The following is a 40,671-nucleotide window of genomic DNA, read 5'->3' as shown; positions in this document are numbered from 1 at the left end:
GAAACTGGCGCTACAGGTGAAACGGGTGCTACAGGCGAAACCGGTGCTACAGGCGAAACCGGTGCTACAGGCGAAACTGGCGCTACAGGTGAAACCGGCGCTACAGGCGAAACGGGTGCAACTGGTGAAGGCTCTGTCGCTGATTTAATTAAGTCAGTAACCTTAAATGATGATTTAGATCTTTCAGGAACACTGGATACGAGAGAAGTTGGCAACGATGGTTTAACAAGTGTCAAAATTCAATTAAATGATCCAATAGCAAATGCTTTAGTAGCGGGTAATGTTGTTGTTATTAATGGTCAACCTCATATCTTGACAGCAGCTGAAATTTCAGCAGCAGAGCTAGATGTATTGGTTGCTGTTAAATCAGGTACAAATGCCATTGTTGTTGAAGTGACTAACAGTAAAGGTCAAGTTGAACGTGATATTACTGTTGTTGAAGTTGTTGTATCTGACTTGATTGGTAAAGTGACTGTTGTTGAAGATATTAATGGCGATAATATTTTAAACAGCACTGAAAAACCTGTAGATAACTTGGTTGATTTAACTATCGAGTTAGGTACAGATGTTAAAGTGGGTGACACAATTGAGGTGGGTGGTATCACTCATACAGTGACACAAGGTGATATTGATCAAGGCTTTGCACTGGTTGAAAATGTTGGACCGTTAAAAGAAGGTGACAATACTTTTGAACTTGGTTTAAAAGATGCGACAGGTCAGTTAATTGAAGAGTCAAAAGCTCAGGTGACTGTAGATACCAAGCCAGCTGATTTAATTAGTGAAATTCGATTAACTCAAGATAAAAACGGCGATGGTGTACTCAATCTGAAAGAACTTGGTGCAAATAAAACATCAACGCAAGTTGAAGTGATTTTGGGTCAAGATGCCAAAGAAGGCGATACCATTACAATTAATGGTAATGACTACACCATTACGCACAGTGAATGGTTAGCAGGAAAAGTGATTCAAAACATCGTCATTAATGAAGATGCAAATACCATTACTGCAACAATGACCGATGCACAAGGTAATGTTGATCAAGAGCAGCTTGACTTTGTAGTGGATACCCAAGCGACTGATTTAGTAGGTCCAATTAGCTTACTTGATGATACCGATCTTGTAGATGGTGCAATTAATAAGAAAGAATTGGGTAATGACAATAAAGTTGATATCTCAATTCCATTAACGAATGCCAATCAAGCAGGTGACATCATTAATGTGAATGGTGACAACTATGTTCTACAGCAAGCTGATATTGATGCAGGGAAAATAGAAGTTGCCATCACTGTACGTGAAGGAAATAATCAGGTTGTCGTTAAAGCAACTGATCAGCAAGGTAATGTCGATAGCTCAGAGCTCACTTTCCTTGTCGATACTAAAACTGTCAATCCAGTAGTAACAGGTATTACGACCATTGGTGGTGGTATTTATGGTAATGACCAAGCTATCAATGCAGATGAACTTGCTAATACCGTTGTGATTCAAGGAACAGCAGAGCCAAATTCAACGGTTGTGGTTTCTATTGAAGGTCTAAATACACCATTTACAGTAACGACAGATCCGACAGGCGCATGGAATGTACCTTTAACACCAGCAGACTTAGCGACTTTAAATAGCTATCAACAGCAACAAGCAGATTCGTCATTAAATATTGAAGTTACAGCAACTGATGAAGTGGGTAACGTTAGTGAAACAGTACAAGATGACTCAATCACACTTGATGCAGAAGCACCTGAAGTCACGATTCAAATTGATGCAAATGGTGTTGTTGAAGTTGTAAGCACAGAGCCGCTATTTAAGCTTGATAATGGTGTTGTGACTCCTGTTGATTTACAGGATATTGCAGATCAGTTAACAAGTGATCAAGGTAAGTTTATTGTTGTAACACCAACAGGTGGTGCGCAGCCTTATATCCAATTTGTTCCAATGGATCCAAATAGTGCAATTGACCCTACGACTGTCGATTTAACAACAGTTGATTTTTACGGTCCAGTTGTTGTGGATTTAGCAACAGATATCTTTACTGATGAAGTCGGTAATGGAAATCTTGCAGGACAAAGTTCAGTTGTGACGGTGGATATGAGCTTGCCGCCAACATTAACGATTACTTCTGATAGCTATGTGGTTAATGCAACTGACGATACAACGATTATTACGTTTAAATTCTCTGAGTTAGTCACTGGCTTTGACTTAAGCGATGTCAAAGTTACGGGTGGTACGTTGTCGAATTTACGTCAAGACGTCAATGATCCTGAGATTTATACCGCAGTATTTACACCAGATCAAAGTAATGATGTTGTGGGTAAAATCTCTGTAGATCCAAATGCATTTAATAGTGTGACGACAGGTAAGAGCAATGATCAAACCGCTTCACTTGAAGCACCAGGAGAGATCACTGGCGATGTTATTGCACCTGCATCTGTTGAATTAAGTTTATTAGAAGATACTTTTGCAGTGGCTTCTGGTGCAATTTCAGAGCATCAAAAACAAGATGGTATTACCAAAAATCCAGCGATTAAAGTCAGTGGTTTAGAGGCTGAACTGGGTTGGGAATATTCAACAGATGGCGGTTTAACATGGCTTGAAGGTGCTCCAAAAGGAAGCACTGCAACGACGGGTCAGTTTAACTTACCTGCTGATGGCAAATATGCAGTTGGTGATATTTTGGTACGCCAATATGATGGTGCATCTGCAAATGATGAAAATACTACAGTTAGCGTATTTGATAAGGTTGTAACACTTGATACTCAAGCACCTACTGTAAACATTACAAGCGTTGCTGATGGGAATGGTATTGATCAGGCAGAGCGTGCGTTTGGCTATACAGTGAAAGGTACAAGCGAAGCAAATGCTGAAATTACGGTGACGATTACAGGTGCTAGTGGTAATCCGCATACAGCAACAGTCATGACTGATGCTAAGGGCAACTGGAGCTATAAAGTTCCTGCAAATGCAGTGACATATCCAAGCTCAGGTAATGTTTCAATTAGTGCTGTAGCGAAAGATAGTGCAGGTAATGCATCAGCTTCAGTGAGTAAATCTGAAGCAGTGACAGATCTTAATAATGGTATATCTGCTCCAGCAAATGCAACGATTGGTGTCGTTGCAGGTGATAACATTATTAATGGTGCTGAAAGTGCTGTTGCGGTTAAGATTTATGGTGACACGAACCTGACTACAACATATGCACGTATTTTCAAAGTCAATGCAGATGGTACAACAACACAGATCTTCCGATTAGGTAGTTCTAGATGGAATACAAATGATACAGGTTCTCAATTTACATCTAAGGATACTTGGAGCGCAGATTTAACACCTACACAGCTTGCGACAATGGCTGATGGTCAGTATCGAATTGAGGTTTATAATTTAAGTGGTTTAAGTCTCAATAAACTTGCTAGCCATGACTTTACAGTGAAGAAGAGTATTGTAGCTCCAACATTTGAAGTACATGATGATGCTGGGCAAAATATCCTAACGGATAAAGCAGGCTATAGTAATGACCCAACACCAACATGGTCTGGTAAAACTGAAGCAGGGGCGATTGTTGAAATCAAAGTAGGTAATATTTCTTATGGTACTGTCGTTGCAGGTGCAGACGGTTCTTGGAGTATTACTGCAAATCAACCACTTCCTGATGCAGACCATAATGTTACAGTTCAAGTCACTGATAGTGCAGGTAATACAAACTCATCATCACACCATGTGATTGTTGATACAGTTGCGCCTGAAGTTACGATTGATCAGCCAATTGCTGTGGACGATATTTTAACTGCTGTTGAGTTGCAACAAGGTCTTACTGTGAGTGGTAAAACTGATGGTGCAGAAGATGGTCAAATTGTTAAAGTTACAGTTAATGGTTTGGGTCCAGTTGATGCGGTAGTGATGAATGGTGAATGGAGTGTTAATGTTCCAAGTTCATTACTAGATGATATTACTTGGAGTGATGATACTCAGTTTACGATTGAAGCTGTTGTTACCGATAAAGCAGGTAATGTTTCGGAAACAACAACAGTAGAGTTGCATTATAAAGACAATGATTTAGACCAAGCTGGCACGATTGTAGAGTTCTCTGAACATGACTTATTATCGGCTGCGAATGCTTCAACAGGTTTAAGTTATACAGGTCAGTTTGATTTACCAAATGTTGCGTATAGTCATATCTATCTAGAGCCACCTGCAACAGCATTAACCTCAAAAGGACAAGATGTACTTTGGGAACATAATGCAGATGGTGACTTAATTGGTTATGTCAATAACGTTGAAAATGGTCAAGTTGTTAAGTCTGAAGTGATTGTGGTCTCTATCCAAGATGACGGCACATATACTGTGAACTTAAAACAAGCAATTGGTCATGGCGAAGTGGGTACCACTTTAGATGACGTGCTTGCATTTGATATTCGTATGAACTTTAGCAACCATCGTGGTGATGTTTCAGAGTCTGAATATATTACGGTGAAAGTGACTGATGACAAACCAGTGACCAATGCAAGTGAAACTTATAAGTTAACCAATACTTATGAGGTTGAAGGCAATGTGTTTATTGAAACTGTAACTCAGCCAAATGGTAGCGTAGATCAAGTTGTTCATAACTATGGTGCAGATGGTGGTTTTGTTAAATCAGTGAAAGTTGCTGGAGTAACTTTTGAATTTGATCCAGAATCAAATACGATTACTCAATCAGGTTCATCACCAGAAATCATTACCTATGCTTATAACTATAAAGGCTTAGAAGGTGGTGAGTTATTAGTTACGACGTTATCTGGTGAAACCATCACCGTAAATCTAGCGACAGGTCAATATCATTATTCAGTATTTGAGGTTGATCCTGCGGTTTATAACAAACCTGAGCCTGTATCAGTTTCATTGGGTGGACAAACGAATAGTTTACTGGGTACGGTTGGCTTAAACGTTGCTGGTATCATTAACTTACAAAGTGAACAATTATTCTCAATCCAAGGTGAAGGTGCTTCTTCAGTTGAAATCAGTATTGGCGCACTTGATGTAGGTGGTTTATTAGGTTCGTTATTAGGTAACTCAAAAGAATTACTGTTCAATACCAAACTTGCGGCTGAACTTGGTCTGAAAGTTGTTTCACAAAAAGCAACTTTAGGCTTAGTGCCGATGAAATTAACCATTACAAATCTTGATGGTACGCCTGTAGATGCACTGAAAGTCAATCAGCTATTAAAAACAGTCACAGTCGATGGTGGTGCTTTAGGTGGAATACTAGATTTATCTGTATTACCAACAGTCAACATCACAGCGAAAGATGCTTCAGGTGCAACACTTGCATCGAAAGGCAATACTGAACTGCTAAATGTTGGATTACTCAGTGATTTATTATTGGGTACTGAAGCTAAGACTGTCATCATGGATGAAGGTTCAGCAAGTTCTGAAATGCGTCCTGTAGATAATAATTTGTCTTACTCACTTTATGGCTTAGGCGGTAACGATACGCTGTATGGTGGTAATAAAAATGACATCTTATATGGTGGTACAGGCAACGACACTATCTTTGGTGGTGCAGGTAATGACTTGATCGTTGGTGGTCAAGGTAATGATGTACTTACAGGTGGTGAAGGTTCAGATGTCTTCCGTTGGGAGAAGAGTGATTATCGTAATGGCTTCCTTGGTGCTGTAGATCGTATTACTGATTTTGACATGCGTTCAGTGGCATTAGGCGGAGATGTAATTGATCTCTCTGATATGTTAGTCGGTGGTGGACGTCTAGGCTTTGGTGCAGGTAACTTGATTAATTATCTACACTTTGAGTTTGATGCTACAACAAATCAAACATTGATTTATATCAGTGTAGACGGTGAGTTCGTTGGTGGGTTTAACGCTGACCTTCATATGGAAAGTGTGAATCAGATTATCAAACTTGATAATGTGAATTTACTGTTACAAGGCGAAGGTGATTACGCAGCACGTTTCAATTCAGACTATGAAGTGATTGGTTCACTCATTGCTAATGGTAAGTTGCTTGTGCCGAAGTTAGATGTATCAAGCTCAAGCAGCAACAATACCAATGTTGAAATTGTTGTTGAAGATAACGATGGCGATACTTCTAAGACAGATATCAACTTCGATACCTCTGACCTTGAAGATGTAAGCTTTAATCCAAACAACCAAGCACCATTAGTCTTTGGTACTGATACTTCATTATTAGGGCTTGTTGGACTTGATGTGTTAGGTTTAATCGACCTTGGTGCTCAAGATATCTTTGTCTTCGATGCAGATGAAGATTTGAGAAAAGTAAGTTTAACGTTTGAACAATTGATCAGTGTGAACTTAACTAAACCGACATTTGTTTATTCAGAAAAACTTGCTGCTGAGTTAGGTATTAAAGCTGAAATTACAGCAAACTCTGGTGTGTTAGGACTTATTGCATCATCAGTGTCGATTACATTTACCAGCACAAATCCATTACAGCCAAATATCAGTAATGCTGCAATTAACCAGCTTTTAGCAACAATTCGCTTCACGACTGAAGATGGTGCTTTGGGTATTGTGGATGGTAATTTGTTATCACTTGACCTATTGAATAATATTAAAGTGACTGCAACAGACAGCCAAAACATCTCAACCACTGAATCATTAGGTAAGTTACTTGACCTCAGCTTAATCACTAAAGATTCAACGCTTAATAGCAACTTGAAACTGATTGAAGGTGATAACGCAGTTGATCATTTAGATGCATCAACTTCAGACCGTTCTGTGGTGATGTATGGTTATGCTGGCGATGATATCTTAACTGGCAGTAACCATAACGACACGATTTATGGCGGTTTAGGAAATGATGTGATCTCAGCAGGCGCTGGTAATGACTATGTTTCAGGTGGCGCTGGTGATGATACGATTTATGGTGGCGCTGGTGATGACATCCTCTTTGGTAATGAAGGCAACGACAAACTCTATGGTGGGTTAGGTAACAATATCTTTAATGGTGGCGCTGGTAATGATGAATTCCATAGCCAGTCTATCGGTCAAGATACTGTTATTTATGATTTATTAAATAAAACTGATGCAACAGGTGGTCATGGTGCTGATACATGGTTTGGCTTCCAAAAAGGTTCAGTTGAGGTTAATAAAAATGCCGATATCATTGATGTACAAGAGCTATTAACTAACTTTGATCATTCTAATTATGATCACCTGATTTCAAATAATGGTGATCTACCGGGTGCATTGAATTATCTTTCTCAATTTATTAAAGCTGAGAAGAATGGTAATGATACTGTGATCAGTATTGACCGAGATGGTAGTGGTTCAGCATATAGTTCTCATGTGTTGTTAACATTGAACAATACAGACACTACGCTTGAAGAATTAGTACGTAATCAACAGTTATTGTTCTAAGAATATTAGCTTGTAGATGAAATAAAAACCGCCTTTAAATGAAGGCGGTTTTTTCAATAAACTTTAGTTCATATTTAAAAATCTAGGTGAGTCATGATGATGATTGGTTTAGAGCAAAAAGGAATATTCAAGTGAAAAAACATATTCGCCTAAATATGATTGTGAAAAATGAAGCACATGTCATTTTAAGATGTTTAGCTTCTGTTAAACCGTGGATCGACTCATGGTGCATTGTTGATACTGGGTCAACAGATGGCACGCAAGAAATTATTCAAAACTATTTAAAAGATATTCCAGGTTGTTTATACGAACGCCCTTGGAAAAACTTTGGTTTTAACCGTACAGAAGCATTACAACTGGCTGTATCGAAAGATCTTCCTACAGCAGATTATTTATTATTTATTGATGCTGATGAACAATTAAAACCAGAACCAAATTTTGCTTGGTCAAATTTGACTGAAAATGCTTATTATTTTCCAGTGATTTATGGCAGTTTACGTTATCGACGCAATGCTATGATTTCCACTCAATTACCTTGGGAGTGGAAAGGTGTATTACATGAATATTTACATTCGACAGAACCACATCGTTGGGCAACATTAACAGGGTTAAATATTTTTGTGCAGCATGATGGTGCTAGAGCGCAAAATAAAGAAACCTATCTCAAAGATATCGCTGTACTTGAACAAGGCTTGAAAGATGAGCCTGATAATTTGCGTTATGTTTTTTATCTGGCACAAAGTTATCGAGATGCAGGAATTTTAGATAAAAGTCGCGAAGTGTATTTAAAGCGTGCTGCGGGGCGTGGTTGGGATGAAGAACGTTGGGTTGCTCAGTTCCGCGCGGCGCAAATGGCTGATCGTTTACAAATGGATGAGCGTATCGTTTATCGAGAGTACTTACAAAGTTGGATAGTCAAGCAGCATCGTGCAGAGCCGCTATATGAATTAGCCCGTTATTATCGAGCAAAAAAAGATTTTGATTTGGCGTGCTATTTTGCGAAACAAGCAGTTGATATTCCTTTGCCTGCAAATGGTTTATTTATTAATGCGAGTGTCTATGAATGGCGAGCTTTAGATGAATTGGCTGTCTCGGCAACCTATTGTAAGGCGTATAAAGAACATGGAAAAGCTGCATTGAAGAAACTTTTACAAGAACAAAAGTATCCTAAAGCACAGCACAAACGAATGTTAGATAACGAAAAATTTTATCAATAAATGGAATATGAGTAAAAATATAGACAGTTTAACTCTATATTTTGGACTTAAACCTAATACGGATTAATTGATTTAATCCGTATTTTTTATGCTTTTTAACTCAAAAATAAAATATAAATTGAGTTGTACTATAGCTTATAGAGATTAAACACATAACGTAAAGGCTAGGTTTATAGATAACACATTGATTAAATGTCTAAAATTCTTCAAGTTGTACACCTTTTTGGCAGGGATGTTCACTATGAAAAATGTATGGATGTATAGTTCAATAATTGCATTATTGGGAAGTTCTTTGAGTCATGCAGAGGCTTTTGCATGGGGCGACAAACAAGCTGAAGCAGGACAATTGGCAGTTTCAGGTGCAGTACGTACACGTTACCAATATAAAGATTTTGCTGATGAAGCAAGTGAAGGTACAAATGGTGACTGGAAACTTGCTGATTTAAAGCTCGTGTTAAATTATGAAAATCCAAACTGGTTAGCGCAAAGTGATGTGCGCTGTTATCAATATGACCGATTATGTGATGCTGTTTTTTTACATAGTGCTTGGGCAGGTTATAAAATTAATGACCAACAAATATTAAGTGCAGGTCTACAAGCTGTGGATTTTGGATTTGGACGTTTTTGGGGTAGTAGTTATTACGAAACGCTATTTAACACAATGGGTTATGAGGATGTACATAATCTTGGTTTAAAATATCAACTCAAGCATCCAGATTATCATTTAACTTTAGGTTTTTACCCAACAGATGGTGGTAATTTTAAAGGAACTTCGAAAGATTCAAGCCGTTATACAGGCAACTTTGTTGAAGCTGATGATTTAGAACATGGTACCCATATTCAAGAAAAAAATATGTGGGTGGCACGTGCATCAAAAAATATCACATGGGATGAACAGAATCGTTTCTCATCAGAAATTGGTAGCTCGATTTGGTATTCAGATTTAGAAAATAAAAAAAATGATCAAACAGGGCATAAAAGTAATTGGAATATTTTTAGCACCACCAATTATCAAGATTGGCAAGTGATGTTATTGGCTGGGCAGCAAAAAATAAATAATAAAGACCAACTCATGCCGAATAGTTCAACATTGGGCGCTTTTGACTATGCCTATAATATTGCCAATGATGGAAAATATGCGATGGCTGAACTGAATTATAGTGTGAATAATGAATTTAATGGCATTACAGGGATTAAACCTTATCTGTCATATAGTCAATTTTTTAAAGATGAAGCAGGATATGAAGATTCAAATCGTATTATTGCAGGTTTAGCATTTAACTATAAAAAAATAGGAGTACAAGCCGAATATATTTGGGCTCGTAATGATGCAATGATTGGCGGCACAAGCAAAGCATTGGCAGAAGGAGATCATAATGACTGGAATAAACTTTTATATTTAGCAGTGGGTTATTATTTTTAAATCATATTCGAGTCATTATCTTAAAAATGATATTAAATTTTGTTGGGGTAATAATAAAAAAATTACCTCAACATTTTATTTAATAAAGACATAAAAAGATGAGAAAACTATAAAAATACTTTTTCAGGAGGTAAGGTCATTGGCGCAGGTTTAGCTAAAATAGGTTTACCGCGAGTTAAGGTATTTAAATATTGTAGGCGATTTAATAATTGCGCCTGAATAAACAAAATACAGGTTTTTAATTTCGACGAGCTACGTAAACGAGAAGGGTAAACTGCCCAAATATCAGCATCTTGCCAGTAACTCGTTAAAACATGTTGTAAACGCCCATCCTGTAATTCTTCGAGTACATCCCACACAGAACACAGCATAATGCCTTGATCATCCATCACCAATTGCTTGATAATTTCGCTGTTATTTGAAGTAAATTTTGGGGTAATGGAAATAGAAACATCTTCCATTGGGCTACGTAATTTCCAAGCATGACGAGATTGGTCACGTTCTTTGATGGCTAAACAAGTATGGTGAGCCAGTTCATCTAAATCATCAGGTTCACTGTTAATTTGTAGATAACGTGGTGATGCACACAAAATACGGAAATTAGACAATAATTTTTTTGCAATCATATTTGGTGAAATATCATTACCTACAAAAATATCAAGATCTAGACTGTGTTGGATTAAATCAATTGTGTGGTCAATGGTATTAAATTGAATATCTAATGCGGGATACATCGTCATGAGTTTAGATAAAATTGGGGCAATATGAGTACGCCCAAAACCAAAACTACTGACAATATCAATACGCCCAGTGGGTGTGTTTTGTGGGTTATTAATGAGGTCACTCAGTTCATCGAACTCATTTAAAATATTGGAAACTCGCTCCAATATCAGCTTTCCATCCTCAGTTAAACTGACATGCCGTGTGCTACGGTGAAACAAAGTACAGTTTAAATTATTTTCTAAAATATTGATTCGTTTACTGACATAAGCAGGTGATGCACCAAGTTCATCTGCTGAAGCAACAAAACTTTTCCTCTTCGCAACTACGCAAAAGACCTTTAAGTCTGAAAGGTTAGGTAGATTATTCACGATTCGTGTCCATTGGGTTAATGATTACCTTGTTGATCTTTGATGCCTGAAAAAGCATCTTAGCGTCTGAGAAATGTGCTAAGAAGCGAAATGAGTTTTCATGGCGAAGATTAGGGGAAATCGTAACCAGTACAGGTGATGGAATTGGCGTAGAGGTTTTACCACAAGGCATAGTGGGAGTAAAGACTGTGTTCACTCCCTCATAATTGTTTTATGCGCGCTGTAATTGAATATCAAGACAGAATCTCCTTGTGTTCTAAGGGGTTATGAAAGGCTCATGAATACACTGTCTTGATATTTATTCATTTTCTAACCATGACATTTTGCTTTTGAGTTGTCAGCAAAAAAATACAAAGCAGTACATGAACAGCAAACTTAGTTCAATACGCTTGTGTTTATTGTATGGCAACAACGGATGAAGTGAGCGCTGCAATAGCAGTATTGATCACAAATTATTCATAGGGACTGATCAGTAATGATTGAGTTTCATCAATAAGGATTTATGAATATGGATAGTAAAGCCAATAAGGTCAAAATGGATAAGGTACTGGCAAGTATCAGTTTATCTATTGTTTTCCTTTCGGTACTCGCGCTTTCAGTTTATTCGAAAGAATCAATTGCATTTGCAGAAAAGATTTTATATTGGAGCACTTCTATTTTTTCCGCTCCAGTGCTTTTATTTGGTTTTTTTGCCTGTATTTTTGTGGCTGGTTTAGCATTTAGTAAATATGGACATATCAAATTAGGGGAAGGAAAACCAGAATATCGTACATCGTCATGGATTTTCATGTTTATTTTGGCGGGCTTAGGATCTTCAACTTTATATTGGTGTTTTTTAGATTGGGCATATTATTATCAAACGCCTGGCTTAAACATAGCAGCAAAAACGCCTGAAGCATTGAAATATAGTGTGCCTTATACCATGTTCCATTGGACCATCAGCGCATGGTCAATTTATGCCTTAGCCTCTGTTTCTGTATGTTATAGCTTCCATGTACGTAAAAATAAAGGGCTCAGTTTAGCTGCCATTATGGAGTCAATTACTGGCTTTAAAGCGACAGGGGTGGTCGGACGTTTAATCGATTTAATGTTCCTGTTATGTATGTTTGGTGCCTTAACGATTTCTTTGGTACTGACTGCAATTACGTTCACTAATATTTTGTCATCTCTAACAGGTATTCCAAATACGTTTGTAACGACTGCTGTAATTGTACTTTTCGTATCGATTTTATTTGCTTTGAGCTCTTATGTCGGTATGAGTAAAGGTATGCAGCGTCTAAGCTCAATGGTGTGTTATGCCTTATTAGCATTTGCTGTTTATGTGTTCTTTTTTGGACCAAGTCAGTTCATGTTAAACAACACAATCAGCAGTATTGGGCTGATGTTCAGTAACTTTGTCAGTATGAGTTTATTTACTGATCCTTTAGGTGATGGAAAATTCACACGTGAGTGGACTGTATTTTATTGGTTATGGTGGACATCTTATGCACCTGGCGTTGCGCTCTTTGTAACACGTGTATCGAAAGGTCGTACCATTAAAGAAGTCATATTGGCAATGGTGCTTGGTGGCAGTGTAGGCATGTGGGTTTTCTTTGGCATCATGGAAAATTACAGTATTTACCAATTCCTACAAGGTGCGGTGAATGTACCTGAAATATTAAGTACACAGGGTGGTGAAGTCGCAATTGCACAGTTACTCAACCTTTTACCTGGTGGTGCTGCTGTGATGTGGATTTATTTAGCAATCATGGTGATTTTCCTTGCTGCTCATATGGATGCTGTAGGTTACGCTGTGTCGGCAACCTGTTCTAAAGGCTTACAAGAAGGTCAAGATCCATCGCCGAATATTCGTTTGTTTTGGTGTGTGATGCTCACACTCGTCCCATTAGCAATGATTTTTTCGAAAGCGCCTTTAGACACCATGAAGGCAGCAACAATTGTCACTGCTTTACCTTTTATTGTCATTATTTTGGTACAGACATTTGGTTTAGTGCGTTGGTTGCGTGATGACTATGCAAAATTACCTTCTTATATGATTGAAAAAGGTGAGAAAAGCGACACGCTAAAACGAATTCAAGAAACGAACGATGTACTCATACAACAAGCATTAAATTCAACTGTACTGAAGACTGAATTAGATTCTGAGCGTGAAAGGAAGTCAGTATGATGGAAAATAATCTGCCGATTTTAACAGAAGATATGCAAATGTTTGATTATTGGAGTGGTGTATATAGCCCTGCCGATCAACATATTGATTCTCTTCGGGCAGCATATGATGCATTTCAGCAACATTATACCTTGCCAAGAACTGAAGAAATGCACATAGATGATTGCACCTTGACCTTGTCAACACATGCGATTGATTTACGTGTATTTCGACCTGAGGGTATCGAACCTGAAGCAGGTTGGTCTTGGATTTTTTATGTGCATGGTGGTGGCAATGTGGTGGGTAGTGCTGACTCACATGAATATATTGCTCGCCAGTTAGCCCGAGATTTAAAGGTTAAAGTTTTTTTAGCTGAATATGGTCTAGTGCCAGAGTTTGATTGGGCGCAAGGAAAACAGGATTGTTTAGAAGCTTATCAATTGATTTGTACGCAAGCAGAAAAATGGAATATTTGCGCTGAACAAGCGGCAATTGTGGCAGATGGTTCAGGGGTTTCACTTGCATTACAAGTGCAACAAGCCTTATCAGCACAGCAACAACCGAAAGCTTTGGCATTAATTTTTCCATCATTTATAGCCCAAGGCAGTTCAGATCAGCCACAAAGTTTAGTGTATCAAATTGAAGATCAACAGTTGATGCAGACATGGACAGCAACCTCTGCACAGCATGCTTTACGTTGTGTACCTGTACTTACACAAGTTGTGCCTAACAGTTTTATTGCCTTGACTCAATATGATGTTTGCTATGCAGAAAATGTCGACTTAGTTAAAAAGTTAAATCATCTAAGTCCATATATTCAAACACATACAGGCAAAGGGCTACGTGGTAATTGCTTGCCATTACTACGAGATTGTCATGAAGTCGCAGCAATTTATGATGCTTTGTTGCAGTTCTTAAATCCAAATTTGAAAAAATCAGCAATTTAAGTTTTAGTGAGGAGAATACGATGAATTCACTTGAAAAGATTCCTACTGTAGAAGCAGTCGATACATTACCTGAAGACTTCTGTCAGGATGCAGACAACGCATGGACAATTCCTAAAGCGTTTTATACATCGAAGCAAGTTTTTGAAAAAGAAAAAGAAGAAATTTATGCAAAAAGTTGGATTTGTGTAGGACATTGCAGCGAAGTTGCAACACCAAACCAATATTTCACACGTAAAATTATTGGTGAAAATATTATTGTCATTCGTGGTAAAGACAGCGTATTGCGTGCGTTCTATAACGTTTGTCCACATCGTGGGCATGAGTTATTAACAGGTGCAGGCAAATCTAAAAATGTCATCACTTGCCCATACCATGCTTGGACATTCAAATTAGATGGTTCATTGGCATTGGCTCGTAACTGTGAAAATGTTGCCAACTTTGACAAAGAAGGTTCAAACCTTGTGTCTTTAAAAGTTGAAGAACATGCAGGTTTCATTTTTATCAATATGGATCCTGAAGCAACGTGTGTTGCTGATCAACTGCCTGGTTTCGCAGAAAAACTTGATGAAGCATGTAAAGTGGTAAAAGACCTTAAACTTGCAGCACGTTTTGTCACAGATACAGCAGCGAACTGGAAGCTTATCGTAGATAACTACATGGAATGCTACCACTGTGGTCCTGCACACCCTGGTTTCTCAGACTCAGTCCAAGTCGATAAATATTGGCACACGATTCATGAAAACTGGACTTTACAGTTTGGTTACGCACGTTCTTCTGAAAAATCATTCAAACTTGATCCATCCATTGTTGACCCATCTTTCAGTGGTTTCTGGACTTGGCCAAGTACGATGTTTAACGTACCACCAGGTGGCGATTTCATGACAGCAATTTATGAATTCCCTGTAGATGAAGAAACTACACTACAACACTACGACATCTATTTCTTAAATGAAGAGTTAACACAAGAACAAAAAGATTTGATCGAATGGTACAAACATGTATTCCGTCCAGAAGATTTAAATCTCGTTGAAAGTGTACAACGTGGTTTGAAATCACGTGGTTACCGTGGTCAAGGTCGTATCATGACAGATCAACAACGTTCAGGCATTAGTGAGCATGGTATTGCTTACTTCCAAAGTCTTGTAGCAAAACATCATCAATAATTTGATGAACGACACTTTTGGGTTGGGAATAAGCCCATTCTTATTTCCCAACCCAATACGCCAACTTTAGGATTAAAAAATGTCAGTATTACAAGATAACGTATTATTCCAACAATCTGCTTTTATTCATGGAAAATGGGTAGAGGCAAATGATCAAGACCGAGTGTTTGTCACTAACCCTGCAACAGATGAAGAAATCGGCTCAATTCCAAATATGGGACAAGCGGAAGCACTGCAAGCAGTAGAAAGTTCATACCAAGCATTACAGTCATGGAAAAATTTAACAGCACAAACACGTGCTGATTTATTGCTTGCATGGCATAAATTGACTTTAGAACATGCAGATGACCTTGCACGTATCATGACCATTGAGCAAGGAAAACCACTTGCTGAAGCACTGGGCGAAGTCAAATATGCAGCGTCATTTATTCAATGGTTTGCCGAAGAAGGCAAGCGTGTTTATGGCGATGTCATTCCAACAACCAATGCAGGTCAACGTTTCTTAGTGACTAAAGAACCTGTCGGTGTTGTTGCTGCAATTACGCCGTGGAATTTCCCACTGGCAATGATTACACGTAAAGCTGCACCTGCACTTGCTGCGGGTTGTACGATTGTGATTAAACCTGCCAATGAAACACCTTATTGTGCTTTAGCGATTGCAAAATTGGCTGAAAAAGCAGGTATTCCAGCAGGTGTGATCAATGTTGTAACAGGTAAATCTGAAGCGATTGGTTCGATTTTCACTACACATGAAAAAGTGAAAAAATTGACATTTACAGGCTCTACACCTGTGGGTCGTTTGCTCATGCAACAATGTGCGCCAACCATTAAAAAGCTTGCGCTAGAACTAGGTGGTAATGCACCTTTGATCGTATTTGAAGATGCTGATTTAGATAAAGCGGTTCAAGGCGCAATGTTGGCAAAATACCGTAACGCAGGGCAAACCTGTGTATGCGCTAACCGTATTTATGTACATAAAAATGTCTATGCTGCATTTACTGAAAAATTTGTCGCAGCGGTACAGGCTTTAAAAATTGGCAATGGTTTGGATGAAGGTGTCCAAATTGGTCCATTAATCAATGAAAAAGCTGTACTAAAAGCAGAAAAACTGATTGATGAAGCATGCAGTAAAGGTGCTGAAATTGCCTGTGGTGGTCAGCGTCATGCATTAGGTCATAGCTTTTTTGAGCCAACGATTTTGACCAATGTCGATCAAAGCATGGAAATTGTTTCTGAAGAAATCTTTGGACCTGTTGCACCATTGATCAGCTTTGAAACTGATGAAGAAGTGATTGAACAAGCCAATGCAACCATTTATGGCTTAGCTGCTTATATTTATACCGAAAATATCTCTCGTATTTTCAAAGTTTCAGAGCAACTTGAATATGGCATGGTGGGAATGAACTCAACGGCTATTTCAAATGAAGTTGTACCTTTTGGTGGGGTGAAACAGTCAGGTATTGGTCGTGAAGGTTCTAAATATGGTTTAGAAGAGTTTATGACAATCAAATACTTATGTTTAGGTGTTTGATTTTGACTTGATTTGAAATCGAGATTTCATTCAACAAATTTTTAAAGTTTTAGCGTATAGCAATTTGTTTTTAAGCACAAATATATACGCTGAAATCGGTGTATTTTTCAAAATTAAAGACTGTACGTGCAGTGTTTTATGCTAAAAATCAGGATTTAAAGATGACTGACAGTTATCAAATGTTTCCCTCTGTTGTTACAGCAGTCGAGCAACTTACCCCTTTAATTAAACGCTTTACTTTTAAACGTGAAAATGGTGAAAATTTTCCTGCATTTACAGGTGGCAGCCATATTATTGTCAAAATGAATGACAAGCTTTCTAATGCCTATTCATTGATGAGTAATGCAGCAGATTTATCCACTTATCAAGTCTGTGTCCGTAAAGATATTGAAGGGAAAGGTGGTTCAGTTTTCATGCATGATCATTGCTTGCAAGACTTTAAACTTGAAATTTCATCACCTAAAAATTTGTTTGAACTATCACAAACGGGTGAAAAGCACATTTTAATTGCGGGTGGTATAGGGATTACCCCATTTTTACCACAAATGGATGAGTTGGATGCACGTGGTGCAAATTACGAGTTGCATTATGCATTTCGTTCGCCTGAACATGCTGCTTTGTTGGATGAACTCAAACAAGGTACACATGCTGAACATATTTATAGTTATGTTGACAGTGAAGGCTCACATTTAGATTTAAATACGCTTATTGGTTCTCAGCCAAAAGGCACACATGTCTATGTATGTGGACCAAAACCAATGATTGATGCGGTGATTAATACCTGTAATCAGCACCGTTATCGTGATGAATATATACACTGGGAACAATTTGCTTCAAGTGCGCCTGAAAATGCTGAATCATTTACTGTAATTTTGGCAAAATCAAATCAGCGTATCGAAGTCATGGCAGATCAAACCATTTTACAAGCGATCGAAGCTTTAAATGTTGATGTTGAATGTTTATGTCGTGAAGGTGTATGTGGAACATGTGAAACTGCGATTTTACAAGGTGAAGCGGAGCATTTTGACCAATATTTAGATGACGATGAAAAAGCATCACAGCAAAGTATGATGATTTGTGTTTCTCGTGCCAAAGGTAAAGAAATCACTTTAGATCTATAAGTCAGTCTTCATTTTATTGATTTTAAAAATTAAAAACCGAGTTAGATATAGCTCGGTTTTTTTGCATTTCAGCCATCATATTTAGCTTGAATATTGAGATCATACAAAAATGTATGTTCATCAAAAAGACCACTTTGCATGACTGCTCAGTGGTCTTATTTTCAATACAGATCAGAAGCGGTTTAGAGCAATTCTTTACGTAACTGTTCAGGTGTTTTGATTGAAAGTAATGCTGGTGCAACATCAAATGCAGTTTTTGCACCATATTGTTGGCTTTGATTTAAGCGATGACAAGCACGTGCATAAGCAACCAGTACACTCGCTGTAAACTCTGGATTACTTTCAAGTTTTAATGAAAACTCCATCACTTGAGACTGTTCAGCACTGGTATTACCACTACGAATGACAAAACCACCATGAGGCATACGCTGATGATCTTTTTGTAGGGTTTCTTCGCTAATAAAGTTTACAGTCGTATTATAATCTGCAAAATAATCAGGCATGGTAACAATGGTGTTTTCAACCGTTGCTGCATCAGCACCGTCTTCTAAAACCACATAACAGTCACGATGATGCTTATCTTTTGTGGCTAATTCAGGACGTGCGCCACTACGTACCTGCTCAATGGCATCAGTTGAAGGAATGGTATATTGCACACCTGCTTTAACACCTTCAACACGACGAATTGCATCTGAATGACCTTGGCTTAAACCTTTACCCCAAAATGTGTAAGTTTCACCATCAGGTAATAATGCTTCACCTAATAAACGATTAATTGAGAACATACCAGGATCCCAACCAATAGAAATTAAACAGGTTTTTTGATGAGCAGTTGCAGGTGCATCAACAGCAGCAAAATACTCAGGAATACGAGCATGTGTGTCAAAACTATCTACTGTATTAAACTGACTGGCGAAAATTGGTCCTTGTTGAGGTAAGTCATCTTTAGAACCACCACAAAGAATAAGTACATCAATTTTATCGCTAAAATCACTTAATAATTCATCAATGCTATAGACCTGAGTTTCTGCAAAGTATGGTGAAACGCTACTTGGCGAACGACGAGTAAAAATACCAACCAACTGCATATCAGGGTTTTTATGAATAGCAGTTTCAACACCACGACCAAGGTTGCCGTAACCTGCGATGCCTACACGAATAGAATTTTGCATAAATACACTATCACTTAGTAACAAAGAGTTTGAAATATAAGCGTGTTTCGAGGTTCTAATCACCACAAAGTATGCAGTATGAAGATCCTTTTCATCTTACTTATATTTTGTTTTCAAAGGATTATAGACTGATAAGCATGAATCTATCAGCATAAAATAACAAATAGAAAAGCAGGTTGGCATACAGATTGCTCAATACAGGCTTTTAAAAAATGAATTTTGGCTCATCATTGACCTAGAGATATATCATAAAGATGAATAATCATTTTTTTAAATCTTTATTTTTAAATAGGTGAGTAAAAATTCATCTATGATTCAAAACACAAAAATGCTAAATTTAGTAGGCAGAATAGAGCATAATTTTTCTCAAAAAACTCAATAAATTTATACTTTTTAAATTTAAATCACTTAAAAATGAGCCATTTTAAGAAATGACGAAAAGGTATTTTAAAATAGTTAATGAATTTATGTGTTAATTTGATTAGAATTTAATGATAATAAACTAGAGAAGGTATTGTTGTGGAAAATAAAACAGCACGACTCACAATTTTGATTGATCCTGTCAAAAAGAAAGCGTTTGAAGAATTGTGTAATCAGCAAGACTTGACACCCTCTCAGGTGGTTCGTCAATTGATTCGTGAATATTTACAGACACATGGTGTTGAGTATGCAACTCAAATTAAAACTAATGCTGTTGAACGTCAGGAAAAAAATGACTAAAAATATTCAAACAAATACAGATGAAATTTGTATGAATTGTTTTGACCATTTGAAATGACGATGAATAAATTAAAATCCTTCCATCACTTGGGGTAATGGAAGGGTGTTTGCTTAAGAGTTAATGCTTAAGAATTAAGAAAAATCGAGTTCTTTTTCAAAAGCACGGAGTTCATGACGTGCCATTGCAAGATTAGATTTTTGACGATCTAAAACCAAGTATAAAAATAAATCTTCATTACGATCTAATGGACGTAATAAATGGTATTGCTTACCTAGTGTAATTAAAACATCTTCAACTTTATCATTGAGTTGTAAAGCTTTTGCAACTTTACGTTTTGCTCGGATGACTTCTGTATTACCTGCTGCTGCAAGCTCTAAGTCCAAACCTGAACCGATAGTTCCAAGTGCTAGACCACTTGAGCTATCAACTAAAGCTGCTGCAATTACCCCATCAATTTCATTTAGTGCATCTAAACTCAATTTAGCCATGTCTATGTCCTATTTTTTTAAAAAAATTTTGAAATATAAAAAGTATTTTTTAACCTTAGCTTTTTTCAATACAGTTATATCTCACAGAATGTTAATTAAAAAATAATTAAATTTCAATAAAGATTAACTAAAATATATTTAATTATAATTATATGTTAATGTTTTGCTTTTATTATTCACTAAAATTTAAAAGTCAGCAGATTTTTGTTAAAAATGTCAGATATCTGATTTTTTTGATTTGCAAGATGGGATTAAGTTTTTATAGTGAGTGTAGAACGATTAATTGGAACAAATATGCAACCCATCATTCAGTCATTGCTTGATACGGATTTGTACAAATTTACAATGTTGCAAGTGGTACTTCATAAGTTCCCACAAACACACAGCGTATATCATTTCCGTTGCCGAAACTTAGAAGATACCGTTTATCCATTGAAGGATATTTTAGATGATTTGAATGAGCAACTCGATTACCTCTGTCAATTAAGTTTTAAAGAAGATGAATTAACTTATCTACGCCGCTTACGTTTTATTAAAAGTGATTTCGTTGATTATTTAGAATTATTCCAATTAAAACGCCGTTTTATTAAAGCTGGGATTGATGAAGAAGGGCGTTTGGATATCTGGGTTGAAGGACCTATGGTTCAAGCCATGATGTTTGAAATATTCGTTTTGGCAATTGTCAATGAACTGTATTTCCGTCGGATTCGCTCCGATGAGGTGCTGGCGGAAGGAGAGCGTCGCCTACAGGCAAAAGTTGAATTATTGAAAAAATACACAGAAGAACAACAAGCCAATGACCCACCTTTCTTAGTTTCAGATTTTGGCACACGCCGCCGTTATAGTTTAGATTGGCAGCGCCATGTGATTCAAACCTTTCATAAAGCAGCACCAAGTATTTTCCGTGGCACCAGTAATGTTCTGATTGCCAAAGAGCTTAATATTTTCCCAATTGGAACAATGGCACATGAGTTTTTACAAGCCTTCCAAGCTTTAGATGTACGATTACGTGATTTTCAAAAATCTGCACTAGAAACATGGGTACAAGAGTATCGAGGTGACTTAGGTATTGCCCTCACAGATGTTGTGGGAATGGATGCTTTTTTACGTGATTTTGATTTGTATTTTGCCAAACTATTTGATGGTTTACGTCATGACAGTGGCGACCCTTATGAGTGGGGAGACAAAGCCTATCGACATTATTGTCAGCTCAAAATTGATACCAAAACTAAAATGCTCACATTTAGTGATGGCTTAGATTTAGAGCGCGCTTGGAGCTTATATCAATACTTTAAAGACCGCTTCCAAGTCAGTTTTGGTATAGGAACAAATTTAACCAATGATATGGGGCAAACGCCGTTAAATATTGTACTTAAACTTGTAGAATGTAATGGTCAATCTGTCGCAAAAATTTCTGATAGTCCAGGAAAGACCATGACCGATAACGATACTTTTTTAGCGTATCTGCGTCAGGTTTTTGAAATTGCTGAGCCAAGCAATTAGAAGAAAAACGATAGCTGATTTTTTGCTAAAGAAATGCAGGAAATCAGCTAAATCGTAAAAAAGACTATGCTAAGATGGTCAAAATAATCCTGCTAAAATTCAAAAAATCTTATGACGACTTCTCCCTTTCATTTTGAATTATTAATTGAAGCTGAGCAACTTGTTCCCTATTTAGGACATGAACAATTACGGATTGTTGATTTAAGCCGTAGTTCTGTTTATGAACAATTGCATATTCCACATGCTTTACATCTCAAACCGCAGTATTTAGTTCGCCAAGAGGAAAATGCTTCGGGTTTATTGCCAGATGAAGCAGGATTAAACACTTTAATTGAGTATTTAAATATTTCTCCTGAACATCACGTGGTTGTTTATGATGATGAAGGGGGCGCATGGGCAGGGCGTTTGATTTGGAATTTACATTGCCTTGGCTTTGAAAATGTCAGTTTATTAAATGGTGGCATTCATGCTTGGCTAGGCGCAGGCTTTCCAACTTCGGCTGAGGTAGAAGAACTTAAACCTGTCACAAATTTATTTAAAATAAATTTACAAGATGTTGAAAAATATAGAATTAAATATGATGAATTACTCGAAAAAGTACAAAAAAATGCAGTGCAAATTTGGGATTGTCGTACAACTGAGGAATATACAGGTCAACGCTTAGCAGCACGACGCGGTGGTCATCTACCAAATGCATTACATTTTGAGTGGAGTACTGCAATTAATCGTCAAAATCATTTAAAATTGCATTCCTTAGAACGCACCCAACAACGCTTAGAACAATTGGGTTTTCATTTAGATCAACCTGTGGTGGTGTATTGTCAGTCTCATCACCGTTCAGGTTTGGCTTATATTTTAGGGCGATTGCTCGGTTGGGATATTCAAGCTTATGATGGTGCGTGGAGCGAATGGGGCAATCGCCTCGACAGTCCAATTATTAGTGGAGAATCACCGTCGTGAGTCTAGCCTCAAATTTGAAAAAACAACTTTTTATTCGTGCGCAAAACCTTGTACCTCAACAACAACTGAGCCGTGTGGTTGGAAAAGTCGCAGCAAGTGAAAATTTAATTATAAAAAATATTGCGATTCAAGCTTTTAAAGCACAGTACGGCATTGATTTATCAATTGCACAACAAACTGATGCTTTGAAATACAAATCATTTAATGAGTTTTTTACACGTGCTTTAAAAGAGGGTGTCCGTGAAATCGATACAGATGCAAATAGTATTGTTTCACCTGCGGATGGCGCGATTTCCCAATTAGGTAAAGTCAAAGAAGGCGATGTATTTCAAGCGAAAGGGCAAAGTTTTTCTGTGGAGAAACTCATTGGTGACCCACAATTGGCAGCGCCATTTAAAAATGGTGAATTTGCGACAGTATATTTATCACCACGTGATTATCATCGTGTGCATATGCCATTTGCAGGTACATTGACAGAAACGTTATATATTCCAGGTGAGTTATTTTCAGTAAATCAAACCACTGCGGAAAATGTACCAGGTTTATTTGCACGTAATGAGCGTATGGTTTGCTTATTTGATACAGAACTTGGACGTATGGCTGTAGTCTTGGTGGGTGCAATGATTGTTGCAGGTATAGAAACAGTTGCAACAGGTAAAGTAAAACCTTCTGGTCGTGTTGAACTTGACCATCATGAATTGAAACTTGAAAAAGGTGATGAGTTAGGACGCTTCTATTTAGGGTCAACAGCAATCGTTTTATTTGAGCAAAATAAAATGAATTGGGATACTCAATTTCAAGCAAACTCTACAGTGGTAATGGGCGAAGCTTTGGGGCATAGCCTATAATTTTAGATCACAAAAATCACTTTCCTCAATAAAGAAGGTGATTTTTGCTTAAACTTGCTAAATGTTTTATTCAGGTTTATATAAACGTTCTTTTGGAAATACCACTTTAAAGGTTGAACCTTGATTTTCTTTTGATTCAACTTCTAAATAAGCATTGTGTTGCATCAATACATGTTTGACAATCGCTAAACCTAGACCTGTTCCACCTGTTTGACGGCTACGTGCGCTATCTACCCGATAGAAACGCTCAGTTAAACGAGGTAAGTGTTTAGGGTCAATGCCAATTCCCGTATCTTGTACAGTAAAATAACCATGTGAACCATCATCATGCCAGCCCATCGTTACTGTGCCGCCTTTAGGGGTATATTTAATCGCATTGGTGATTAAGTTACTAAATGCACTGGCAAGTTCGGTATCTGAACCAATTAAGTCACAATGGCTATCAATATCTAAGTTTAATGTATGCCCATAATCAACATTATAGGCTTGAGCATCATCAAATAATTGATTCATTAAACTAGGCATTTCAATGATTTGGTTTTTAGCAATTTGCTTATTACCTTCAAGTCGAGATAAAAGTAATAAATCATTCACCAAAGCATTCATACGGCGAGTTTGTGATTGCATCTGGTCAAATGCACGTTTCCAACGTGGATTTAGATCTTCTTGATCAGTAAATGTTTCTATATAGCCACTTAGAACAGTAAGCGGCGTTCGTAATTCATGTGAAATATTATCGACAAAATCTTTACGCATTTGTTCTAAGTTGTGGACACGCGTGACATCATAAGCAACCAGTAAACGACTTTCGCTACCAAAACGGGTGAGTTTAATTTGTACATAATGTTCATCATAAACTGAAGATTTGATTTTGATGCCATCAGGCGATTGGTCAATATTATTAAAATATTCAATAAAGCTCGGTTGACGAATAATGGTTAAAATATTACGTCCACGATCGAGCATTTGGATGCCTAACAGTTTTTCTGCTGCAGGATTCCACCATTCTATTTGATGCAGTTCATCGGTTAAAACCACCGCTTCAGCAAGCGCAATCAGTGAAGATTGTGCTCGGTCAATCAATCCAACCATTTCAGCTTGAACAACACGTTCTTGGCGCTGCGCACGATAAACATTAAATAATAATGCGCCCCATATACCACTTAAATTAGGAGGAACATCATAGGGACGGTTGGAAATCCACTCATTTACTAAATACAAAGAGCGAAGTTGGAAAATAAAAAAAGTCGCAAAAGCTAAAGAAATGCAGACCCAAAAATACCCGATCCCAAAACCAATAAAACATCCGATGACTAATAAAAATGCTAAAAGTCGTAAATCTTGTTTGGCAAACGCCCATAAACTGCTGTAACGAAATTGTTTATGTTCACGTGCAAGATCTGGGACGGGGTAGGGTTCATACATAAAAACAAATTGACCTAAAAAGCTAACCTAAAGCGACATCAGCGCGTGTAGAGAAACGGTAACCTGTACCACGTACTGTTTGTACATAACGGTCTGCGCCATAAGGTTCTAATACTTTACGTAAACGACGAATATGCACATCAATTGTACGGTCTTCGATATAGACATTACCACCCCAGACTTGGTCAAGTAACTGGGCACGTGTATAAGCACGTTCAGGATGTGTCATAAAGAAGGCTAATAAACGATATTCAGTGGGTCCCATTTCTAAAATACTGTTGCCAAAACTCACACGTTGACTGACAGGATCTAAAATTAAACCATTTGCATCAATTGATTTTTCACCACTTAAGGCATTTGCACGACGTAAAACAGCTTTAATACGAGAGACCAATTCACGTGTTGAAAATGGTTTCGTCATATAATCATCTGCACCAGCATCGAGTCCTTGCACTTTGTGATCTTCTTCACCTCGTGCAGTCAACATAATGACTGGGATTTCTGCCAGACTTTCATCACGTTTCAAGCGACGACATAAATCTACGCCACTCACGCCGCCCGGCATCATCCAATCTAATAAAATCAAAGCGGGTCTTTGATCGACAATCATTTGATGTGCTTGTTTGGCATCCTCTGCTTGTAAGCATTGAAAGCCTGCCATATCTAATGAGGTATGGATCATTTCTCGAATCGGAAGTTCGTCATCGACGATTAAAATATAGTCATCTTTCACAACGCAATATCCTATGTATGAACGGTGTACCGTTTTATTATTTATGACAGGCTTATTACAAAGATTAATTATGACAATATCATTGCAAAAAATAGATATCGGCTATTATTTGCAATTTTTTGTGACAAAACTTGTGAATTGATGTGAAATTTCACTTAAAAGAACGATGACATTTTATTTTTACAGTTTAATTAAAAATATCAGGTCTTTTTCTTTCAGAGGCATTTTAGAAGTATTTTGGACAATTTAGGCACTTTGTTTTTCTGAAAATGAGTTGAGCAATGAGAAAAAAACAGCTTCACATGCAAATACAACTTGTTCTACAGAAAGTTTAAAGCCTCCCATGACCCAACGCACAGCAACTTGCGTTACATAACCATTTAATCCTGTCGAAACCAAGGAAATTTCCTGCTCACTATAGTCGATACGCGGCATCATCAACATAACAAAGGCATGGATCATGCGATCAAAACGTCCCATAGTTTCATGAATTGTGGCGTGATTATGTAATTCTTGAACCAACATTGCATCAACATAAATAATCCGTGCAACACGTGGATCTGCTTTGAGCATAGAAAATAAAGCCATTAAACCCGAATGAATCATTGGTTTCGGATCTGGTGACGATTGCATGACACCTTGCATCACAGTGTGTTGTAGCTGATCAACTAATTGTAAAAAAATAGTTTGAAACAGCTCTTCACTCTTTTTAAAAGATTCATAAAAATAACGTTCTGTCAGTTTAGCTTCAATACAAACATCTTTGACGGTTACTGAAAAGAAGCCATGAGTACCATAAGTTTCGATCCCTGCTTCAATTAATTTTTCACGACGTGCTAATTTACGCTCAGAAAGAGACATTCCTTTGAACTGTCTTTCTTTCACGAGTTTTTTCGGTGTCTTTTGTTCCTGCACCTGTTGTGTTGTTTCATCTAAAAAATCTGTTGTCATATCAGTGTGTGCCAACTTAATTATGCAAATTGCAAGGTTTGATTCATAAAATCGTTGATGGTTATGTCATGATCCTGAGCAAGTTAATCAACATTGAAAAGCTTAACATATTATATTGACAATAGTCATTGTCAAAATTATAGTGGAGCTGTGAGTGTATGTATATAGAACGTACATACGGCAAAAATTCAAACAAGGAAACTCGATGAAAAATTTTAAAAATAAAGTCGCTGCAATCACAGGTGCAGGCTCAGGTATGGGACAACAACTGGCTATTTTATTAGCAAAAGCAGGTTGCCACCTTTCAATTAGTGATGTGAATGAAAAAGGTTTAGCCGAAACTGTAGAATTAGTTAAACAATATGACGTACGTGTTACATCAAAGAAAGTAAACGTTGCAAAACAACAAGAAGTTAAAGCTTGGGCGGAAGAAACTGTTCAAAATCATGGTTCTGTCAACATGATTTTTAATAATGCTGGTGTAGCATTAGGTGCGACAGTAGAAGGTGAAAGTTACGAAGAACTTGAATGGATCGTAGGGATTAACTTCTGGGGTGTGGTTTATGGCACGAAAGAATTTTTACCATACATCAAGAAAACAGGTGATGGTCATATCATCAATACTTCAAGTATCTTTGGTTTAACTGCTCAGCCAACTCAGTCTGGTTATAACGCAACGAAGTTTGCAGTGCGTGGTTTTACTGAGTCTTTACGTCAAGAACTTGATATTGAAAAATGTGGCGTGAGTGCGCTGTGTGTACATCCGGGCGGTATTCGTACCAACATTGCAAATGATGCACGTATGAATGACAGCTTAAAATCATTGGGGATGAATCCTGATAAATCTGCAAAAGCATTTAATAAACTATTACGTAAACCTGCGGTAGAAGCGGCACAAGAAATTTTAGATGCAGTATTAGCAGACAAACGCCGTTTATTGATTGGTGGCGATGCGGTGATTGTAGATTTGGCACAACGTTTATTACCAACGGGTTATCAAAAGCTTGCAACGATGGCAACAAAACTGACCAAGCGTTTTGAACCAAAATAATTGATTTTTTTGTATATAAAACCGTCAGTTATGGCGGTTTTTTTATGGGTTTTATTTGATAATAAAGTGGTTTAGTCGATGTAAAGATAAGAAAAACTTGGTAAAGCATTTATTTTATATACAATATCATGCATATAAAAAATGATATTTTGAACAAATGATAAATATAGCTTTGATTGCTATGTGATAAAAAATTTGGATGATGATGATGAAAAAAAGCATGTTGGCTTTAAGTCTTGCCGTATTATTTCCTTTAAGTTTAAGTAGTTTTGCTCAAACCCGACCAAATTTAGATGCAAGTGCAACTGTACTAAAAGAGCCCCAAACATCTGAAAATGAAACAATAGAAGATAACGAAGAACAAACAGATGAAGACCGCTATAAGGAAATTAGACCTGAAATTTTACGTTTATATCCTGACTATGTAAAAGTTGATGATGGAGATGCATTATTTTTTAGATATTTAGAACATTATTATGAACGACAACAGCAAATTCCACGTTTTAATAAGGCGCAAGAACAAATGCAGCGCTATATTAAAGAAAATGCTCAACTTGAATTACGTGCTTTAACCGCAAAAAAATCTAAAATTGATGCCTTGTTGTATCAAAATTTATCTGAAATTTATAGTAATGTTGCTCATATTCAACAACAGATTCAGCTTTATATAGCATTTAATCAAGCCATTTTAAAACTGATCGATTTTAATGCACCGTTACCTATTTTAAGTGACAACCAGTATAGACGATATCGCAGTGAAGTCGAAAATATGCAGGGAATCTATCAACAACAAGAAAAACAATTGCTGAAATTGGTGAGGCAAATTGACCAATATCAAAAAATATTAGATGAGTTTCATACAATTGATTCAAAAAAAAATTATAAAAAGCATTTGGAAAATATTGCACAGCTTAATCATTTTGCATTAGAAACAGGGCATTTTTTAAATGCACAAATTAAAGCTTATGATGCATTTTATTTATCAACGCGTTTTTATGATTCATATCAAGCCAAAGAAAATTTACAATGGGCTGAAAAGTTTAAAACCTATTTAAATTCAGTTGAGAATCAAAAGAAAACCCAAGCATTATTGGCAGCTTTACCCAAAGCGCAGCCTCAAGCTTCAGAGAGTCATACACAAACTCAATTAAAGCTTTTAGAAAATGCTGCTGTTCAGTGTCGAAATGTTTGGGGTGGTCAAACACCTGATGAATATACTCTTGCGCAAGTAGAGTTGTCTGCGCAACAATTTATTGCCAATTGTCAAAAAACTAAATTAGACTTACAGCAATTTGTACAAAATAATGTGAATTTAGAAGAAATTCCTCATCAAATCGGGAAGCTAGAAAATTTAGATTTTTTAGGTGATTTTAGAATTTATGATCAAGATATTTATTATACGCATTCTGAGAAAAATGCAGTTTATCGTTTCGATAGTAAAACATTAAAAGAGCATTTGATTTATCAGTATCCTTTAGAGCAAAAAAAAGATGGCTGTGATCATAATATGTGTCGAGGTGTGGGGGCGACTGATGTTGTTTTGAGTAAAAATGGTCAGATTGCTTATGTTGCTTCTTTGGACTATAACCAAGTCTTCGCGATTAATTTATCAAATAATCAAGTCATTGAAAAATATAAAGTTGAGCGTTATCCACGTAAATTATTATTAGATGAAAGTGGTGAATATTTATTTGTTTATAATGGTGTTGCAAATAGTATTTCTAAAATTAATCTGCAAACAGGTCAAATTGAACATAAAGCCTTACCTGATGCTTATCAAGGGCATTTTTGTCGTGAAATTGATTTAAGTTTTAGCCCGATCTCAGGAAATATTAAAATTTTAGGTGATTGGTCTGATGAGCCTTATATTTATATGAATACACAGGATATGAGTTTTTATCATAGTCCTTTTGAAGTGCCTTATCCTGTGGTTTCTCATGTCAGTGAATATCGTTATATTGTAAAAGCTAAAGACCGCTATAGTGAATATTTTTCGGTTTATGACACTCGTTTAAACCATTTAGTTCAAAAAGTTGGGCTTAAAGCCAGTCAGGATGAACAGAATGATGATAGTGATTATGCACAAAAATATCGTGAGTTAAATGACATGGGGAATTTAGATCACTTTGGTCATTTTTTTGTTGAAAAGGTCGCAAGTGAGTATAGCTATTTAGACCATCAGGCTGTAGATGATCAAGAAAATCATGAAAGATATCAATATTTACTGCATTTTATAGATGCAAAAACAGCATCTGAACATCAGGTAAAATCATTTAAATTGGCTTTTCAGCCTTTTAAAATTGTTGAATTAGATAAGCAAAAAATTTTGGTAATTGGCGCTGTAGATCGTAGTTACGGCGCGCAGCCAAGCAAAATTATCGCGATTTATGATTTAAGTGATACAGAGGCACAGAAAATTATGAAACGTAATGCTGCTAAATTACAAGCACAAACTGTTTTGGACATGCAGGATTTAGCCCAAGACGATTGATCCAATTTTTTAATTATTTTATGTAGCTTGAATCTGTTGTTCATTCTATTTTCAATCAGAAAGTGAGCAATGTATTTGAGCTATTTTTTAAAGTTACATCAGTTGTTTGACGACTAAATCATTTAATTTTTCTTCTTTATCTAAAATACAGCATAAAAATGTCGCCTATTTGACAGATTGGAATAAGTCATTCAGGCAAGATGTAGACATAGGCAGAAATGCCACAATGCAATAGCAAACAATAAAGATATTGAGGAAATAAAGATGAGCCATGACTATAAACATATTCAAGTTAAACCCATTACAGGACGCATTGGTGCTGAAATTGCAAATGTGGAACTATCTTCAGAACTTGAAGCACATGTGATTGATGAAATTAACCAAGCATTATTGCAATATAAAGTGATTTTTTTCAAAGCTCAGCACCATTTAGATGATGCAGGACAAGAGGCTTTTGCGGCACGTTTAGGTACGCCATTGAACCATCCAACAGTTCCTATTAAAAATGGATCAAAGCATATTTTAGAGTTGGACTCGGCACATGGGGCGCGTGCAGACAGTTGGCATACTGATATCACATTTTTAGATGCATATCCTAAAGCGTCTATTTTGCGTAGTGTAGTTGCACCTGTTGCAGGTGGTGACACCGCTTGGGCAAATACCACATCAGCTTATGCGACATTACCAGAAGCGTTAAAAGTATTAGCAGATTCTTTACGTGTGATTCACAGTAATGATTTTGATTATGCAAATAGTGATTTAACCGTCAATAAAGAAGCTTTAGCAAAATATAAAAACTTTTTTAAATCAACAGAATATGAGACAGAACATCCCTTAGTTCGTGTACATCCTGAAACAGGTGAAAAGACATTACTTTTAGGGCATTTCTTTAAACGTTTTGTTGGGTTCAGTAGTAGAGAATCTCGTAAGTTATTTGATTTATTTCAAAGTCATATTGTTAAACAGGAAAATATTGTCCGTTGGCGCTGGGAAGCAGGTGATGTTGCAATTTGGGATAATCGTGCCACCCAACATCGAGCGATTAATGATTATGGAGATCAGCATCGCGTAGTACGTCGCGTGACTTTAGAAGGTGATATTCCTGTGGGAGTTGATGGTCGTCCAAGTCAGACTTTCCATAAAGATGAAAAATTCGATATCAAAGATTATCGTTTGAGTGAAGCGGGCATATATGAAAAAGTTTCATAAAGAAAGCATAAAATTAAAATAACTTTGCATAAATAAATCAATGAAATTTAGAATAAATTATTAGCCCATATTTTATTATCCATCTAGTATTAAATTAAAATATTAGATGGATTTTATATGAAATACTATGATTTAAACTTTAATTTAAACTGTGAAGTGTTGAAGAATATATTTAATCATGTTGCGGATGATCGAATTAAATATATATTAAGTAATTCTATGGTGAAGGTTTTTCAAAAGAATGAATTAATATTAAATGAAAAGAATTGTGCGGATGATTTATATATATTGCTAGATGGGATTATTCATATTGGTTATTTAAGTGCATCTGGACGTTTTCATACTTTTAGTTATTTTTCAGAAAAACATGTGATTAATTTATTGCCTTGTATAAAAGGTTATATCATTGATTATAACTATTATGCTTTTAATCAAGTACTTGTCTTGGTTATTCCTAAACAAATTATTTTAGAAGAATTAAATAATAACAATAAGTTAAATGAAGATTTTCTTAACATTGTTGCCTTAAGAATGCATCGGCTTATTGCTGAAGTAAAGTTTTTGCATGTCGCTAATTTACATCAAAAAATATGTAAGGTTTTACTGAGCTTATCTCAACAGTACGGGATCCGCCATCCTTTAGGAACTGAAATTTATTTAAAAATATCACAGCATGATTTAGCTGATTTATTATCTAGTTCAAGACAAACAATTAACAAAGAGATCAAAAAACTTTCTGATTTAAATATTATAAATTGGCAATATGAGAATATTATTATCAAAGATAAATCATATTTGGATGGTGTTATTTTGAATATTTAGTTTTGAAATTTTCTTATTTAAGAAAACTGATATTTAAATCTGTTTATATTATTTTTTAATGTTTAAAAAATATTACATATTGGTTTTAAATAATCAGAGGAATTTATAATGACCATTCAGTCTATTAATGTTCGTAATCAACTTAAAGGTACCATTCAAGAAATTATTAAAGGTGATGTTGTTTCTGAGGTCGATGTTGTCACAGCCTCAGGCATTTTTACCTCAGTCATTACGACACGCTCTGTTGAACAGCTCGATTTACAAGTGGGTAGCCAAGTTATTGTGCTCATCAAATCGACTGATGTATCACTTGCAAAACTGTAGGTGTATACGTTTTATGAAACAACAATTTAAATGTGTTATTGCAACATTAAGTATATTAAGTGCCAGTATTTCCTTAAGTCATGCAGACAGTGATGTACAGCAGCTACAACAGCAAGTGCTTGAATTAGAAAAGTCTTTAAAAAATTTGAAAGGTGAAATTAATCGTTTAAAAGCGCAGCAAACGCCTGTTTCGACAGAGAGAGAGCCAAATCAACATGTACAACAAGATGAAATCGTGCAGAGTACAAATGAGGATTTAGAGGGCAACACTGAACAGAACTATGTCACACAAGCTGAATTTCAAGGGATACAGAGTGATTTAGAAAACTATAAATATCAAGTACAACGTGAGCGTGATACAAAAACAGCCTTATCTACTCGTCAATTATTAATTAACGGTGTGGTACAAGCCAAAGCATCTTATTTAGATGAAGCACAACGTATTTCCCCGAATGCTAAAAATACGAGCTTAGCGGTAAATGATCGTCATTCTTCATTTGACTTGGGTGCTGTACAAATTGGTTTCAATGGCAATCTGTTTAAGGACTATAACCAAGGAAGAAATCTAGACTTTAATTTACGTTTTGGTACTTCGCCACAATCAGGAACAAATAATAGCTATTTAAATCTTCTTGATGCTCAGTTGATTTATAACATTTTACCCACTTTAAGTTTAGATACAGGTCGGTTGACTGCAACGCTAGGACAACAATTACTTCCTTTTGGGCAAGAAGTGCAAGCGACAGAAGACCTTAAGCCAACCATTAATAATGCATTATTTAGCTTACCTGGTTATGGCTATGGTCTAGCCATGCGAGAAGTGGGTTTAGTACTTCGCGGCGATGCTTTTCCAACAGTGGATTATGGTTATAACTATCGCTCGCCTATGCTCAGTTATGCATTTGGTATTGTGAATGGAAATGGCGCAAATAAATCAGATGATAATGACGACAAAAACTTTGTTGGACGTTTACGTTATACCTTACCTGCCGAATATAACTCGTGGTTACGTGAGTTAAGTTTTGGCGTGTCTTGGTACCAAGGAAAAAGTAATTTATTTGATTTGAGTGGTGCTGAAGCTTCATTTGCAGGCAAAGGCGATGTGCTACGCAAAGGCTTTGATATTTATTATAACCATCATCCTTTTGGGGCAACGTATGAATATGTACAAGGTGAAGATGACACCTTTGTTCATGATACGGGTGGCATTTATAACCGTAAAAGTGAGTCGCATACGGGAACTTTATTTTGGAATTTTGGTGAGCAATTTGTCAAAGGCTTCCGAAATCAAGGTCGTTATGATGACTGGTGGCCAAAGTCTTACCAAAGTTTTTATCGTTTTGACAAAATCAATCGTGATAAACATGCGGACAATCAAAGCATTGATATTCATAGTTTAGGTTTAAATGCTTTTTTTGCAGAAACCACCAAGTTCCAACTGAATTTAAATCACATCAATAATGAAATTACCCATCAAAAATATAACGAACTGGTTGCTCAGTTCCAATACGGTTTTTAATTCAAATTTTTAAATAAAGAGGAATGCCCAATGGCTTTATGGTCAAAATTAGTATTTACAGGTCTAATCACAACAACATTTTGCACAGCAACACCTGTATTTGCAGCAGAAGCAAAACCAACAGTGATTCGTTTAGCGACACCTTATGTTGGTACAGGGAATCGACCTGTGGGATACAGTAATTATTATTCAACAACACAAACATTAGGCTTGATTGAAAAAGAATTTCAAAAAGATGGCATTAAAGTGCAATGGAATAACTTCAAAGGAGCAGGTCCTGCAATTAATGAGTCTTTTGCTAATGGTCTAGTGGATATCACTTGGTTAGGTGACTTACCATCTTTAATTGGTAAAGCAAGTCGTTTAGATACACGTTTAATTGCGGTGGGCGGAACGAATGATAATGCTTATTTAGCTGTACCAACAGGTTCTACTGCCAAGTCTTTTGCTGATTTAAAAGGTAAGAAAATTGGTTTTTTCAAAGGCACAAGCATTCATTTGTCTTTAATTAGTACATTGAAAAGACAGGGTTTATCTGAAAAAGACTTCCGTTTTGTGAATACTGATGGAGCAGTAGGATATTCTGCTTTAGCCAGTGGCGATTTAGATGCGATTTGGAGTAATCAAACATTATTTCCTGTTGTAGACCGAGGAATTGCAAAAATTATTTATAGCACAAAGCAAGAACCTGCGGTAAATCGCCTTTCAGGTTATGTACTTGTAAATTCAAAATTTGAGCAAAAATATCCTGAAACCGTACAACGGATTGTCAATGTACTGGTGAAACAAGCCGCTTGGGAAAGTGATCCTGCACATAAAACTGAACTTTTTAAACTTTGGTCAAAGTCAGGCTTACCTTATGCGAACTTTGATAAAGCCTATGCTAGTGTGGACTTAAAACGACATAGTGCTCCTATTTTTGATGGCTATAACATTTCACTGATCAAACAAAAATTAAAGGCAGGTCAAGACCTTAAATTGATTCGTGGCAATATTGATGTAGATCGTTGGATTGAACCAAAATATGTTAATAATGCATTGAAAACATTGAACTTACAGACATTTTGGACACCTCAAGGTGCAAGTGATAAATAAGCACTTGCACTTTTTGTGATAGGAGATTTAAAAATGTCTCAGGATATTGTTTTTAAACAGACGACAACACATAACACAAAGATTGAAGTGACAAAGAAAGCCTCTTTATGGGCATTTCTCAAAAATAACCGTCAATTTACTTGGCTGATTGGCTCAATTTTTCCATTATTTTTATTATTGCTTTGGCATGTTGCGGTAGAAAAAAGTTGGGTGAATCCTCTGCTATTACCTGCACCAGACTTGGTTTGGACTGCGTTGAAAGACTTATATGAGAGTGGGGAATTATGGGCAAATTTGAGTATTAGCCTGACACGAATCGCTTATGGGTTTAGTGCAGGTATGCTGCTTGCGCTTATTTTAGGTTTGAGCATGGGGCTTTCTCGTACAGTTGAAGCCTACGTGTGGCCGACCTTTAAAGTCATTAATTTAGTGCCTGTTGTGGGATGGATTCCTCTTTTAATTTTGTTGGTGGGCATTGATGAAGCATTAAAAATTATTTTGATTGCAAAGGCAGCTTTAGTTCCAATGACGATTAATATTTTTAAAGGTGTGCGTAATATTCCTGAGTCTTTAACAGAAGTTGTTGATGTTTATCAGCTTAGTACATGGTCACGGTTTAAAAATTTAGTTTTACCCGGCGCTTTTATGAGTTTTATAGGTGGTTTAAGACTTTCTCTTGCAAGTGCATGGGGAGCATTGGTTGCAGTTGAGTTGTTGGCATCAAGTGAAGGAATTGGTTATTTGATGGTATATGGCAGACAAATTTTCCAACTTGATGTGGTGATGGCAACGGTGATTGTGATCGGGTTCGTTGGGTTCTTTTTTGATGTGCTGATTCGTTTGCTGCAAAAGAAACTCAGCCCATGGAATAGCTAAATAGAGGCAGATTAAAATATGAAAAAATTAGACCTTAGAGCTTGGGTCATTCCCATTTTACTCTTGCTAGTGTGGTCTATTGTGACTCAACAGCAATGGATTGATCGTGCATTACTGCCTTTACCTCAACAAGTTTGGCAGGTTTTTGTAGAGAGTTGGCAGTCTAAAGAGCTTTTTGAAAATATCGGCTATAGCTTGGCACGTAATACTGCTGGATTTATTGCAGGTGGCATGATTGGCGCATTATTTGGATTATTTTTAGGTTTAAATACTTGGGCAGATCGATTTTTTTCACCGACTTTAAATGCGATTAAACATGTTGCGGTTTTTGCTTGGATTCCATTAATGATCATGTGGTTTGGTAATGCGGAAACTTCAAAAATTATTTTTATCGCATTGGTTGTTTTTTACCCTGTATTTTTTAATACCTATGATGGTGTGAAAAATGTCTCAGAAAAAAATAAAGAGGTCGCCAAAATTTTTCAACTCAGTGCATGGAGTACTTTTTTTAAAGTGATTTTACCCTCTGCTGCACCCAGTATTTTTGCAGGATTAAACATTGCATTGGTTTTTTCTTGGGTGGCTACGATTGGCGCGGAGTATTTCTTTATCGCTGCACCTGGTGTGGTGAATCCTATTTTAGATGGTCAAAATCTCTTTCAAATGGAAGTGGTTTTATATGGGATGGCGATTATTGCTTTGGTGGGCTTAGTCTTTGCCAAAATTGCACAATACTTTGAAAATTATAACCTTCGTTGGCGTCAAGGTACGCATAAATAAGATTTTAAATAGGTATAAAGATGAATCAAAAAGTGAATGCAAATGGACAAGTCACCATCAAAAACTTAAATAAATATTTCAATACTCAAGCTGAGCCATTACATGTATTAGAGCAAATTAACTTAGACATTGCTTCTGGTGAGTTTATTAGTATTGTTGGAAATAGTGGTTGTGGAAAATCAACTTTACTACGGCTTTTGGTCGGTTTAGATGATGATTTTGAAGGGGAAATTAAAATTGACCAAACACCAATTCAGGGCACAAGTTTAGATCGAGGAATTGTATTTCAAGATCATCGTTTATTTCCATGGCTCAATGTCGAGCAAAATATTGCGTTAGCTTTGGAAAAAAGTACATTAAGCAAAGCTGAAAAACATGAATTAATTGCCTATCATTTAGATTTAGTAAAACTCAGTGCATTTAAAAAAGCTTATCCAAGCCAACTTTCTGGAGGAATGAGCCAACGTGTCGCCATTGCGCGAAGCTTGGTGAATCGTCCACGTATTTTACTTTTAGATGAACCCTTTGGTGCTTTAGATGCTTTAACGAGAGCGAATTTACAACAGGAATTACAACGTATTTTATCTTCAGAAAAAGTGACAACGATTTTAGTGACCCATGATGTAGAAGAAGCAGTGTTATTGGGTGATCGTATTGTGGTGATGCAGCCAAACCCCGGAAGGATTAAACGCATTGTTGATATCAATTTAGAGCGACCACGAAAACGTGAGGATTATCGTTTAACCATAATTAAAAATGATATTTTACAAGATTTTAAAGACCAAAAAATAGTGATAGAACCACATGAATTAGCACGTTATGGCTTAACATGGTAAAGCAAAAGTATAAAAAAATGCCCAAATCTGGGCATTTTTATGGCAAAATTTTAGCGCATAACGACTAGGTTTAAATTAAGACTTTAATGGTTTTTTTCTTCCAAACAAATTGATAATACAAGGCTTGCAGAAGACATAACGAAACAAATGCCAATGCGTAGGCATACCAAATTCCTTTTAAGCCCCACCAATCACTAAATAAATAGGCAGCAGGAACTTCAATCAATAAAATTGCGAGTACATTGATTAACATAGGTGCGGTAACAGTGCCGCTTGCTCGCATGATTGATGCAAAAATAGAGCCTGCACCAAAAAATAAAATAGACCATAACACAATAAATAAAAGATTTTGCCCAAGCTCAATAACAGAAGGGTCTGTAATAAATAGAGCCATTAAATATTTAGAAAATAAGTAAGCCAATAAAACTAAACTTCCCGTAATCACCAGATTCATAATTAAAGAAGTTCGTGTGACTTTTGCCAATAATTCAGATTTACCTGCACCAATCGCTTGTGCAGCAAAAATAGAGGCTGCAATTGAAATGGACAAGGCAGGAAATTGAATATAGTTAAGTACTTGATTTACTGCACCGTAAGCTGCTGTCGCATGCGAACCATAATGATTCACCAAGCCAATAATCACCAAACCAGCCGCAGAAGTAGTGACCATTTGAATACCTGTAGGTATGCCCAAACGTAAAATAATACGGCTCAATTCAGGTTCATGTTTAATGTGGCGCAGTAATGCCATATCGAGTTTTAAGGCATGATTTTTTTTATTTAAATAATAGTATAAAAAAGCTAAAACCGACACATAACCTATACTTGTTGCAATAGCAGGGGCAATAATCCCTAATTTTGGAAAACCAAAATAACCTGCAATTAAAATAGGTGTGACCATCACACCAATTAGAATAGTCATGCCTGAAGCAATTAAAGGTGTCGTACTATCACCTACACCACGTAAAATAGATGTATAAATAATATAGATAAATAAAAGAGGACTTCCTGCAAGCATCCATTGTACATAAGGTAAAGATAGATGCATGACATTAGGATCTACGCCTAATAGCAATAAAAGTTGTTTAGCAAAAACTACACCTAAAATAGCAATCAGGCAGCCACCAATTAAGGTCATAAATAAAGTAGAGCCCACCACCATTTTGACTTTTTCAATATTTTTTGCTCCCCAAGCTTGCCCAACCAAAACAGTTGCGCCTGAAGATAAACCAATCACAAAAGCCAATAAAAAAAATAGAATAGGAAAAAAGACAGCAATGGCAGCAATAGCATTGACGCCCATCATTTGCCCAACAAAAATGGTGTTTATTGTGCCCGAAAGATTTTGCAGAATATTTGTTGCAATTAAAGGCGCCAAAAAAATAAGGAAGCCTTTCCAAAATCGAGGATGGTGTAGTAGATTCTCTTTTGCTGACATTCTTAGTTTATGACCCATTCCATTGAAATTGTTTTATAATTCAAAATATCATAATTCTAGAAAAAAGCCTTAGCTTTTAAGTAACTAAGGCAATTGATTGAAGAGAAAAATAAATTTTAGACTTGAGCTAAGATTTCACAAGCCTGTTGCAAGGTTTCCTGTTTTTTAGCAAAACAAAAACGGATCAGACGTAAATCTTGAGGCGCATTTTTATAAAAAACTGAGACTGGAATGGCGACAATTTTATGTGTTTCAGCAAGAAATTTACACATTTCGATATCATTGAGCTTAGGACGAATGTTGCTGTAGTCTACATTTTGGAAATACGTCCCCTGAGAGGGTGTAAATTTAAAACGTGACTGACTGAGTCCTAAGTTAAACATATCGCGTTTTTGTTGATAAAATGCAGCCAAATTTTCAATATGTTCAGGATGTTGCTGCATAAAATTAGCAAGTGCAATTTGAATAGGTGTTACACCACAAAAATTAGCAAATTGATAAACTTGACGGAAAACAGTCATTAATTGTGGTGCAGCAATACAGTAGCCTGTTTTCCAACCTGTAACATGGAAAGTTTTACCAAAAGAACCAATCACAAAACTGCGATCACGTAGTTCAGGGAATGATAGTGCAGAATAATGTTTCTGATTGTCAAAAACTAAATGTTCATAAACCTCATCAGACAACACCACAATATTTTTATCTTGAATTAAATCAATTAGATTTAACCAATCTTGCTTTGACCAAATCGCCCCAGTAGGGTTATGTGGTGTATTCACAATAATCATGCGTGTTTTATCATTGATTGCGGCTTGGACTTGATTCCAGTCTACAGAAAAATCAGTGCTGTTTAAGGCAATATGAATTGCTCGACCACCCACCAATTGTATGCTTGGTGCATAACTATCATAGCTTGGGTCAAAAATAATGACTTCATCACCTGCATGAATAAGTGCCTGAATTGCTGAAAAAATACCAATGGTTGCACCGGGTGTAATGGTAATTTCGGTAAGGGGATTTAGATCTAATTGATCACGCTTTAAAAATTGTTGTGCAACTTGCTCGCGCAATGGCAAAAAACCATCACCTGCGGCGTATTGATTAAAGCCATCTAAGGTTGCTTGACTCAGTGCATTTAATAATTCGGGTGGTGCAGCAAAATCAGGAAAACCCTGCGATAGATTCAGTGCATTTAGACGCTGAGCCATTGCACTCATGATGCTAAAAATAGTGATGCCTTGCGCTGGGAGTTTAGAATGGATTTCGATCATGGCGATATTAGTTTTATTGAATGAATAAAGATGAGTTTAGCAGGGGCTTAAAAATACAAAAGCAAAATTTTGATTTAGAAACTGATGTTACGCATTGGATTTAAATTAAATAGCTGAAAAAAGCAAAAGCTAAATTTACACGATGGGATCTTACATC

General features: G+C 36.5%; 31 protein-coding genes. 22 read left to right on the top strand and 9 right to left on the bottom strand.

The window, feature by feature from the left end:
• From HX124_RS16800 to HX124_RS16790, 3 genes are all read left to right on the top strand, one after another.
• On the top strand, positions 1-7,362 hold a 7,362-nt coding region (locus tag HX124_RS16800), incomplete at its 5' end, for an Ig-like domain-containing protein (RefSeq protein ID WP_286384203.1).
• 131 nt (positions 7,363-7,493) lie between these two features.
• Complete coding sequence (locus HX124_RS16795; protein ID WP_286384202.1) at positions 7,494-8,579, top strand: tetratricopeptide repeat-containing glycosyltransferase; 1,086 nt, start codon at positions 7,494-7,496, stop codon at positions 8,577-8,579.
• Between the two features lie 241 nt (positions 8,580-8,820).
• Positions 8,821-10,002 carry a hypothetical protein gene (locus HX124_RS16790; protein ID WP_286384201.1) on the top strand — a complete coding sequence of 394 codons (1,182 nt, stop codon included), beginning with the start codon at positions 8,821-8,823 and terminating at the stop codon, positions 10,000-10,002.
• Positions 10,003-10,109: 107 nt separating this feature from the next.
• Here the strand turns inward: HX124_RS16790 and HX124_RS16785 are convergent, their stop codons facing one another.
• Both HX124_RS16785 and HX124_RS16780 read right to left on the bottom strand, forming a co-directional pair.
• On the bottom strand, positions 10,110-11,093 hold the full coding sequence (locus HX124_RS16785) for a LysR substrate-binding domain-containing protein (protein ID WP_286378168.1): 984 nt from the start codon (positions 11,091-11,093) through the stop codon (positions 10,110-10,112).
• Positions 11,086-11,289: a hypothetical protein gene (locus tag HX124_RS16780; protein ID WP_286384200.1), complete on the bottom strand. Its 204-nt coding sequence runs from the start codon at positions 11,287-11,289 to the stop codon at positions 11,086-11,088. Before HX124_RS16780 ends, HX124_RS16785 begins: the two co-directional genes overlap by 8 nt.
• Before the next feature lie 312 nt (positions 11,290-11,601).
• Here HX124_RS16780 and HX124_RS16775 point away from each other — a divergent pair, with 312 nt between their 5' ends.
• From HX124_RS16775 to cntB, 5 genes are all read left to right on the top strand, one after another.
• Positions 11,602-13,260: a BCCT family transporter gene (locus tag HX124_RS16775; RefSeq protein WP_308978449.1), complete on the top strand. Its 1,659-nt coding sequence runs from the start codon at positions 11,602-11,604 to the stop codon at positions 13,258-13,260.
• Positions 13,257-14,186, top strand: a complete 930-nt coding sequence (locus HX124_RS16770; protein ID WP_286384199.1) for an alpha/beta hydrolase — start codon at positions 13,257-13,259, stop codon at positions 14,184-14,186. The genes HX124_RS16775 and HX124_RS16770 overlap by 4 nt, the downstream gene beginning before the upstream one ends.
• Positions 14,187-14,206: 20 nt before the next feature.
• Positions 14,207-15,349 (top strand): carnitine monooxygenase subunit alpha, encoded by a 1,143-nt coding sequence (gene cntA / locus HX124_RS16765; RefSeq protein ID WP_286384198.1) that lies wholly within the window; start codon positions 14,207-14,209, stop codon positions 15,347-15,349.
• A gap of 79 nt (positions 15,350-15,428) precedes the next feature.
• A complete protein-coding gene (locus HX124_RS16760; protein WP_286384197.1) occupies positions 15,429-16,880 on the top strand; it encodes an NAD-dependent succinate-semialdehyde dehydrogenase in 1,452 nt (483 codons plus the stop codon).
• 161 nt (positions 16,881-17,041) lie between these two features.
• Positions 17,042-18,001, top strand: coding sequence for a carnitine monooxygenase, reductase subunit CntB (gene cntB, locus HX124_RS16755; protein ID WP_286384196.1), 960 nt, complete (start codon positions 17,042-17,044; stop codon positions 17,999-18,001).
• A 182-nt stretch (positions 18,002-18,183) separates the two neighbouring features.
• Here cntB and HX124_RS16750 read toward each other — a convergent pair whose 3' ends face one another.
• On the bottom strand, positions 18,184-19,173 hold the full coding sequence (locus tag HX124_RS16750; protein WP_286384195.1) for a diaminopimelate dehydrogenase: 990 nt from the start codon (positions 19,171-19,173) through the stop codon (positions 18,184-18,186).
• A gap of 519 nt (positions 19,174-19,692) precedes the next feature.
• Here HX124_RS16750 and HX124_RS16745 point away from each other — a divergent pair.
• Positions 19,693-19,893 (top strand): ribbon-helix-helix protein, encoded by a 201-nt coding sequence (locus HX124_RS16745; protein ID WP_107009769.1) that lies wholly within the window; start codon positions 19,693-19,695, stop codon positions 19,891-19,893.
• A gap of 132 nt (positions 19,894-20,025) precedes the next feature.
• Here HX124_RS16745 and HX124_RS16740 read toward each other — a convergent pair whose 3' ends face one another.
• Complete coding sequence (locus HX124_RS16740; RefSeq protein ID WP_107009768.1) at positions 20,026-20,382, bottom strand: roadblock/LC7 domain-containing protein; 357 nt, start codon at positions 20,380-20,382, stop codon at positions 20,026-20,028.
• Between the two features lie 294 nt (positions 20,383-20,676).
• Between HX124_RS16740 and pncB the strand changes: the two genes are divergently transcribed.
• The 3 genes from pncB (at position 20,677) to asd (ending at position 23,693) form a co-directional block, all read left to right on the top strand.
• On the top strand, positions 20,677-21,885 hold the full coding sequence (gene pncB / locus HX124_RS16735) for a nicotinate phosphoribosyltransferase (RefSeq protein WP_107009767.1): 1,209 nt from the start codon (positions 20,677-20,679) through the stop codon (positions 21,883-21,885).
• 111 nt (positions 21,886-21,996) lie between these two features.
• Positions 21,997-22,845 (top strand): sulfurtransferase, encoded by an 849-nt coding sequence (locus HX124_RS16730; RefSeq protein ID WP_286384193.1) that lies wholly within the window; start codon positions 21,997-21,999, stop codon positions 22,843-22,845.
• Complete coding sequence (gene asd / locus HX124_RS16725) at positions 22,842-23,693, top strand: archaetidylserine decarboxylase (protein WP_286378161.1); 852 nt, start codon at positions 22,842-22,844, stop codon at positions 23,691-23,693. The genes HX124_RS16730 and asd overlap by 4 nt, the downstream gene beginning before the upstream one ends.
• A 66-nt stretch (positions 23,694-23,759) precedes the next feature.
• On the opposite strand, the gene phoR is transcribed toward asd, so the two are convergent.
• From phoR to HX124_RS16710, 3 genes are all read right to left on the bottom strand, one after another.
• Positions 23,760-25,118, bottom strand: a complete 1,359-nt coding sequence (gene phoR, locus HX124_RS16720; RefSeq protein ID WP_286384191.1) for a phosphate regulon sensor histidine kinase PhoR — start codon at positions 25,116-25,118, stop codon at positions 23,760-23,762.
• A gap of 22 nt (positions 25,119-25,140) precedes the next feature.
• Entirely contained in the window at positions 25,141-25,851 is a 711-nt protein-coding gene (gene phoB / locus HX124_RS16715; RefSeq protein WP_286378159.1) for a phosphate regulon transcriptional regulator PhoB, read from the bottom strand.
• 246 nt (positions 25,852-26,097) lie between these two features.
• Positions 26,098-26,802 (bottom strand): TetR/AcrR family transcriptional regulator, encoded by a 705-nt coding sequence (locus tag HX124_RS16710; RefSeq protein WP_286378158.1) that lies wholly within the window; start codon positions 26,800-26,802, stop codon positions 26,098-26,100.
• A 205-nt stretch (positions 26,803-27,007) separates the two neighbouring features.
• On the opposite strand from HX124_RS16710, the gene HX124_RS16705 reads away from it, so the two are divergent.
• From HX124_RS16705 to HX124_RS16660, 10 genes are all read left to right on the top strand, one after another.
• Positions 27,008-27,853, top strand: coding sequence for an SDR family NAD(P)-dependent oxidoreductase (locus tag HX124_RS16705; protein WP_286384190.1), 846 nt, complete (start codon positions 27,008-27,010; stop codon positions 27,851-27,853).
• 208 nt (positions 27,854-28,061) lie between these two features.
• Positions 28,062-30,344 (top strand): YncE family protein, encoded by a 2,283-nt coding sequence (locus HX124_RS16700; RefSeq protein WP_286384189.1) that lies wholly within the window; start codon positions 28,062-28,064, stop codon positions 30,342-30,344.
• Between the two features lie 264 nt (positions 30,345-30,608).
• Positions 30,609-31,553, top strand: a complete 945-nt coding sequence (locus HX124_RS16695) for a TauD/TfdA dioxygenase family protein (protein ID WP_286378155.1) — start codon at positions 30,609-30,611, stop codon at positions 31,551-31,553.
• Positions 31,554-31,670: 117 nt separating this feature from the next.
• On the top strand, positions 31,671-32,375 hold the full coding sequence (locus HX124_RS16690; RefSeq protein WP_286384188.1) for a Crp/Fnr family transcriptional regulator: 705 nt from the start codon (positions 31,671-31,673) through the stop codon (positions 32,373-32,375).
• Positions 32,376-32,483: 108 nt separating this feature from the next.
• On the top strand, positions 32,484-32,699 hold the full coding sequence (locus tag HX124_RS16685; protein ID WP_111861524.1) for a TOBE domain-containing protein: 216 nt from the start codon (positions 32,484-32,486) through the stop codon (positions 32,697-32,699).
• A 13-nt stretch (positions 32,700-32,712) separates the two neighbouring features.
• Complete coding sequence (locus HX124_RS16680; RefSeq protein ID WP_286384187.1) at positions 32,713-34,218, top strand: putative porin; 1,506 nt, start codon at positions 32,713-32,715, stop codon at positions 34,216-34,218.
• A 30-nt stretch (positions 34,219-34,248) separates the two neighbouring features.
• On the top strand, positions 34,249-35,313 hold the full coding sequence (locus HX124_RS16675; protein ID WP_286384185.1) for an ABC transporter substrate-binding protein: 1,065 nt from the start codon (positions 34,249-34,251) through the stop codon (positions 35,311-35,313).
• A 33-nt stretch (positions 35,314-35,346) separates the two neighbouring features.
• Positions 35,347-36,189: an ABC transporter permease gene (locus tag HX124_RS16670; RefSeq protein WP_107009806.1), complete on the top strand. Its 843-nt coding sequence runs from the start codon at positions 35,347-35,349 to the stop codon at positions 36,187-36,189.
• Between the two features lie 18 nt (positions 36,190-36,207).
• Positions 36,208-36,969 (top strand): ABC transporter permease, encoded by a 762-nt coding sequence (locus HX124_RS16665; RefSeq protein WP_286384184.1) that lies wholly within the window; start codon positions 36,208-36,210, stop codon positions 36,967-36,969.
• A gap of 20 nt (positions 36,970-36,989) precedes the next feature.
• On the top strand, positions 36,990-37,805 hold the full coding sequence (locus HX124_RS16660; RefSeq protein ID WP_286384183.1) for an ABC transporter ATP-binding protein: 816 nt from the start codon (positions 36,990-36,992) through the stop codon (positions 37,803-37,805).
• A 70-nt stretch (positions 37,806-37,875) separates the two neighbouring features.
• Here HX124_RS16660 and HX124_RS16655 read toward each other — a convergent pair whose 3' ends face one another.
• On the bottom strand, positions 37,876-39,243 hold the full coding sequence (locus HX124_RS16655; protein WP_107009809.1) for an MATE family efflux transporter: 1,368 nt from the start codon (positions 39,241-39,243) through the stop codon (positions 37,876-37,878).
• Positions 39,244-39,359: 116 nt separating this feature from the next.
• The gene (locus HX124_RS16650; protein WP_286384180.1) at positions 39,360-40,514 is read right to left on the bottom strand and encodes a methionine aminotransferase; all 1,155 of its coding nucleotides are present in this window, start codon (positions 40,512-40,514) and stop codon (positions 39,360-39,362) included.
• Between the last annotated feature and the right edge of the window lie 157 nt (positions 40,515-40,671).

Origin of the sequence: Acinetobacter sp. 226-1 (genome assembly GCF_030329325.1) — a bacterium.
GTDB lineage: Bacteria > Pseudomonadota > Gammaproteobacteria > Pseudomonadales > Moraxellaceae > Acinetobacter > Acinetobacter sichuanensis.
This window is presented reverse-complemented; position numbering and strand designations above follow the sequence as displayed.

Coding starts and splice junctions, on each gene's coding strand:
- HX124_RS16740 (WP_107009768.1), bottom strand. CDS start 20,382: ATGGCTAAATTGAGTTTAGATGCACTAAATGAAATTGATGGGGTAATT.
- cntB (WP_286384196.1), top strand. CDS start 17,042: ATGACTGACAGTTATCAAATGTTTCCCTCTGTTGTTACAGCAGTCGAG.
- HX124_RS16690 (WP_286384188.1), top strand. CDS start 31,671: ATGAAATACTATGATTTAAACTTTAATTTAAACTGTGAAGTGTTGAAG.
- pncB (WP_107009767.1), top strand. CDS start 20,677: ATGCAACCCATCATTCAGTCATTGCTTGATACGGATTTGTACAAATTT.
- HX124_RS16660 (WP_286384183.1), top strand. CDS start 36,990: ATGAATCAAAAAGTGAATGCAAATGGACAAGTCACCATCAAAAACTTA.
- HX124_RS16695 (WP_286378155.1), top strand. CDS start 30,609: ATGAGCCATGACTATAAACATATTCAAGTTAAACCCATTACAGGACGC.
- HX124_RS16670 (WP_107009806.1), top strand. CDS start 35,347: ATGTCTCAGGATATTGTTTTTAAACAGACGACAACACATAACACAAAG.
- cntA (WP_286384198.1), top strand. CDS start 14,207: ATGAATTCACTTGAAAAGATTCCTACTGTAGAAGCAGTCGATACATTA.
- HX124_RS16655 (WP_107009809.1), bottom strand. CDS start 39,243: ATGTCAGCAAAAGAGAATCTACTACACCATCCTCGATTTTGGAAAGGC.
- HX124_RS16750 (WP_286384195.1), bottom strand. CDS start 19,173: ATGCAAAATTCTATTCGTGTAGGCATCGCAGGTTACGGCAACCTTGGT.
- HX124_RS16710 (WP_286378158.1), bottom strand. CDS start 26,802: ATGACAACAGATTTTTTAGATGAAACAACACAACAGGTGCAGGAACAA.
- HX124_RS16760 (WP_286384197.1), top strand. CDS start 15,429: ATGTCAGTATTACAAGATAACGTATTATTCCAACAATCTGCTTTTATT.
- HX124_RS16675 (WP_286384185.1), top strand. CDS start 34,249: ATGGCTTTATGGTCAAAATTAGTATTTACAGGTCTAATCACAACAACA.
- HX124_RS16730 (WP_286384193.1), top strand. CDS start 21,997: ATGACGACTTCTCCCTTTCATTTTGAATTATTAATTGAAGCTGAGCAA.
- HX124_RS16770 (WP_286384199.1), top strand. CDS start 13,257: ATGATGGAAAATAATCTGCCGATTTTAACAGAAGATATGCAAATGTTT.
- HX124_RS16700 (WP_286384189.1), top strand. CDS start 28,062: ATGAAAAAAAGCATGTTGGCTTTAAGTCTTGCCGTATTATTTCCTTTA.
- HX124_RS16790 (WP_286384201.1), top strand. CDS start 8,821: ATGAAAAATGTATGGATGTATAGTTCAATAATTGCATTATTGGGAAGT.
- HX124_RS16705 (WP_286384190.1), top strand. CDS start 27,008: ATGAAAAATTTTAAAAATAAAGTCGCTGCAATCACAGGTGCAGGCTCA.
- HX124_RS16775 (WP_308978449.1), top strand. CDS start 11,602: ATGGATAGTAAAGCCAATAAGGTCAAAATGGATAAGGTACTGGCAAGT.
- phoR (WP_286384191.1), bottom strand. CDS start 25,118: ATGTATGAACCCTACCCCGTCCCAGATCTTGCACGTGAACATAAACAA.
- HX124_RS16650 (WP_286384180.1), bottom strand. CDS start 40,514: ATGATCGAAATCCATTCTAAACTCCCAGCGCAAGGCATCACTATTTTT.
- HX124_RS16665 (WP_286384184.1), top strand. CDS start 36,208: ATGAAAAAATTAGACCTTAGAGCTTGGGTCATTCCCATTTTACTCTTG.
- HX124_RS16680 (WP_286384187.1), top strand. CDS start 32,713: ATGAAACAACAATTTAAATGTGTTATTGCAACATTAAGTATATTAAGT.
- HX124_RS16685 (WP_111861524.1), top strand. CDS start 32,484: ATGACCATTCAGTCTATTAATGTTCGTAATCAACTTAAAGGTACCATT.